We start from the raw sequence: 57671 nt of genomic DNA on the forward strand, positions 1-57671 counted from the left end.
GCCACGAGCTTCATCAAGCCACCCTCGTGGCCATACGGATAGCGCACGAGCCCAGGGTATTCGGCCAACCAGCCTTCACGCACGATCGCATCGTAGGTGCGACCGACCGCGTGCAGATGGATGTCCAGCTCACGGATGCCCTGATGGCAATCCTTCAACCAATGAAACAACGCCGCATCGTTGTGATCGTGATGACGGGTATTGGCAGCCAGACCGATGCGCATGCAGCATTTCCTTGATAAGACGATTTATCCGAAGAACCAGTAACACACGGCGATCGATGCGATAACCCCCGCAAGATCGGCCAGTAGTGCACATCCAACTGTATGTCGTACTCGCTGTATGCCCACCGCGCCGAAATACACCGCGACCACATAAAACGTAGTCTCCGTACTTCCTTGCACCGTGGCCGCGACAAGCGCCGGAAAGCTGTCGACGCCCGAATGATGCATCGTTTCGATCAGCATCGCGCGTGAAGCGCTTCCGGAAAATGGCTTCACCAGCGCCGTGGGCAACGCATCGACAAATCTCGTATCCAGCCCAGCGTGCAGTGCCAGCCAGCGGATGCCGTCCAGTGCGAAATCAAGCGCACCTGAAGCGCGCAGCACACCCACCATGCACAACATCGCCACGAGGTACGGCAACAACTCTTTCGATACCTCGAACCCTTGTTTCGCGCCATCGATAAAACTTTCAAACAAGGGTACGCGCTTGTAAGCACCCGCACACAGGAAAACGATGATGATGCCGAACAGCGCCAGATTACCGAGCAAGGATGACAACGAAGCCAAAGCCACCGCACTAAGCGATGCGAGAAAGGCCAAAAACGCTGCCAATATCAGACCACCACCGCCCAACCAGGCCAACACGACCGGATCCCACAGTCGCAGGCGCTGCATGTACGCCACCGACAAAAGCCCCGTGAGATTGGAAGCAAAGTGCGCAATCAGAATCGGAAGAAAAACCAATGTGGGATCGTGTGCACCGGCTTGCGCGCGGTACATGAACACCATCACCGGCAATAGGGTGAGCGATGATGCATTGAGCACCAGAAAAAGAATTTGCGCATTGCTGGCCGTGTTGTCGGAAGGATTCAGCGTTTGCAGTTCGCGCATCGCACGCAAACCAATCGGCGTGGCCGCGTTATCCAGACCCAGCGCGTTCGCAGCGAAATTGAGCGTGATCAAGCCAATGGCAGGATGACCACGCGGCACTTCCGGCATCAGCCGCGCAAACAGCGGGCCGAGCAGGCGTGCAAGCCCATCGACGAGCCCAGCGCGCTCTGCGATCACGAGGAACCCCAGCCACAGCGTCAACGTGCCGAACAACATCAGCATGAGCTTGACGGAGAGGTCGGCCATCTCGAACAGCGCGCTTACTATCGCTGCAAAAACGGTTTCGTCGCCGCCGATCAGCCAGCGCGCCAACGCGGCGACTGCGGCAACAAGGAATAAGCCGAACCACAGGCGGCTCAGCATGCGCGTTGATTCGGATCGATGCGATAAGGCATACCACCATTCTGAGCGACAACGTCCATCGTCGCCAGACGCTATAAAGAAAACGGCGCGCCGATGGCTCGACGCGCCGTATTTTCCGCATGCATGGAAAGGAAGCTTAGAACTTCACCTTCACGCCTATGTTCCAGAAGCGGCCGACAATACCGGCGTAATCGTAGGTCGGGTTGTAGAGGTTCGCTGCATAGTTCAACGGATCGATCGGTGGCTTGCGGTCGGTAACGTTATCGACCGAAGCCGTCACTGTGATGTGATCGTTGATCTTGTAGCTGCCGACGAGATTGCCGTAGGTGAACGAGGCCATGGTGCAGTTGCTCGCCAGCGGGCCACCATCAGCACCCAGAGCGTCGAAGCACGCCGTGGTACCCGTGACGTCTTCAGCCGACTCGTACTCCTTGCTGGTGAAGTACACGGTGGCAGTCACACTAAGCGGACCGTACTCGATGGTGTTCGCCCAGTTGCCGCGTGTGCGAGGCGTACCGGCACCCGAGGACAGGTTGTACGGACCCTGCGTACCGACGTAGCTCTGGATCTCGCCAGCGACGTCTTCCTTCCACTGGAAGATCTGCGTGCCTTGCATTTCGCTGATGTATTTGATGCCATTGCTGAACTCGAAGTGCGCCTGCAAGTCCAGATCCAGACCCGTCGTCTTCAGCCAGTTGCCGTTGATGTAATCGGCGCCCACGAAAACCGGGCGCGCCGGAGCGGTCGGATGCAACGGATCAGGCGTATCGAACACCATCGTATAGCCCGGCAATACCGTGCCGGTGTTGTAGTAGTTCAACAACGCAACGCCCGGATCAGCCGGTACGATCACATTGCTCTTGCGGATGTTGTAGTAATCCAGCGAGGCATTCAGCCAGCTGGTCGGCTGCACCACCACACCGAAGGTGAAGCTCTGCGATTTCTCCGGCTTCAGGTTCGGGTTACCCGAGTTGCCTTCTTCCAGGGCATACGGCACGGTCACGTAGTTGTCGTAGCCGTGTGCTGCAAGGTACGCCGGCGGCGCGCCCTGAGCTTCCACCGAACCATTGACGAAGCCTGCGCTGTAGCTGCCTGCGCTTTCACCGAACTGCGGAGCGCGGAAGCCCTTCGAGTAGGTGCCACGCAGCGCCAGCCAATCGAACGGTTTCCACTTCAGGCCGGCCTTCGGCGAGAAGTCGTTGCCGATATTCGGGTAATGGTCGAAGCGGCCGGAAACGTCGGCTTCCAGGCTTTCCAGCAGCGGTGCGTCGAATTCGCCGTAGATACCGCTGACGTTGCGGTTACCGGTGATGAACGTCGAGCCCAGACCCTGATAGATACCACCCGGATTGAGCGGCTGTTCCGACTGGTTTTCATGACGGAACTGCACGCCACCGGCGAAGCCGGAGGTGCCGCCCGGCAGGTCGAACAGTTCGCGGTTGACGGTGAAGTCAAACACGTCCATGTCCGAGGTGTCGGTCACGCGGTAGGTCGGTGCCACCAGATTACGCACCGCCTGGCTGTTCGACGACGGATCGACGAAGTTGTACGAACCGTTGGCGATGGCGGTCAACAATCCTTCGTAACTGATCAAACCCGCGTTCGTGTAGTCGAGCGAGTTGTGATTGCCCACCACCGACGCTTCGTAGTTCCACTCGCCCCAGGTGCCCTGCAAATCGAGCACGCCGCGAATATTGTGATTGTCGGTCGAGGTAAAGGTCGGAATATCGCCGAATGCGTAGTTGATCAGCGCGTACTGGCCAGGGTACGGATTCGACGGATTGCCAGGCGGCAGTTCGATCGTGTCGGTGTTGTTCGGCACGCTGCTCTGAATCTGCGACGGCTGACCATTGGCGATCAATTTGCTTTCGTAGTAACTCAACGAGGCATAGGCCTTGGTCGTGTCGTTGAACTTGAACGTATAACGACCATAGAGGCCACCGCGGTTCGTGTACTGCTGGGCATAGCCGAATTTGTTGGCTTGGTCCTGCGCGCAATAGGTACCCGTGTTCGGCCCCGTTCCGGGAACCGTTTCAAGTTGGGTACCGTCCGTGCAAGGACCCAGCGGTTGGAAACCACCTGTCGCCAGACCACCCGGTGTGGTTCCAGCCGGCGCCACCGAGCCAACCGTGGAGCCGTTGGTGTTGTTCGGGTTGCCGTTACGCAGATCAGGGCCGCCGATGCCGGTGAAGTTCGAGCTGTTGAATGGATAGCTGCGATCGCTTAAGGGGATCGCCTGATCCTGCTCCCATTCGGCACTGAAGTAGGCGTTGTAGTGATCTGTATCCAGATCGCCGAGACCGGCCAGCAAGGTCGCCTTCTTGGTGAAGCCGCCGCCGTGCTGCGAATCGCCAACGTCGGCGCTGCCCTCAACGCCCTGGTAGCTCGACTTCAGAATGATGTTGACCACGCCTGCGATCGCGTCGGAGCCGTAGATCGAGGAGGCGCCGTCCTTCAGGACTTCGATGCGCTCAACAGCCGCCAACGGAAGGCTCTGCAAGTCGACGAACGAACGGATACCGTCGTCCACCAGCGGGTAGCTGGCTGCACGTTTGCCATCGATCAGCACCAGCGTGGAATTCACGGTCAGGCCGCGCAGCGCGACGCCCGCCGAACCCACGGCGAAGCCGGCGGTGAATGAGGGAGGAATCGTGCCGCTGTTGTCAGCGGAAACGGCACGTACGACGTCGGAGACAGTGGTGAAGCCCGAACGTGCGATGTCCTGGGCGGTAATCACGGTCACCGGCGAGGGCGTTTCCGTGTCAACGCGCGGCAGCGCAGAACCCGTCACCGTGATGGTCTGCAGCTGTTTGGCGTTGCCGGAAGCTGGAGCAGTTTGCTGAGTCGTCGACTGCTGATCCTGGGGACTGGTAGCCGGGGCAGTCTGGGCGAAGGTGGCTCCGTAGACGGGGGCCAACAACAACCCCGCCAACGAGAGCGCAAGCTTATTACGTTTCATTTGGAACCCCTCCAAGGTGTGACCGCTTTAAGGTGTAACCGCTTGTGAGTTGCCCATTCGATCCGCTGGATAGAGAAACCGGATCCCTCCCGATCCGTATTTGGCATCTAACACATTACCAAGCCATATACAAGCAATTAACATTACGCACGTTGTTGCGGCTAGCGCAAGAGCAGACGATTGCTTGTAATCTATTGTTCTATCAGTCCTTTTTTCCTTACGAAGATGTAAATCGCAAATTTTTATGAAAACGATTTCATAGCAAACGGCGACGCATTTGTTATGCCCTTACTGGGGGAATCGCGCCCGTTTGATGAGTGATTTTTGTAAAGCGATACCGCAAAAAGAACGCGGCGCGTCGATTGCTCGACGCGCCGCGCTTGTACAACAGATAGGTTCTATATCGTCTTTGACGGGTCGCCCGCCGCGATGCTCGCGACGGGCGAACATCGCCGAAGCTTAGAACTTGACCTTCACGCCCAGGTTCCACATACGGCCGACGATACCGGCGTAATCGTAGGTCGGGTTGTAGAGGTTGGCCGCGTAGTTCAGCGGGTCGATCGGCGGCTTGCGATCCGTCACGTTGTCGATGGAGCCCGTCAGCGTGATGTGATCGTTCAACTTGTACGTTGCCACCAGGTTGCCGTAGGTGAACGACGCCATGGTGCAGTTGTTGGCCAGCGGACCACCGTCGGCACCCAGGGTGTCGAAGCAAGCCGTGGTACCCGTGACGTCCTCAGCCGATTCATACTCCTTGCTGGTGAAGTACACGGTGCCCGTCAAGCTGAACGGACCGTACTCGATGGTGTTCGCCCAGTTGCCGCGCGTGCGAGGCGTACCGGCACCCGAAGACAGGTTGTACGGACCCTGCGTACCGACGTAGCTCTGCACCTGGCCCGCGACGTCTTCCTTCCACTGGAAGATCTGCGTGCCCTGCATTTCGCTGATGTACTTGATGCCGTTGCTGAACTCGAAGTGTGCCTGCAAGTCCAGATCCAGGCCCGTCGTCTTCAGCCAGTTGCCGTTGATGTAGTCGGCGCCCACGAAGACCGGACGCGCCGGAGCGGTCGGATGCGACGGATCGGGTGCGTCGAACTGCATCGTGTAGCCCGGCAACACCGTGCCGTTCTCGTAGTAGTTCAACAACGCCACGCCCGGGTCAGCCGGCACGATCACGTTGGTCTTCTTGATGTTGTAGTAGTCCAGCGAGGCATTCAGCCAGCTGGTCGGCTGCACCACCACACCGAAGGTGAAGCTGCTCGACTTCTCCGGCTTCAGGTTCGGGTTACCCGAGTTGCCTTCTTCCAGGGCGTACGGCACGGTCACGTAATTGTCGTAGCCGTGTGCAGCGAGGTACGACGCCGGTGCACCTTGCGCCTGCACCGAGCCGTTGACGAAGCCAGCGCTGTAGCTGCCTGCGCTTTCACCGAACTGCGGAGCGCGGAAGCCCTTCGAGTAGGTGCCACGCACGGCCAGCCAATCGGTGGGCTTCCACTTCAGGCCGACCTTCGGCGAGAAGTCGTTACCAACGGACGGGTAATGGTCGAAGCGGCCGGAAACGTCGGCTTCCAGGCTTTCGAGCAGCGGTGCGTCGAATTCGCCGTAGATACCGCTGACGTTGCGGTTACCGGTGATGAACGTCGAACCCAGACCCTGGTAGATACCGCCCGGATTGAGCGGCTGTTCCGACTGGTTTTCATGACGGAACTGCACGCCACCGGCGAAACCGGAGGTGCCGCCCGGCAGATCGAACAGTTCGCGGTTGACGGTGAAGTCAAACACGTCCATGTCCGAGGTGTCGGTCACGCGGTAGGTCGGCGACACCAGGTTGCGGACAGCCTGGCTGTTCGACGCCGGATTGACGAAGTTGTACGAACCGTTCGCGATCGCGGTCAGCAGACCCTGGTAGCTGAGGAAGCCAGCGTTCGTGTAGTCGAGCGAGTTGTGGTTGCCCACCACCGATGCTTCGTAGTTCCACTCACCCCAGGTGCCCTGCAAATCGAGCACGGCGCGGATGCTGTGGTTGTCGGTGCTCGTCTGCTGCGGAATGTCGCTGAACAGGTAGTTGATCAGCGCGTACTGACCCGGGAACGGGTTGGACGGATTACCGGGCGGCAGTTCGATCGTGTCGGTGTTGTTCGGCACGCTGTTCTGGATCTGTGCCGGCGTACCGTTGGCGATCAGCTTGCTTTCGAAATAATCCAACGACGCATAAGCCTTGGTCGTGTCGCTGAACTTGAACGTGTAGCGGCCGTAGAAACCACCGCGGTTCGTGTACTGCTGAGCATAGCCGTACTGATTGACCGTGTTCTGCGCGCAGTAGGTGCCCGTGTTCGGACCCGTGCCCGGAACCGTCTGAAGCGAGGTACCGCCCGTGCACGGACCCAGCGGCTGGAAGCCGCCCGTGGCCGCACCACCTGCCGTCGCACCAGCCGGTGCCACCGTGCCAACAGAGGAACCGTTGGTGTTCAGCGGATTACCGACGCGAAGATCCGGGCCGCCGATACCGGTCAGGTTATCGCTGTTGAAGGGATAGCTACGGTCCTTGAGCGGGATCGCCTGATCCTGTTCCCATTCCGCGCTGAAGTAAGCGTTGTAGTGATCCGTATCCAGATCACCAATACCGGCCAGCAAGGTCGCCTTCTTGGTGAAGCCGCCGCCGTGCTGCGTATCGCCGATATCGGCGCTGCCTTCCACACCTTGGAAGCTGGACTTCAGAATGATGTTGACCACGCCCGCGATCGCGTCGGAGCCGTAGATCGAGGAGGCACCGTCCTTCAGGACTTCGATGCGCTCAACAGCCGCCAGCGGAAGGCTCTGCAAGTCGACGAACGAACGGATACCGTCGTCCACCAGCGGGTAGCTTGCTACGCGCTTGCCATCGACCAGCACCAGCGTGGAGTTGACGGTCAGGCCGCGCAGCGCGACGCCCGACGAACCCACGGCGAAGCCGGCGGTGAATGAGGGAGGAATCGTACCGCTGTTATCCGCGGAGATGGAGCGCACCACGTCGGAAACAGTGGTGAAACCCGAACGTGCAATGTCCTGGGCAGTGATCACGGTCACCGGGGAGGGTGTTTCCGTGTCAACGCGCGGCAGTGCAGAACCCGTCACGGTGATGGTCTGCAATTGCTTGGCGTTGCCCTGGGTCGGAGCAGCCTGCTGAGTCTGGTCCTGCGAGGTTGCGGGGGCGGTTTGTGCAAAAGTCGCGCCAGCAATAGGAGCCAGCAGCAAACCCGCCAATGAAAGCGCAAGCTTGTTACGTGTCATTTCTAAATACCCTCCAAGGTACAACTGATTGTGATCGCCCAACTAGATATTCGGTACTTGAGTGGGGAGTTGGACGTGTGAGGCCACCTCCGAAGTCTTCCACACCCCGAAGGTTTGATACAAGTCCTTAACAAGGCGCAATTTATTACGAAGCGTTCCCGTAAGGTTCTTCTTGATTATTTACGATATATGTAATTGTTTTTTTTGGATTTTATAGAGAGAAGCCGACAACACTAGTGTTACCGGCGCATTACCGATTCGCAAATTCTAGCGGTTAATGTGAGGTGCGCTTAACGACTGACGAGACTGTTTGCGGTCTCTTTCGCCAGAGTCAGGGCGATGCTCGCCGCAGCTTCGCGACCGTCGTAAACCGCACGTACCACAAGGTCTGCACCACGCACGTTGTCACCGCCGGCAAAGATGCGCGGGTGACTTGTTTGATGAGGAAGCTTGCCGTTCGCCGACGTCACAATCTTTCCCGCAGCCGACAGTTCAACACCGTGTGCGGCTAGCCAATCGGGCGGACTTGGCAGAAAACCAAACGACTGAATGATTACATCTGCAACGATTTCGGTTTCAGTGCCAGGAACGTTCTGGGGTTTTAGACGTCCATTTCCATCGTCGACCAAATGCGTTTCCACCACGCGCACACCACGCACGTGTCCATGCCCGTTATCGAGGATGGCGACAGGTTGACGATGGAATAAGAAGGTCACGCCTTCTTCGCGGCTGTAACTGACTTCGCGCGCCGAACCCGGCATGCTTGCTTCATCACGGCGATAAATACATGTGACCGATTTGGCGCCAAGACGAATCGCCGTGCGATTGCAATCCATACCCGTATCGCCGCCGCCCAATACGACAACATGCTTGTCGCGGAAATCAAACGTCGATGCAGGTTCGTCGCGAAGCAGACGCTCGGTATTCGCGATGAGGAACGGCAGTGCATCGTGCACGCCGCGCAACTCCCTCCCCGGAAGCTGCGCATCGACATAGGTGTAAGCGCCGGTGCCGATGAAAATCGCGTCATACTCGTCGAGCAACGCACCGAACTCCACGTCGCGCCCAACTTCTTTATTCAGAAGGAAGCGCACACCCATGCCTTCGAGCACATCGCGCCGCGTGCGCACGACACCCTTGTCGAGCTTGAAGGGCGGAATGCCGAACGTCAGCAGGCCGCCGATTTCTCGCTGCCGGTCATAAACATCGACCGCAATGCCAACGCGCCGTAAACGATCAGCGCACGCAAGGCCTGCGGGACCCGCACCGATAACCGCCACGCGATGTCCCGTTTCTTTCACGTTGGACAAATCCGGCCGCCAGCCCTGACGCAATGCTTCATCGGTCACCCAACGCTCGATGCTTCCGATCGTCACCGATCCGAAATCCGTCTGCTCAAGCGTGCAGGCACCTTCGCATAGACGATCCTGCGGACACACGCGACCGCAGATCTCCGGCAGCGGATTGGTTTCATGCATCAACGTGGCCGCTTCCATGATGCGGCCCTGCTGCACGAGTTTCAGCCAATTGGGAATGTAGTTGTGAACCGGACAGGCATGTTCGCAATACGGATTGCCGCAATCGATGCAGCGTTCCGCCTGCGTCGATGCCTGTGGCGAGGCGAAGTCACCACCGATTTCGCCATAACCCAGTACGCGCACTGCCACTGGGACAGTGCGAGGCGGCTGTCGCGGTACATCGAGAAACTGGAAAAGCTTGGCGCTCATGCCGCCCTCCGCAGTTCTTCGGCCAATACTGCAAGGCTTGCTGCTTTGGGTTTCACCAACCAGAACTTGTATTGCAGACCGCGGAAGTCGCGAAGGATCTGCCGGCCCCATTCGCTGCCTGTGAGTTCGACGTGACGCGTCACCAGTCTGCGCAGATGCTGCATGTAATTTTCCATTCCCTCCGGTGAGATGCGCAGAATGTCGACCAGCTCGTGGTTGTAGCAGTCGACGAAATCGCGTTCGAGATCGAGCACGTAGGCGAAGCCGCCGGTCATGCCGGCACCAAAATTGAGACCGACCTTGCCGAGCACTGCGACCACACCGCCGGTCATGTATTCACAGCAGTGATCGCCTGCGCCTTCGACGACGGCCAGCGCACCGGAATTGCGAACGGCGAAACGCTCGCCTGCGCGACCCGCTGCATAGAGTTCGCCGTCTGTCGCACCGTACAGACAGGTGTTGCCGATGATCGCAGCATCCTGGCTCGCATACGGCGCGTCCGCAGGCGGACGCACCACGATACGGCCACCCGCCATGCCCTTGCCGACGCCGTCGTTCGCTTCGCCGATCAATTCAATGTGCACGCCACCGGCATTCCATGCGCCCAGGCTTTGGCCCGCAGCACCTTCGAGTTTGAGTTCGATCGGTTGTGCATCCATGCCGTGATCGCCATGGCGGCGTGCAACGTGACCGGACAACCGAGCGCCAATAGCGCGGTCTGTGTTGCGGATCGAATAGGCAAAGCTGCCGCCACTTTTTTCGGCTACCGCTTCGGCCGTATCCGCGGAAATGCGCGAAGCCAATGCTGCTTCGTCGCGCATGGGATTGCGCGGCAACGTGCAGGCAAAGTCGCTGCTGGCACTCAGACCCACGCCATCGATCAATGGCGAGAGATCGAGTTTGTGCTGCACAGGTGTTCCGCCTTCGAGCTGCTCCAACAATTCGGTACGCCCGACCAATTCGCCCAATGTGCGCACGCCAAGCCGCGCCAGATGCGCACGAACGTCCTCGGCCACAAACCGGAAGTAGTTCATCACCATCTCGGGCAGGCCGATGAAATGATCCTTGCGCAAAACCGGATGCTGGGTAGCGACGCCAGTCGCGCAGTTGTTCAAATGGCAGATGCGCAGATATTTGCAGCCCAGCGCCACCATCGGGCCAGTGCCGAAGCCGAAACTTTCCGCACCTAGCAATGCCGCCTTGATGACATCGAGACCGGTTTTCAAACCACCGTCGGTCTGCAGGCGCACACGACCACGCAGATCGTTACGGCGCAGCGTCTGCTGCGTTTCGGCCAAGCCCAACTCCCATGGTGTGCCGGCATATTTGATAGATGTGAGCGGACTTGCACCCGTACCGCCGTCATGGCCGCTCACCGTAATGAGATCCGCACCCGCCTTCACCACCCCCGCAGCCACGGTACCGACGCCCGCATGCGACACAAGCTTCACCGACACCAGCGCTTCGGGATTCACTTCCTTCAAATCGTGGATCAGTTCGGCAAGATCTTCGATGGAATAGATGTCGTGATGCGGCGGCGGCGAAATCAGGCCGATGCCCGGCTTCGCATAACGCAGGCGCGCGATGGTCGCATCCACTTTGTGACCGGGCAATTGTCCACCCTCGCCCGGCTTCGCACCCTGTGCAATCTTGATCTGCAGCACTTCCGCGTTGACGAGATACGCCGGTGTCACACCGAAACGACCGGATGCCACTTGCTTGATCTTGGAAGCACGCTCGGTGCCATACCGCGCGGGATCTTCGCCGCCTTCGCCGGAATTGCTGCGCGCACCGAGACGGTTCATCGCGATGGCTAGCGCTTCATGCGCTTCAGGCGACAGCGCACCCAGCGACATGCCCGCCGAATCGAATCGCTTGAGAATGGAATCAGCCGATTCCACCTCTTGCAGCGGAATCGGTTCGGCCGCGAGCTTCAATCCAAGCAGATCGCGCAATGCCGATGAAGGACGACGATCGACGAAATCGGCATAAATGCGATAGTCGGCCGCGACGCCTGTGCGCACCGCTTTCTGCAGGCTCCCGATCACATCCGGGTTGTACATGTGGTACTCGCCGCCGTGCACATACTTATAGAGTCCGCCTGCGCGCAACGGCAGTGCCTGGTTCCATGCTTCCGCGGCAAGCAGACGCTGTTCGTGTTCCAGCTCGGTAAAACCTGCGCCACCGATGCGCGAGGGCGTGCCTGGGAAGCACAGCTCGACGACTTCCGGCGCCAGCCCGACAATTTCGAACAGCTGCGCGCCGCGATAGCCGGCAACCGTGGAGATACCCATCTTCGACAGAATCTTCAGCAGACCCTTGCGGATGCCGCGGCGATAACTGCGCCCGATCTCCTGCCTGTCGCCATCGATATGCCCTTCGTGGCCGAGCTCGAACAGACTTTGATAGGCCAGCCACGGATAGATCGCCGTCGCACCGAAGCCGATCAGACACGCGAATTGATGCGGATCGCGAGGCGTCGCGGTTTCCACTACGATGTTGCACTGACAGCGCAAACCTTCGTCGATCAGATGCGCGTGCACAGCGCCCGTGGCGAGCAACGAATGAATCGGCAGATGGTCGCGTTGCGGATAACGGTCGCTGAGAAATACCAGCGCGCGCCCATCGCGCACCGTTTGCGCGACTTCGCGACAAAGACGACGCAATGCCGCTTCAAGCCCTTCTTCCGGTGCATACATCAGATCGAAACGCGGCGTATCGAGGTATTGCGGCATCGCCAGCAACTGACGCAACTTGCGCTGCGAGAGAATCGGCGAGTTGATCAGGATCTGCTTCGCGTTTTCCGGCTTGAGCTCGAAGACATTTCCTTCCGGCCCGATCTGCGTGACCAGCGACATCACCAGCTTCTCGCGCAGGGGATCGATCGGCGGGTTGGTTACCTGCGCGAAGCCCTGACGAAAACGATCGAACAACGGACGCACCTGGCGCGACATCGCCGCCATCGGCGTGTCGTCGCCCATGGAACCGGTGGCTTCTGCCTCCAGCTCCGCGAGCACCTTCAGCACGGTCTCGCGTTCTTCGCGCGAAAGGCCGTACAACTTTTGATAACAGCGTAGTTCTTCCGCCGGCAACGGCTCCGCCGCCAGCGAAGGATCGATCAGATCCGATTCGAGATAACTGACGCCCGCACGCAGCCAGTCGCGATAAGGCGCGCGCTTGCGGTTGATATCGTCGATGTCCGCATCGCGCAGCAGGCGATGCATCGCGAAATCCACCGCGATCATTTCGCCCGGCGCCAAACGACCCTTGGCGATGACGCGCGCACTGGGCACATCCCACAAGCCCGCTTCCGAAGCGACGATCAGATGGTTGTCATCCGACAACGTCCAACGCGCAGGACGCAGTCCGTTGCGATCGAGCGTGCATGCCGCGTAACGCCCGTCGCACATCACCAATCCAGCCGGGCCATCCCATGGCTCGCTGTGCAACGCGTAATACTCATAGAACGCAGCGAGATCTTCATCGATGCCTTCACGCGCGGCGAACGCCGGCGGCACCAGTGCACGCATGGCAGCGAGCAGGTCCAGACCTCCCGCCAGCAGCAATTCGAGTGCATTGTCGAGACTTTCGGAATCCGAGCCGGTTTGTCGCACCAATGGGCCAATGTCGCCTAACTCAACCAAGGGCGAACGCCAGATTTCCGAACGGGTCTGCATCCAGCGTCGGTTGGCGCGAATGGTGTTGATCTCGCCGTTGTGTGCCAGTACCCGGAAAGGCTGCGCCAGCCGCCACTGCGGCATGGTGTTGGTCGAAAAGCGCTGATGGAAAACCACCGCATCCGCAATCAGTGCGCGATGCCGCAAATCCTCGAACACATCACGCAGGCGTCCCGGCGCAGCCATCGCCTTGTAGCCGATCACCTGTGCGGAAAGCGAAACGACATAGAACTGCGCATCGTCCGACAACAGATTCTCGGCACGACGGCGTGCATGGAACAACGCACGCTCGAACGCCGCATCATCCATCTCTGCCGCAGCGTTGACGAAAATCTGTCGAATCCGCGGCTGTGCCGAGGCTGCCAAAGGACCACACGCTTCCGCATTCACCGCCACGTCGCGCCAACCGGCGACGCGCATGCCTTCTTCCGTGATATGGCGCTCCAGCACCTTCGCGGCCTCGTCGTCCGCATGGTCGAGAAAGACCAACCCAGCCGCAAATCGCTCGCCCAGGGCGATCCCGGCTTCGACCGCCAGGGCGCGCAGCCACGATTGGGGGTGATGAATCAGCACGCCGCAGCCATCGCCGCTGACGCCATCGGCATTCACGCCACCGCGATGGGAAAGTTTGGCCAGTGCCTCGAACGCGGTATCGACGACCCATTTGCTCGCGCGGCCATCGATCTGGGCGACCAGACCGAAGCCACAGCTGTCGTGCTCAAAACCAGGGTCGTATAAACGCGGCTCGACCGACATGACCAAAACCCTCTTCCGATTTTTCGACTCGCTAGGGCGCAAAACGCTTACCGCCGTAAGGCAGTAAGCAGATGCGATAAAGGCGTGCAGCCCGACTTTACGCACATCTTGTGCGTCGCGTCAAAGCCTTCTAGACGTCCAAATGAAAAACAAACGCGACCGCATAACAGCGTGCGCTAACAGACCAATTTCTACTCGATGCCTGTGAGGGCGCGCCACGGCGCCATTCGGGGCGTCTCGCCGGATGAGTCCAGCTCGGACATAATCCGCGCATGCCGACACTTTCACGCGCCCTCCGCCCGCTCCTTTCCGCCTCGATCGCCTGCGCGATCGCACTCGCAGGCCTGCCCGCTGTGCCCGTTCACGCGGCGCAGGACAGCAAGACCGAAGCCGAGCAAGCCCAGACACGGCAACAACTGGCCGATCTGCGCGCCAAGATGCAGGCATTGGCCAAGGAGGAGGCCGATACCGCTTCCAAGCGAGATAGTGCGAATGCCACGCTGGCGAAGCAGTCCGATGCTGTCGCGGCGGCCGCAAAGGCCATTCGCGACACCGACGCGCAGATCGCCGCCAAGCAACAACAGCTGGATCAGTTACAAACGCAACGAACGGCGCTCGAACAAAACCTGGATGGCCAGCGCGCAGCGATTGCCGATCTATTGCGCGCGACCTACGCCGTCGGTTCGGGATCGGACCTTCGCCTTTTGCTGGGCGACGAGGACATCGCGCGCATCTCGCGCTCGCTCGCCTACTCCAAATATTTCCAGCAAGACCGGTTGCAGAAAGTACAGCAGCTGATGACCGAGCTGGCCAAGCTGCAGGATCTGGAAACGCAGATCACCACCGAGCAGCAAGCCTTGCAGGCCACCCGCGCCCAACGTCAGCAGCAGGCCGCCGCCCTGGAAGACCAGCGCAAGGCGCAACAGAAACTCGCCGGCCAGATCGACGCGCAATATAAGAATGAAGCCCAACGCCTGTCGGCCCTGAAGCAGAACGAGCAGTCGCTGGACGAGCTGTTGGGCAAATTGCAGAAAGCCATCGACGAAGCCGAACGCGAAGCCGCGCGCCGCTCGCGCCCGAACCCGACGTTGCCGTCGGGAGCACCCGGCAAGGCCCTGGCCAATATCCGCGGCAACCTGCCCTGGCCGGCGCCCGGTTCGGTGCACAACTTTGGCAATGGCGTGTTGATCGCCTCGCCGCGCGGCAGCGAAGTGCATGCCGTGGCGGCAGGACGGGTGGTCTATGCCCACTTCATGCGCGGATACGGCCAGCTGATCATCCTCAACCACGGCAACGGCTGGTTGAGCATGTACGGCAACAACGAAACCCTGCTGCACGGGGTCGGCGACGACATTGCCGAAGGCGAAGCACTCGGCACCGCCTCCCTTGCCACCAGCGACAGCACCGGCGTGTATTTCGAGCTGCGCCAGAACGGCAAGCCGGTCGATCCACGCACCTGGCTGAGTCAGCGGCGCTGACGGTATCTGCGTTTGAACGGGGTATCAGGCCCCGTTTCGACACGTTCAGGCAACACCGTTCGGCGTATTCTTGGACGCGAATTCCTGCGACGCGAAGCGGTCTCAACCACGTCGTCACATCTTTTTCCTGTGGAGTTGTCCCATGCGTTTCCCCCGCCATTGCCTGTTCGCCCTGCTGTTGGCGGCGCCTTTGCTGCACGCGCAGAAGGCTCCTCCCCAGATAGCGCCAGACACTGACGTCCCGACGGCGCCGGCCAAGGCCAGCAGCAGTAGCGCTGCATCCTCCGACCAGATCGACATGGACGACGTTCGCAACTTCGCGCACGTCTACCAGATCATTCGCCAGGCTTACGTCGAGAAGGTCGACAACAAGACCCTGATGAACGATGCGATCAAGGGCATGCTCGCGGGCCTCGATCCGCACAGCGCCTACCTCGACAAGGACGGCCTGCAGGAACTCAACGAAGACACCACCGGTCAGTACGGCGGACTTGGTATCGAGGTGATGGAAGACAACGGCGCGCTGCGCATCGTCTCGCCGATTGACGACACCCCCGCATCGCGCGCGGGTATCAAGCCGGGCGACATCATCACCTCGATCAACGGCAAAGCCGTCACCAGCGACAACATCGACGGCATGTTCGATGCGCTGCGCGGCGACCCGGGCACAAAGATCACGCTGGGCATCCTGCACGAAAAAGCCGATCAGCCTGTAACGCTGACGATGACGCGCGAACGTATTTCTATGACCAGCGTGAAAGTGCGCGAATTGGAACCCGGTTATGCATACATCCGCATCAGCCAGTTTCAGGACGACACGGCCGGCGATCTGGAAAAGAAGCTGGGTGAATTGCTGAAGAAGAATGGCCCACAGAAAGGTGCTGTGCTTGACCTTCGTTCCAATCCGGGTGGCCTGCTGACTGCGGCGGTTGGCGTGAGCGATGACTTCCTCGATTCCGGCACCATCGTCACCACACGTGGTCGCCTGCCCGATTCGAACCTCACCTTCGCTGCACACCCAGGCGATTTGCTCAACGGCGCGCCGATGGTGTTGCTGACGGACAACGGCACGGCCTCCGCCGCTGAAATCGTTGCTGGTGCATTGAAGGACAATCATCGCGCACTGATCGTCGGGCGTCGCACCTTCGGTAAAGGCGTGGTGCAAACTGTCTTGCCGCTCGATGCTGATCACGCGGTGAAACTGACGACCGCACGCTATTACACGCCTAACGGCACGTCGATTCAGGCAGAAGGTATCAAGCCGGATATCGCATTGGGCGATCTGACGGTGGCGAAGGTAGACGATACGTCGGAGCCGACGATCAGCTCCGAAGCAGATCTGCCGCATCACCTGGCGAATGAAACGACCCAGAGCAGCGACATCAACAACGATGGCAGTGTCGAGAATGAAAAGCTCGCGACGAGCGACTATGCGCTATCGCAGGCGTTGAACATTCTTAAAGGCTTGGCGCTTCGTCACGACTCCGGCGCCGCATCCGCGCAGTAGGACTCTTTGCTTTCAAGCCCCTCTCCCTACGGGAGAGGGGTTGGGGTGAGGGTGCGACCCTTGCGACACGATTCAATGTTTCGCGCTGACCCGAACCCTCATCCGCCTGCCGGCACCTTCTCCCAAAGGGAGAAGGAATCAGCTATGTAGCCCGCGGCAATCAGAAATCTTTCGACAGCGTCAGATACACGCCGCGACGCGGCCCAAACTGCGGCGCACCCACACCCACGCCCGTACCGCTGCGCAGTTCATACACGCGGTCCAGCGCATTGATCAACGCCAACGACGTGTGCAACTTACCAAAGCTGTCGAAGTCGAAATCGTGCGACACATCCAGATTGAGCTGGAAGTAATCCGGCAATGACACGCCATTCGGCGTCAGACCATCTTCGCGCAAGCCGCTGCCGAACAAAAAGTCAGTACCGACTTTCGTGCTGTCGTTGATCGCGTAATTGATACCACCCGACGACGTGTACTTCTGGTCGTGATCGAGGTGAATCCAGTTGTCCATGATGTAAGCCAGTTCATCCGGACCGAAGTTGTACTGGCTCGTGATCACGTCCTTGCCCATCGCGCGATTGAACGAGAAGTTGAAGTACGCGGTGATGGGGCCGTTGTTGTAGTTAACGCTGAATTCGTTACCGCGCACCTTGCCGTATTTGTAATTGAAGGTGGAATAAATCAACGCCGTACCGAACTGGCCTTCGTCCTGCAGACGACTCACCTGGCGGTAGTAATTATCCAGCCCGATCGTCCACGACGAACCGATATTCTGCGAAACGCCAAGATCGTAGTAATTGGAACGTTCCGTCAGCGGCGTGTTGTTGCCGTAATTCTTCACCGCGTTTGTGGTATTGGCGAAGACCGCAAGATCTTCGCTGGAAATCAGTTCCGTCTGCGGCGGCGTGAAGTAACGCGAATAGCCGGCATGCACAGTAGTGCTTTCGGTGGCCTGCCAGACCACACCGACGCGCGGGCTCAACTGGCTCTCTTCGCGGAATGCTTCGTAGCGATCGCCACGCAGACCGTAGTTCAGCGTCCAGTTGTCGCTGATGTTCCACTCGTCCTGCAGATACGCGGCATCCGTCTTGGCCAGAATGCGATCGCTGGTGAAGATGCCGAACGGCACGGTGCTGGTCTGGTTGCCAGCTGCATCGGCCGGGAAAACCAGCGACGCGGTGTTGGTATAGGCGCGATCGAATTCGCTGTACAAACCGTAACGAAGCGTGTGATCGCTCGCCCACGGCATCGAGAAGTCGGCCTGCAGGGTCGATGCGCGGTCGCCCTGATTGATCTGTCCCGCAACGCCGTTGAACATCAGATCGCCAATGTCGTCGGGGTAGTACTGCAGCGCGCTGTAACGCTGACCTACGGATATCTGATAAGCGGTTTCGCCGAACTTGCCTTGCAAGGCGATGTTTGCGAAACGCGTCTGTTCGTCCTGCCGCTCGTCCAAATCCGCGGAATTGAAATTGGTGATATCCAGATAGCCGAACTGCGGCGTCTTGCCCGGGTTGTTCGGAATCTGGAAGCGATTGTTGGTGATGCCGGCCATCACGCTCAGGCGCGTGTCGTTGTTAATCAGATAAGACACGTCGCCAAACGCTTTGACCTGATTGGTGCGATCGTGGATCGGCGTGCGGCTAGCCGTCGGGTTCTCGATACCGACATTGTTTTCCACATAGTTGCCGGTGAAGAAATAACTCCACTTGCCGCTGCTGCCCCAGAACGAGGCGAACGGATTGAGCGTACCGAACGACCCGCCGGTAATGCCTACGTTGCCGCCGTTACCGAGATCCGAACCGGTTTTGGTCGTGATATCCACCACGGCCGCGGTGCGCTCGCCGTATTGCGCGGGCAATGCGCCGTCCAGCAGCGTCACGCTTTGAATCGTGCGCGGATCGAGCGTCTGACCGAAGCCAGAAATCGATTCCGGAATCATGATGCCGTTGATGCGGTACTGCAGATTGGCGTGATCGCCGCGCACATGCAGCTGACCGTACGAATCCTGCACCACACCCGGCGCCTGCAGAATGACCTGATTCATCGGTGTGGAGTCGCCCAGCGGCAACGCCTCGATATCTTTGGCCGTAATCACGTACTGACTGCTGCCCGTATCCGGCGACAACGAATTGCGCGCTTGATCCAATGCTGCGTTGACGTTCACCGCACCCAGCTGCTTCACCTTGCCGGGATGCTTGTTGCGATTGCCGCTGGCATCGGTCGAGTCGTCGGTCGTGGTGTCGTCCGCCGTGCTGTCCGCGGGTTGCGCGGCTGCACTGGATGACGCGTTAGCCGGCGATGCGCTGGGAGTCGGTGTGGTTGTCGTACTGCCGTAGCTGGTGACGGCGTACAGCGCGAGGCCTAGACCTATGGCAAGCGGGGTCAATTTCATGCGGGGTTCCGGTCAAACGTGGATCGGGGCGGTGAGTTCGATATGTTATAACATTTCCGTAACCGCCGCGCGCCCGTACCAGAAGTCATGCCTGCCACAGGTCATTGCGCATCCAAGAGGTTTGCGAGTTCATCTGGAGGTCGCCGGACGGGGTCTATGATCCCCAAGCGATCCTCAAAGGAGCACGGCATGACCGAGCCCAGTCAGATCAATTCTGGTGCGACCAACCTGCCCGCCGTCGTCAGCCAGGACGACGCGAGCAATCGCGTCACGCGCGCCATCCTCGATTTCGTCAGCCAGATTCCGGGTAGCAAGGTGCATAGCGCTACCGATCCGGAAACGAAGGCCCGTCAACTCGCGCATAGCGCGGCCAAGCGCGCGGCGCTTACCGCCGGCACGCTCGCGCTGCCACCCGGGCCGCTCGGCTGGCTCACCATTCTTCCGGAGCTGGTCGCCATCTGGAAAATCCAGGCGCAGTTGGTCAGCGATATCGCAGCTGCGTACGGCAAGCATGCCGAGCTGGGGCGCGAGCAGATGCTGTGGTGTCTGTTCCGGCATACCTCGGCACAGGCTTTCCGCGATCTGGTGGTGCGGCTGGGCGATCGTCTGATTTTCCGGCGCGTGTCGTATAGCGTGATTGAACGTGTGGCCAAGCAGATTGGCGTGAAAGTGACTCAGCGCGCGCTGGGCGAAGGCCTCTCGCGCTGGATGCCAGTCATTGGCGCGATTGGCGTTGGCGGCTACGCGTATTACGACACACGTAAAGTCGCCACCACCACGATTGCCATGCTGAAGAGCCAGATCGAAACCGCCGAAGAGAGCATGCCCATCGTTTCGGCCTCGCAGGAAGTTCAAACTATCCGTCTGAACGGCTGACGCAGACGCAGGTTTGCGTCAAGCTGCGCGCCATCGTCGCTTTCGTGCCGGAGCCATTGCATGAGTTCGTTCAACGAGCGCCCGGTGGCGCTGATTACGGGCGGTGCCAAACGCGTCGGCGCGGTGATTGCACGCACCCTGCACGCGGCCGGCTACGACCTCGCGCTGCACTGCCGTCGTTCGATGGCCGAAGCGGAAGCGCTTGCAGCCGAACTCTCTGAACAACGTGCAGACAGTGTGCTGGTGTTGCAAGCCGAACTCGCCGATACGCGGCGCTTGCAGCAACTCGTCGATGCCACGCTGGCTCGCTACGGACGATTGGATGCACTGATCAACAATGCGTCGGCGTTTTACGAAACGCCGATCGACACCGCCAGCATCGAGCAATGGAATGATCTGTTCGCATCGAATGCACAGGCGCCGTTCTTTCTTACCCAAGCGGCGTTACCAGCACTACGCGCTGCGCATGGCGCGATCGTGAATCTCGTGGATATCTACGCGGAACGCTCGATCGCCAATTATCCGATCTATGTGATGGCCAAAGGTGCGCTCGCGGCGATGACGCGCACGCTTGCGCTGGATCTCGCACCGGATGTTCGCGTCAACGGTGTAGCACCGGGTGCGGTGATGTGGCCGAGCGACGGCAAGTCCTACGACGATCAGCAAGCGATGATGGCGCGCACACCGCTTGGGCGCGCTGGCACACCAGAAGATGTTGCTGCCACGGTGCTATGGCTGTTGCGCGATGCGCCGTTTGTCACCGGCCAGATCATCCGCGTCGATGGCGGTCGCAGCATCTCGATTTGATCGAGCTGTTTTATCGAGCCGTTTTAAAGCGGCTCGACCGCGAGCGGTTCGCTTTCTGCGGGAAACGCGGCCCACAACTCGGCCATCGTGTGCCCACTCACTGGATGCCGCAATTGCGGCGCAATGTCGGTGATCGGTTTAAGCACAAAAGCATGCTTGAGCTCTTTGCGCGGGATATCCAGGTGTCCTGGCCCCTGCGTCACCAGATCGTCGTAAAGCACGATATCCACGTCGAGCGTGCGGTCGGCGTAGCGCGGTACATCGCGGCGGCGGCCGTTGCGGTCTTCCAGTGCATGCAACCAATCGTTGAGTGCTTCCGGCGACAGATCCGTATCCAAACCCACGGCGAGATTGATGAAGTCGGCCCCGTCGAATCCCACCGCCGCGCTTCGATACGCAGGCGAGATATCCAGCTCACCGAAGCGCTCACGCAATGCATCAAGCGCTGCGCGTAGATAGCGGATCGGCTCCTCGTTGGAGCCAAGACTTAAATAAACGCGCGCCATCAGCCGGGCCGTTTACCGCGCTCGATACAGACACCCACTGCTTTCGCGCCACGCACGGCACCGGGCTTGGAGAGTTTCAATCGCACCCACGCCACCCCGAATTCCTCACGGATAATGCCGACGCAGCGTTCGGCCAGCGTTTCCACCAAGCCGAAGCTGGATTCACTGACGTAGGTGATCAGACGTTTGGACACTTCTTTGTAATTGAGCGTGTCCTTGATGTCATCCGACGCGGCCGGCACCGTGTTGTCGAACGCCATTTCGATGTCGAGCGACAAGGTCTGACGCACGCGACGTTCCCAGTCGTAAATGCCGATGACGGTGTCGATGCGCAGATCTTCGATAAAAACGATATCCATACGTGCAAGGTTCCGCGAAGCGTGTGATGCGATCAAGCGGCAGGAGGAAGGGTCTGCAAATCCCAGCGTGGAAACACCTGCACGGTTTCGTCCTGGTGTTGTCCGTGCGCAAGCCGAATGGCGCCGGCCAGCGCGATCATCGCGCCGTTGTCGGTGCAGAACTGCAAGCGCGGGAAGTAGGTTCGGAAGCCGTCTTTGACGCCCGCGGCAGCCAGTTCTTCGCGCAGTCTGCGATTAGCGCCTACGCCGCCGGCAATCACCAGACGCTTCGTGTTGGTCTGCGCCAGCGCGCGCCGGCATTTGATCAGCAGCGTGTCGACGATGGCTTCTTCAAACGCGCGCGCAATATCGGCACGCGTCTGCTCGCTCTTGTCCGAGTGCTGCCAGGCGAGCAGCACCTGCGTCTTCAGGCCGGAAAAACTGAAATCCAGACCGGGACGATCCGTCATCGGGCGCGAGAAACGAAACACACCCGGCCGCCCGCTTCCGGCCAAGGCGGCCAGCGCCGGGCCACCCGGATACGGCAGGCCCATCAATTTCGCTGTCTTGTCGAACGCTTCGCCGGCGGCATCGTCCAGCGTGTCGCCGAGAATCCGGTAATGACCGACGCCCTGCACTTCCACCAGCATCGAATGACCGCCCGAGACGAGCAGCGCGACGAACGGCGGTTCGGGCGGGTCATCTTCCAGCAACGGCGCGAGCAGATGCCCTTCCATATGATGGACGCCAATCGCCGGAACGCCGAGCGCCCAGGCCATTGCCCGCCCGGTGGCGGCTCCGACTAGAAGCGCCCCAACCAGGCCTGGGCCAGCTGTGTAAGCGACTCCGCCGAGATCGGCCGGCGTCATCCCCGCTTGCGACAAGGCTTCGCGCACCAGCGGCAGCAATTTTCGGACGTGATCGCGGCTGGCCAGTTCCGGCACCACGCCGCCATAATCGGCATGCAGCTTGATCTGGGTGTAGAGCGCATGCGCCAATAATCCGCTGCCCGGCGCCTGCGGCTCCCAGCGCAGCAGCGCCACGCCGGTTTCATCGCATGACGTTTCAATGCCCAGAACGGGGCGAGGGGCTGTGACAGGGCTCATGGCTGCTAAATGGGGCGCCGCAAAGGGATTTCGACTCGGTCGGACATGGTATCGGCAAACGCCGAAAGCCGCATTCAGGCCTGAGGACAGCGCCGATCCTCATGCGGCAGCTCATTTTGCCGCCATACCACTTTGAAATCCGCACCCGCCTGAGGGTATACTTTGCGGCTCGCCCGGTCCTGCGGGCGCGTTTACTATTCCGGAGTTTCCATGCCCAGCGTAAAAGTTCGCGAGAACGAACCATTCGAACTCGCCCTGCGTCGCTTCAAGCGCACCTGTGAGAAGGCCGGCGTCCTCGCCGAGACCCGCAAGCGCGAGTTCTACGAAAAGCCGACCCAGGAGCGCAAGCGCAAGCGCGCTGCCGCCGTGAAGCGTCACCTGCGCCGTCTGTCGCGCGACGTTTCGCGCAAGACCCGCCTGTACTGAGCGCTGTCCGCCTCGGCGGACCCGGTTCGAGCGCGATGGCGCCGAACCCTCGCATTGCTCTCGGTTGGCGCGTCCATTCGCAGCCACCGATTGCCTAGGCACTTGCACTGGCCGACGTTGCCCCGCAACGTCGGCTTTGTGCTTTCCGAAGATTGGCTTTTCGAAGGAGTGATGGGATGCTCCGCTCCATTCTGCGTAGGTGGCATGATGTCCAGAAGGCTCGCAGGATGTGTTGCGCGGCGCAGGCAAGACTGGCTGTCTTGGCAAGCTGCGCGGCGCAGCATGCGAGCCTTCTGGACATCACCCTTCGGGCCGGTTCTGTCCGTCCGCATTCCTTCGGCCCATCGCCTCAACAGACAGCCAGTCTGCCTTCGCCGATGCTCCTGCGGCCTGCGAACGGACAGAACCGGTGACACCCACGCAGAATGGAGCGGAGCATCCCCAGCATGAGTCTCAAGCAACAGCTCACCGAAGACATGAAGACTGCGATGCGCGGTGGCGACAAGGAACGCCTCGGCGTCATCCGCCTGATCCTCGCCGCGATCAAGCAGCGCGAAGTGGACGAGCGTATCGAGCTGGACGATGTCCAGACTCTCTCCGTACTGGAGAAAATGCTCAAGCAGCGTAAGGATTCCATCACCCAGTACGTCGCAGCCAGCCGCGAAGATCTGGCCAACGTCGAGCGGGCGGAAATGGTTGTGATCGAAGCCTACCTGCCGACCAAGCTCACCGACGCGGAACTCGAAGCACTGATCGTTGCCGCCATCGCCGAGACCGGCGCCACCAGCCAGCGCGATATGGGCAAGGTGGTTGCCGCCGTAAAGACCAAGGCCGCCGGTCGTGCCGACATGGGCCAGGTCTCCGCACGCATCAAGGCGCGCCTGGGCGGTTGATGCTGGACCCGCAAAGACTGCGCCCGATACCATCGTGGCACAGTCTTCACATGTAGTCCGTTTAGATCGATCGCCGTCTGCCGCCATTCGGTGGCGACCATTGGGAGAACCGACGCATGCTCAAGTGGGCCATTATTTTCGCCATCGTCTCGCTGATCTCAGGTTGGCTGGGCTTTGGCACCTTGTCCGGTGTCGCCGGCACCATCGCCAAGATCCTGTTCGCCATCTTCGTGATCATTTTCCTGATCGCCGTGCTGGCGGTGATCGGCTTGATTCATATCCTGTAGCGACATCGCTCGCACAAACCGCGAAAACCTCAACGCGATGCCGTCATGGCATCGCGTTTTCGCAACAGTTCGGTGGCGCCGTCGATGACGGGGTCGCGATTATTGCGAACATCTTCCACCGTCGGCTTGATGATCATCGCGGGTGAAATGCCCTTGCCGACGAACACCCGGCCATCCGGGTAAGTGTCGTTCTTGCTGCATATCCAACCTTTGCCACCGCCTGGAAGATCGATCGTCAGAGGCTGGCCCGTACTGCCGCCCGTTGCTTCTCCCAGCAATGTGCCGCGCTTCATGCTGTCGAAACTGACCACGAAATCTTCGGCTGCCGAAAATGTGTAGGGACCGATAAGCACGGCAACAGGCCCCTCATAGTGTTGCTTGCGCTCGACGCTATAGGGCTGCGCCGGTCCCACCGGTTTCCACAAAACGTACGGACCTTGCCACGCGCGAAAAACAGGCACGTAGTCCATGGAGACGGCAGCGGAAAGCGGAATCGGCTTCTTGTCCAGATAGCTCAAGATAGCCGCGCCGTTCTGAGTGGAACCGCCACCATTGCGACGCACGTCAATGATCAAACCTTTGGCGTGGAGGATCTCGGGCAAATGCTGCTCGAAGGCTTTGACGCCCGCGTCGTCTCCGAATTCGTTGACCGCCAGATACGCAATATCGCCGTCGAGCATCCGCCAGACAACCGGAGAAAGTGCATCGGCGTGCGGATCGCCCTCTCGCGACAACGTGACGGAATGCGAATGTCCTGCCGCATCGACGATGCCCAACGTCACAGGCTGACGATGATCGCCCGCCAGCAGGCGCCTGCCGTACATGGTTGCAATACGGTCCTGCGGCGATGAGCTATCGACGTAGGGATTGACCTTCGTCAACGCGTACGTGCGCACATCCTGCCCGTCGATGCTCACAATCTCATCTCCGACATGCAGACCACTGGCGCGTGTAGCAGGACTGCGAAGCGCCGTGACGATCACCTTTTCTTCGACAAGCGACGTGCTGATGGCCGGGGTTGCCCAAAATTCGTTGACGATTGCACGTGGAGGAACCACGTGCGTATGACCGTCATGCAGCAGCGACGCAAATTGCATCATGACGTCGTAGTAGTCGTGCGTTGTCTTGGCGGCGATAACGCGCGGCAAATAATCCAGATAAGCCTGGTTCCAGTCCAGGTCCGGAACATTGTCGAAATGCGCGAAGTTGTAGCGGGCCTCGGACCAGAATAACGATAATCCCGCGATGCGATGCGCCTCATCCAGATTTTCGGTTTGTCCGTTGAGCGCCGACGCATTCCAACGGCTTTCCATGTGCTTGTAGCGATCCATCAACGCCTTGAATCGCGGCTCATCGTGCAAACTCTTCAAGCCCGCGGACTGTTCCAATATCTTTTCGTGAAAAAGATAAAGGCCGCTCGATTGCATCGTTTCCAATGCATTGAGCGCAGCGTTCTTGTCGCCTTTGAGTGCGTAGGCTTCGGCCAGAAAAATCAAGCTTTCCGAGCGACGGCTGTCGGCCTGCGCCCAAAGATCCTCGGTCGCGGCTTGGGACGAGAGGAACTGGTCCGCCTGAGCGATCGCCTCTTGAAGTAACGTTTCGGCCTTCGCCAGATCGCCATGGCCGCCATGGGCGGAATGGACGAGCTCATAGCCCTGATTGCGCAGGTCCGAAATATGGTCGTAGCGTTTCTGTAAATCCGAATCCTGTCCGTGAATAGGCATAGCCACCATCCCGATAACAAAAAAAGCGCACACTCCCAGTACGAATCGCATCCAACCCTCCTGTTGTTGGCAAAAGCCCGACGACGGCCCGATCAACCGCTAGAATAGCTCCCCATGCGCGGCCGCATCCCGGACAGCTTCATCGACGAACTGCTTGCCCGCGTCGACATCGTCGACGTGATCGAGCGGCGCGTGCCGTTGAAAAAAGCCGGTCGCGAGTGGACCGCCTGCTGTCCATTCCATAACGAACGCAGTCCTTCGTTCTATGTGAGCCCGGCCAAGCAGTTTTTCCATTGCTTCGGCTGCGGTGCGCATGGCAGTGCGATCAAGTTCCTGATGGATTATGAGCGGCTGGAATTTCCGGACGCGATTGACGAACTGGCACAGGCCGTCGGGCTGAAAGTGCCCTACGAAAATTCGCGCGACAACGCGCCGCGCGAGGATAAGACCGACCTTTACGCGGTACTCGATGCAGCTGCACGCTGGTACGAAGGCGAGCTGCCCAAAAGCGCGGACGCCAAAGCGTACTGCGCCAAACGCGGGCTGGATGCGGAGACCATCGCGCGTTTTCGCATCGGCTGGGCGCCCGCCGGCTACGACGGCGTGATTCGTTCGCTCGGCACCAATGAGCGGCGCATGCAACTGCTTACCGAAGCGGGCATGGTCGCGAGCAGTGAACGCGGCAGCAAGTACGACCGCTTCCGCGAACGCCTGATGTTTCCAATCATGGATCGTCGCGGCCGCGTGATCGCTTTCGGCGGCCGCGTGCTGCAATCGGAACAAGGCCCCAAGTATCTCAATTCACCGGAAACGCCGCTGTTCCACAAAGGGCGCGAGTTGTTCGCGCTGTGGCAGGTAAAGCAAGCCAATAGCAATCTCGCGCGCATCGTGGTGGTCGAAGGCTATATGGATGTCATCGCGTTGCATCAAGCGGGCCTGCCGATTGCGGTGGCGACGCTTGGCACGGCGACGACACCCGACCACACCGAAGTGCTGTTCCGCGCCGCGCCGGATGTCGTATTTTGTTTCGACGGCGATCGCGCCGGTCGTGCCGCGGCATGGAAGGCGCTGGAATCCGCATTGCCGCGTTTGCGCGACGGTCGTCAGGCGTACTTCCTTTTCCTTCCCGATGGCGAAGATCCAGACAGTCTGGTGCGCAAGGAAGGCAAGGAAGGCTTTGAAAAACGTCTGCGCGAAGCGACGCCGCTATCCGAATACTTTTTCGGCGAGCTCTCGCACGACGTGGACATGACCAGCCTCGACGGCCGCGCGCGCCTTGCTGAGCGCGTACGCCCACTGATCGCGCGCTTGCCTGATGGCGCCTTCCGCGACCTGATGGCGCAAGAGCTGGAAAAGCGCAGCGGCGCTCGTGCCGTGCTGGAACAAGATTCGAATGCACGCCGCACCGTGCAACGGCCAGTCGCTGTGCAACGTTCACTCGTGCGTAGCGCCATCGCGCTATTGCTGGCTCAGCCCGGCATCGCCGACCAAGTGGACAAACCGTATGCCTTCCTTCGCCTCGATAAGCCCGGCGTGGAACTGCTTGCGGAATTGCTGGATACCGCGCGTGCGCGACCAGGCATCAACCCGGCGATGCTGGTGGAACATTTCAGCGGACGCCCCGAATACGCCTCTCTTCAGAAACTCATGGCGGCGACCGTGGTCGGCGAGCCTGAAATCCAGCGCACGGAATTTTTCGATGCCTTGGTAAAAATGGAGCAACAGGCCATTACCCAGCGCCGCGATGCACTGGTTGCCAAGAACCGCGAAAGCGCATTGACCGACGCCGAAAAAGCCGAGCTGCGCGAACTGCTGGCCGCACGTGCGCCTGCACCCACGGCGCCGACATGACATACCGACCGCGTTGTTCATGGCAGAATGCAATCCCGCGCGACGACACGTCGACAATAAGGAACGTCGATGGACTTGCTTGAGCGTCTCGTCACCATCTTCGCCCACAACGGATACATCGCGGTCTTAATCGCACTTTTGCTTTGCGGCGCAGGTATACCCATTCCCGAGGACATTACGCTGGTCGCCGGCGGTGTGATTGCGGGCCTGGGCTACGCCAACGTGCATGTGATGGCCGTCGTTACGATCGCGGGTGTGCTGATTGGTGATGTGGCCATGTTCGGGCTAGGTCATCACTTCGGCGAACACATGCTGCGATGGCGCCCGATCGCGCTACTCATGCCACCACGCCGTTACGCAAAAATGCAGGATAAGTTCGAGCGCTACGGCAATCGACTGATGTTCTTCGCGCGCTTTCTGCCGGGCATGCGCACGGCCGTCTACATCACCGCAGGTGCGACGCGTCGCGTCACGTTCATGCGCTTTTTCATGCTCGATGGTCTGGCGGCGCTGATCAGCGTGCCGTTCTGGGTGTATCTGGGTTACTTCGGCGCGAACCGGCGCGAGTGGCTGGGCACGTGGATCCGCCGCGGACAAAGCAGCTTATGGGTTCTTGCTGGCCTGGTCGTACTGGGTGTGTTGGCGCTATGGTGGTACCGGCGCGCACGTAAATCGCAGTCTTAGGGGTCCACCCACGGATCTAGTGCGCGGTGTTCGACAGCTGCATGTGCAAATCGTCGCTCAGACTTTGCACGCTTTGTTGATTGACCTGGATAAATCCACTTGCCGGTGTGTCCAGATCGGCAATCAGGCTGATCGCAATCGCGACCATCAACACAGGCACAAACGTCGCCATCCATGCACGGCGCCGCTGCCCATAACCCACGACCAACGATGTCGTGATCGACAAAAATGCCAGCAGCACCCAGATATCTGCAGGAACACGATTGATCGTGGCCGCAACGCGCTTGCCATCCAGATCGATCATCTCGTTCAACGACGACTCGTAAAGCCCAACGATCGGCGTTGGCGTCTGCTTCGCTTCAGTGCTGACCTCGCTCCAGAGCTCATCCTGGATTTGCCTGGACCGCTTCGCAGCACTGTCGCGATCCGGCTCTTGTGCCTTGCTGCCGAAGATCAGCAGCCGCGCATCGGCATAGTCTCGCAGCAACGCTGGCGCACTGCTGCGTACAGGTTCCGCCTGTGTGGCCGTACGCAGGTAAACCGTTCCGATCGCATTGGCTTCATCGACGACCAATTGCTTGCGCTCATCGAAGCGGCTCAGCGCCATGCTCATGGCAAAGCCGATGAGCAGGCTCAGCAAAAAGGCGATCTGATTGCGCGTGTCGTGGACCTGCTTCTGCCAGTCTTTATCATCGCGATCCTTCGCCAGCACGCGAAGACGAAAACCGATTTCGTGCGCGAGCAGCAACACGATAGTCGCGACGACAAACAGGTGAATCGGATGGTCCAGTAAGTACATCGCCACCCCTTCTGCAGTTTGCCTGATTCTATCCCGGCTTATGCCATGGATGACAAGCCATCCAGATGGCTGGATGGCATGCCCTTTTACTTCGACGTATCGGCCACATCGTGACGATTCCACCATCCGCCGCCAAGCGCCTGGAACAAGGCGACCGTGTCGGAGTAGCGGTTCGCACGCGCCTGAATCAAGGCGAGTTCGGCCTGGCGATACGTCACCTGCGCATTGAGCAGCGCGACCATGCTGATGTCGCCCAGTGCGTATTGATGCTTCGCGATGTCCAGGCTGCGCGCCGCCGCGCGTTCGGCGCGTGCATCGGCCACCATTGCATCGGCATCGGCTTGCAGGGCGTGCAAGGAATCGGCGACGTTCTGCAAGGCGGACATCACCGTACTGCGGTATTGCTCGGCCGCCTGGCGATAATTCGCTTCGGCAGCGCGTTGGCGATGCAGCAACGTACCACCGCTGAAAAGCGGCGCCGTGATGTCGGCGCCGAGGTTCCAGAAGCCGGTACCGGAACCGAACAGGTTATGCATCTGATCGGCCGCGCTACCCCAGTTGGCGGTGATGTTGATGTTCGGCAGACGCGCCGCAAACGCGACACCGACCTGTGCACACGCCGCATGCAGATTCGCATCGGCCATGCGCACATCCGGGCGCTGCTCTACCAGTCGTGCCGGCAGCGTCAATGGCAGATCTTGCGGCAATTGCAGTTCATCGAAATTGAACTGCGCCGGCACATCCTGATCCGGTGAGCGGCCCGTCAGCACAGCGAGCAGATCACGTTGCTGCGCGAACTGCTTTTGCAATGGCGGCAGCGCAGCACGCGTTTGTTCCAGCGTGGCTTCCTGCGAGGCGATATCGGCGTCCGACATGTCGCCGAGTGCCATCTGTTTGCGATTGGTCTCCAGAATCTTCGACTGGCTATCGATCATGTCCTGCGTCGCAGTGATCTGCGCACGCAGCGATGCATCGCCAATCGCCGCGTTGACGACATTCGATGTCAGCGTGAGATACGTCGCTTCCAATTGAAAACGCTGCGCGTCGGCCTGTGCGACAAGCGATTCCACCTGACGCCGATTGGCACCCCACAAATCCGGCGTGTAGGAAATGCTCAATTGCGCAGTCGTGAGGTTGTAGAGCGTGCTGTTGGACGCAAGATTGCTGGACAGCACGTCACCGACTTTTTGCCGCGTCGGATCCACGCTGGTGCCAACTTGCGGATAGTACGCGCCACGCTGGGCTTTCACGCTTTCAACCGCCGACATCAACGCCTGCTGCGCAGCCGCCAGATCCGGATTGCGCTTGATCGAGTCGTCGATCAAACCATTCAACGGCTGGGAGTGGAACAGCGTCCACCACTGGCCGGGAATATCCATGCCCTGCACAAACTGCTGCGCGTCACCGCCCGGCCCCGGCACCGACGGTGTGGATTGCGCGATCGGTGTAGGTGCGTACGTTTGCGCTGTTGGCGCTGCCGGACGATGGTAATTGGGCCCCACTGCGCAAGCGCTCAACGTGAGACCGATACCGATGGCGAGCGCAGTACGCCCAGCACGCCACGATGCGATGTTCTTGATGGCGTTCATGGTCAGATCTCCGCCGCCGATGGTGCGTGACCGAAACGCTTGTAGATGAAGTTCTCCAGCCCGTAATACAGCGCAGGAAGGATGAAAAGCGTTAACAGCGTAGCGATGGGCAAGCCACCTACCACGACCGTGGCCAGACCGCGCTGCACGTCGGTACCGACACCTGTTGCCAGCGCTGCGGGCAACATGCCGATGCTGGCGACAGTGGCTGTCATGAGCACCGGGCGGAATCGCTCGGTGGCACCTACTACCACGGCTTCAAAGAGCGATAGGCCTTCTCGTCGAACGCGGTTGATGTTCGACACCATGATGATGCCGTTCTGTACTGCCACGCCAAATAGCGCAATGAAGCCCACCGCGGTCGCAATATTCAACGTTTCCCCGCGAAGATGCAGCGCGATCAGGCCACCCACTGTCGCGAGCGGCACGACGCCCAATACGAGCACGGCTTGATGGAATTTGCCGAACTCGGCGAACAACAGCACAGCCATGATGGCCATCACCATGCCCATTACGACGGTCAGCCGCGCCTGCGCGCGTTGCTCGTTCTGAAAGTTACCGGCCCATTCAAGTTGGTATTTCGATTTGTCGTAGTGAACCTTCGCATCGATTTGCGCTTGCGCATCGGCGAGGTATTCCGACAAAGCGCGGCCGCTGTTTTCGATGCTGATCGTCAGTTCGCGCTGACCGTGTTCGTGTGCAATGGTGCTTTCGCCCATCGCCAATTTGACATGCGCCACCTCTTTCAGAGGAACCTGCGCACCCGTGGTGGATGTCAACGGCGTCTCGCCAACGGCTTGCACGCTATTGGCGACTTCGTTGGCAACACGTGCGGTGACGTTATAGATGCGATCCTCGACGTAGACCTGTGTGATCGGCGCGCCGCCAATAGCCGTCTGGATAAGGTTGGTGATGTCGCCGACGTTGACACCGTAGCGTGCTGCCGCATCGCGATCGGCCGTGATCGTCAACTGGGGAATCGGCGGTTCCTGGAAGATCGCCGCATCTTCGGTGCCCCGCACACCCCTGATCACGTCGACCATCTGACCGGCGACTTGACGCATTTCCTTGAAATCCTGCCCGTAGATGCGAAGCACCAACGGAGCATGCGCGCCGCCGATCATATCGTTCTCGCCGTCGATGATCGGCTGGCTGATACCGACGGTAATGCCTGGAATCTGCTGCAGACGCGCGTTGAACTTGCGCAGGAATTGCGCCTTGGTTTCCCCATGCCACGCGCTGTAAGGCGTCAAACCCACACCGGCTTCAATGTGCGACGGCGTCCATGGATCCGAGCCCGTATCGTTGCGCCCCAGCTGCGTCACGATATACGACACCTCCGGGAACTCACGCACAACCTTGCGCAATTGCGCGGCCATATCGCTAGCTTTATCCAGCGAGAGTCCCGTTGGCATCTGAACCTGCAACCAAAGCGCACCCTCATCCAGATCGGGCAGGAATTCACGGCCAATCGTTGCGCCGAGAATCAGCACGCCACAGAACGCGACGATGGCAATGCCGTAAGCAACCGGCAGGTTGTGCAGCAGTCTACCAAGAGTATGCGCAAAGCCTTCCTGCAGTCGTTTGAGCGGTTTGTTTTCGAATATCTTGCGAGGCTTGCGCAGGGCTAGGAATGCCAGCGCCGGCGTCAATGTCACCGTACACAACAGCGCCGCCAGCAGCGCATAACTGACAGTGAACGCCATCGGCCGGAACAACTTTCCTTCCGCATGCTCGAAGGCGAACAGCGGGAAATACGCAGTGATAATGATCAAGGTCGCAAAGAAGATGGAGCGGCCGACGTGGCTCGTCACCAACATCACGTCCTTTTCGACCAGCACTTCCGTTGGTTTCATCTCGCGCTGCCGCAAGATCGCCTCGGTCACCACGATCGCACCGTCGACAATCACACCGAAATCGATCGCGCCCAGCGAAAAAAGATTCGCCGGCATGCGGGTGAATTGCATCAGGATGAACACCGTTACCAGCGACATCGGAATCGCGACGGCGGCAACAAGCGCGGATCGTGGACTGCCCAGAAAAAGGATCAGCACGATGCAAACCAAACCGATGCCTTCCATCACGGTGTGGAACACTTTTTCTTTCGTGGCGACCACCAGATTGTCGCGATCGATATACGGCACGATCTTCACGTCCTTCGATGCCAGCTGCTTGTTCAGCTCATCGACCTTGGTGTGAATCCCTTCCAGAACGCGTGATGCGTTTTCGTACTTCAGCAGATCACAGATGCCCTCGATCGTGTCGGGGTTGTTGTCCTTGCCGAGAATGCCCTCGCGCACCTGATGGCCGTAGCGCAACTTGCCAAGTTCGCGCACTAATACCGGCACGCCATTATTTTGCGTGACGACAATGTCGCCAAGATCCTGCAACGAGTGCACCATGCCGATACCGCGCACGATGTAGGACTGCTCGCCGCGCGTAATGCGACCACCGCCCGCATTGGATGTGTTGTTGGATATCGCCGCGGTGACCTGACTGACGCTTACGCCGTAATGCAGCAGTTGTTGCGGGTCCAGCTCCAGCTGAAATTCCTTGGTAAAGCCGCCAAAATTATCGACGTTGATCACACCCGGAACCTGCTGCAATGCCGGAATGACGATCCAGTTCTGGATTTCGGACAGCTGCATCAGATTTTGAGTCTTGGACTCCAGCGTGTAGCGATAGATTTCACCGGCCGGACCCGACACCGGATCAAGCCCTGGTGTCACGCCTGGCGGCAAGGTCACCTGGCTGATGTGCTCCAGCACGCGCTGGCGTTCCCAGTAATCGTCGGCGCCGTCCTTGAAAACCAGCGTGATGAGCGAGAGGCCGAACGTGCTGCTGGAGCGCATGCTGACCAGGCCCTGCGTATCGGCAAGGCCGCGTTCGAGCGGCGTGGTGATCTGCTGCTCGATTTCTTCGGCAGCCAGACCCGGCACCTGCGTGGTGACCTGCGCCGTCACGTCGCTCAATTCCGGATACGCCTCGATGGCCAACTGCGTCCACGAGTAATAACCGAAGATGAGAACGAGCACCGTCACCACGATAAACAAAATGCGCTTCTCGAAGCAGAAGCGAAAGAGTGCATTAATCATTGAGGAGCACTCCGCCCCGAACGATCACGCGATCACCTTGCTTTAGGCCCTTCAGCACACGCGTACCATCCGATTCGTCGTAGCTGATATCTACCGTGCGACGCTCGAACGTCCACGGCGAGACTTCGACGAACACAGTGACGCTGTCGTTGTTCATCAACAGCGCCGATTGCGGAATGAAGACTTGCTGCGGTTGCGGAATGTCGATGCTCGCGGTGGCGAACATGTTGGGTTTGAGCAATCCATCGGCGTTGGCAAACGTTACGCGAACCAGATCGCGCCGCGTATCCGATTGCAGTACTGGATTGACGAAGCTGACGCTGCCATGGAATACCTTGTCCGGATAAGCCACCAGCGTGGCATCGACCTTTTGCCCTTTGGCGATCAGGCCCGAATCGCTTTCCGGCACATTCGCAGTGATCCAGACCAATTCGGTGTTCGAGATCGTCATCATCGATGCCGTGGGATCGTTGACATACGTGCCCGGCGCGATCGTCAACGCCGTGATGTAACCCGTGATGGGTGCCGTCACTTGCATCGGTCGCGCTGTTTGCGCATCGGGTTCACCGCCCACAGCAACCAATCGCGTGCGTGCACGGTCGTATTCGGCCTGCGCCTGGTTGTAACCGCTTTGTGCTGCTTCGAGATCCTTGACTGCATTGCCGCCTGCAGCCTTCACGCCTAGCGCGCGATCGAGCGCCTTCTTCGCGAGATTCAATGCATCGCGTGCTTTGACGACATCGGAGTTCGCTTGCGCAAGATCGCCCGAGTCGATCACCGCGATCAGTTGTCCGCGCGTGACATGGTCGCCAAGCCCGACTTTCAGCTCGACCACTTTGCCCGTGAGCGCAGGAAGCACATTGGCTGTGCGTGCGGGATCGGCTTCTACATTAGCGGGGAACGTCATCGTATGCGGCGCCTGATGCATTTCCACCGGCTGCACCACCAGCTCTTTGCGCAATGGCGAAGTGTCGGGAACTTTGTATTGATTGTTTTCGACGGTGAAGGCTGGCGGTGCTGCGCTTTCATCTGGACCATGTGAGCAGGCGGCCATGCTCAGAGCCATAGCGATCACGAGCGCGAGTCGCGTGGCTGATTTGTTCAATGGGTGAAGCATAGGTCTTCCCTTCGGCTGGGCGCTCGAACGCGTTTCCTGCGACCACAAGGCCACAGAGCTGTTGCAAAACGGTGAAGGGGGAGCGGGCCGTTGTATTTCAACGACCCGGCGCGTCCCGGAACCGCGGTTTTTGGCCGCCTATAGCTTCCGCTTCCGGGTAGGGCTCCTTCTGGAGCACACGCGTGGGCGGGTCAGTAAGGCGGGGTAATTGTCGGAGATTCTGCTTGCGTGTGACTGTCCAAGTTCAGGCTTTTCCTTCTGCGGTATTGGGTGCAATGGGTTCGCGCACTAACCGGGCCTGCAAAAGACCGGCTCTTTCCAGCGGCAGATAGGCAATGGCCGCAAGATGCGAATGAATGCGCCGGAGGTCGCGCAGGATGCGCAGGTAGACATCGCCACCCCCGCCGTCGCGTTGCTCACGCAGGGCGCGAATGTGCCTGTCGGAGGCATCGTTTTCCAAGCGCCATAACAGTTCTTTACGTTCAACCAGTTGCTGTGCGGCGCGTAGATCGCCACGCATGAAAACGGTAATGCCAAGGCGAAGGCTTTCCATCACTTGCTCGTGCATCGCCGCAAGATCCTGGATGTCGTCGGCGGAAAAATCCTGTCCGCTTTTGGCCTTCTTTGCGGCGAATTCCATCATGTTGTTCGCCGTGATGTCGCCGATATGCTCAATGTTCATGACGAACGCATGGATCTCCTGACTGCGCTCGCCGTCTTCCTCGTTCAACGCTTCACCGCCAAGGTCGGCGAGGTACTGACGGATGGCGATACCGAGGCGATCCAGCGATGGGTCCATGCGGCTGATCACTGCGGCGCGCGCTGCATCGTCCTTGCCGAAAATTTCGACCAGGTTCGCGAGCATGCTTTGGACCGTGTCAGCCATGCGCATGGATTCGCGCGTGGCATTCACCAGCGCGACACCGGCGCTTTCCAGCACGGATTCGTCGAGGTAAAGCGGCTGGCCCGGATCGGCGGGACGCGGCGGATCCGGTAGCAAACGCTCCAGCAGTCGCGCAAAACGCTCTGCGGGCAGAATGAAGATCAGCGCCAATCCGAGATTGAAGGCCGTGTGGAAATTCACTGCGATACGCGCGGCCGAAGAACCCAACGGCTCCAGCCAATGCGCAATGGGATGCAGTAACGGCAGACAGATGAGGCAACCCAGCGCGCGCGCCAGCGTGTTACCGAGCGGCAGGCGGCGCGCCATGGGCGTTTGCGCTTCCAGCAGTGCGGGCATCGTGCCACCCAGGTTCGCACCCAATACGAGTGCCAGTGCACCGGGCGCATCGATCACGCCTGCCGTGGCGAACGACATGATCAGCAGCACGACCGCCACACTGGAATGACAGATCCACGTAAGCAACGCGGCGGCCAACAGCGCCAATACCGGCTCATCCGAGAGTGCCTGCAATGCGTCGCGCAAGAGCTTTGCGTTTTCGATCGGCGCCATCGTCAGCACGAGCAGATGCAGCGCCAAGAGCATCAAGCCCAGACCGATGCCGACGCGGCCGAGATTCTTCAGGCGCACATCGTCGCTGCGACGATGCATCGCGAAACCAAGCAAAATCAGGATCGGCGCGACGATGGCAATGTTGAACGACATCACCTGCACGATCAGCGTCGTGCCGACGTTTGCGCCCAGCATCACGACTAAGCCCGGCGCCAGACCCAGGAAACCGCTCGCGGCGAACGACGTTGCCATCATGCCCGTGGCGGTGCTGCTCTGAAGTAGCGCGGTGATGCACAGGCCAAACGCAAATGCCGTCGGACGCCGCCCGAGAAAATGGCCGAGCCCACGGCGAAGTGTGCTGCCGTATCCGCGCAGCACGCCGCTGGTGACCATGTGCGTACCCCACAACAACAGGGCGACATAGCCGAAGATGTCAAAGAAAGCGAATGTGCCTTTCATCTCGGCAACTCCTAAAAATCCACAACCATCGCTGCACTCCCGCTTCTTCCGACAGGTCGTAACAGCCCCTTTTTCCTTCCCGGCTCAGCGAGAAGGACGGATAAAAGACAAATACTGGAAGTGGCGATGCCCAGCACAACGCCAACCGTGTGCCATCGCCAGATCACGCCTCTATCCTGCTCCTCTCCCGGTCGGGAGAGGAGTCTTGCTTATCTGCCTGCGTCGTTGCGCTGCTAGCCCAGCGAGAAGATCAGAGCCAACGTCCGTAGCGTTTGATGTAGATCAACTTTACGACCTGGGTCAGTGCGCAGTACGCAAGGACGGTTGCCGCAAGCCACGCGTAATAGATATCGGGCACCTGGACCATGCCGATCTTGGTGCCAATCGCTGTGTACGGGATGATCATGCCGATCACGATGATGGCTGTGGTCAACCCGAGCACCGGCGCCGCTGCAACACTTTGCAGGAACGGAATCTTGCGCGTGCGGATCATGTGCACGACCAGCGTTTGCGTAAGCAGGCTCTCGATGAACCAGCCAGACTGGAACAACGATTGATGCACATCGCTGTTGGCGCCGAACACCCACCACAGCAACGCAAACGTGGTCATGTCGAAGATCGAACTGGTCGGCCCGATCCAGACCATGAAGCGCCCAATGTCACTGGCATCCCACTTGCGCGGCTTGCGCAGGTATTCCGGATCCATGCGATCGAAGGGAATCGACAGCTGCGAAATGTCGTATAACAGATTCAGCACCAGCACCTGCAGCGGAAGCATCGGCAGGAACGGCAGGAAGAAGCTCGCCATCACCATGCTGAGCACGTTGCCGAAGTTCGAGCTGGCCGTCATCTTGATGTACTTGATGATATTGCCGAACGTGATGCGTCCTTCGATCACGCCCTCTTCGAGCACCATCAGATTTTTTTCGAGCAGAATGATATCGGCCGATTCCTTGGCGATATCGGTCGCGGTATCCACCGAGATGCCCACGTCCGCTTCGCGTAGCGCGGGCGCATCGTTGATGCCGTCGCCGAGGAAGCCGACGGTATGACCTTGGCGTTGCAGCGATTTCACCACGCGCGCTTTTTGCAGCGGCGACATCTTGGCGAAGACCGTCGTGCGCTTGACCAGCTCATCCAGCGCAGCATCGTCCAGCGGTTCGATGTCGCGACCTTGTGCGGAGTGCTCCACATCGAGACCGACTTCGCGACAGATTTTGCGCGTCACGGCCTCGTTGTCGCCGGTGATGACCTTCACTTCGACACCGTGGTGATGAAGTGCGGAAATCGCCGTCGCCGCCGTATCTTTCGGCGGATCGAGGAACGCCAGGCAACCGACCGCAGTCAACTCCGCCTCATCCGCCACGCCGTACGGACCTGAGCGCGGCGTTTCTTCCTTGATGGCCACCACCAGCACGCGCAAACCATCTTCGTTGAGATGGCGCGTCATCGCCTTGATCTCGCGACGACGCTCATCCGTCATCGGCACAACCTCGTCGCCACGCCGCTCCTTGGTGGCGATGGCGAGCATCTCCTCCACGGCGCCCTTGCAGACGATCAAGTGATGACCGTTGCCGTTGGCGAGAACTACCGACATGCGGCGACGCTGGAAGTCGAACGGAATTTCGTCGACGACGCGATAGCGCGACACGATCGGCTCCAGATCGCGATGCGCCAGCACGGCCTTGTCCATCAGGTTCTTCAAACCCGTCTGGAAGTGGCTGTTGAGATAGCCGTATTCCAGCGCGTCTTCGGAATCTTCGCCGTCCAGATCGAGATGGCGTTCCAGCACGATCTTGTCGAGCGTGAGCGTGCCCGTCTTGTCGGTGCACAACACATCCATCGCGCCGAAGTTCTGGATCGCGTTCAGACGCTTTACCACGACCTTGCGATTGGACATCGCAATCGCGCCCTTGGCGAGATTTGCGGTGACGATCAGCGGCAGCATTTCCGGCGTCAGGCCGACCGCGACGGACAGCGCAAACATCAGCGCATCCAGGAATCCGTGCTTGTAAAACTGGATCAGGAAAACAATCGGCACCATCACCAGCATGAAGCGGATCAGCAGCCAGCTCACGCTGCTTACGCCACGATCGAAACTGGTCTGCACGCGTTCGCCGACAATGGAACGTGCGAGCGAACCCAGGTAGGTGCGGCCACCCGTCGCCGCGACGACTGCTGTCGCCGTGCCGCTGACCACGTTCGTACCCATGTAGCACACGGTGGGCAGGTCCAGCGGGTTGCCTTGCTGTGCGCCATGCGCGCCGCTTTCGACCACATGTGCCTGCGCCGGTCCCGCTTTCTCCACCGGCAGCGATTCGCCAGTGAGAATGGCCTGGCTTATGAACAGATCTTTCGCCGTCAGCAAACGCAGGTCCGCGGGCACCATGTCACCCGCCGCCAGATGCACGATGTCACCGACCACCAGTTCGCCCACCGGCACTTCGATGCGCTCGCTGTGCTCATCGGAGGCACGGCGCGTCACTGTGGCGGTGTTGCGCACCATCGCCTTCAGCTTTTCTGCCGCGCGCGAGGACCGATATTCCTGGCTGAAGCTCAGGAACACGCTGATAGCGACCATGACCGCGATGATGATCGGGCCAGACAAATCGTCCGGCGTAACGAAAACCTGCACCACCGCCAGAATCAGCAACACGATGATGAACGGGTTCTTGAAGGCGCGCAGCAGCTGGAACGTCCAGTGCGGCGGCTTTTCGTGGGATACCTCGTTCACACCGTCGCGATCGAGCCGGTCGGTGATCTGCTCTTCGTTGAGGCCCGCCAGGCTGGTGTCCAGCTGGGCGAGCAGTGCATCGTTTTCGCGGAATGCTTCCTGCGCGGCAGCCACAGTCGGATGCGCAGGCGCAGCCTTGCCCGTGGCCTTGGCCGTAGCAGCCTGGTTGGATCGGTTCATCATGTCTCGCTTCCGTGGAATCAAGTTGCTTGCGATGCGGGAGGCGAGCGATGGGAGCTGCTGCCTCCTACGGCAATCCGCGTCCAGGGTGACGCTCCCCAGACCGGCTAACCGGTGCTGGTGGAGGCCAACCCTTAGGGAGCCGGGAATGGCGCATCAGTGGCTTGATACCAGATGAAGATGACGAGACGTGCGCGGCGACTCCGCCGAGGAATGCTCGTGCCAGCGAGACAGGGGGCGACCCTGGGCGGCTTCGATCTGCCAATGCATATCGATCGGAGCCCGGTCGGCCGCATTATTCAGCGGCTGAGGAACGGTAACGGTACGGGGTGCGCGCACGACATCGCGGCGGCCGGTCAGGGGAAACCGCGCAGCGGTGCGAAGACGAAAGAAATCGCGAAGGAGCTTCATTGGCCCATCTCCTCAAAAACGGTGCTCACGGCACCGTTAGGAGCGGGCCGGACTTCCCTAGTCGAGGAAAGCGCCGGCCAACCGCTGGCGGTTGCCGCGAACGATCAGCTTGTTATGCAATGCCGGCACCCGATGCTCGCGGATGTCGACGTTGCGACTAGGGTAAACGTCCATATGCCTTGGTTAGTTCGGACAGAGGCCCGGTCGGCCATAAGTGCGCCGGTGGGCGCGTGCATTGTCATGCTGCGGTGCAAGGCTGTCAACCCTCGGAAATAAACCTTCCTTAAGCAGCCTGATGCAGCGCAGCGCCTTGCTGTGCGAGGGGGCCCATAAGCCAGTGATCGGCCAGTAGAAAAGCAAAAAGTGCCATCAAGTAGATGATCGAATACTTGAAAACGCGCATGGCGAAGAATTCGTCCGGCGGGTTCATCAGGCGAATGGCGTAATACAGAAACCCTACGCCGAGAACGGCAGCGCCACCGAAATAGATCAAGCCACTGTAGCCGGTGATGGCGGGCAGCAGGCTCACGATCACCAACAGGATTGTGTAAAGCAGAATCTGCCAGCGCGTGTAGCGCACGCCGTGCGTCACCGGCAGCATCGGAATTTGTGCGCGGGCGTAGTCGTCGCGGCGAAAGATGGCCAGCGCCCAGAAGTGCGGCGGCGTCCATACAAAAATGATGAGGCACATTTGCAGCGCAAAGGGATGAAGTGCCCCTGTTACAGCTGTCCATCCAAGCACCGGGGGAATCGCACCCGCGAGGCCGCCGATAACGATGTTCTGCGGCGTAGCGCGTTTCAGATAGGCGGTGTAGACCAGTGCGTAGCCGATCAAGCCGCCAAACGTGAGTACAGCGGTCAGCATATTGACCAGCATGCCGAGTATCACCATCGACAAAATACCCAGCACAACGGCAAAAATCAGAACCTGATGCGCATTGAGTTTGCCGGTAGCCAGCGGACGACGCGCAGTGCGCGCCATCAGCTTGTCGATGCGTTCGTCGATCAGATGATTGAACGCCGCCGCGGAGCCCGATGCCATCCAGATGCCGAGGGTGCCGAAAACAAGCGCGCGCCACGGCGGAATGCCCGGCACCGCGAGAAACATGCCGATGACGGCGCAGAACACCAGTAGCGCCACAACGCGTGGCTTGGTGAGCTGCAGGTATTCACGAGCCAGACTCATACCACGGCTTCCATTTCATCGGAACGCCACGGTTGCAGGCGCGCGAAATTCGCTAGCAATGTGAAAAGCAGAAGTGCCGCGCCGCCGTTATGCATCGTGGCGACCGGCAATGGCAAACCGAAGTGGACGTTGCTGATGCCAAGCAACACTTGAAGCACAAGCACGACTGCGACACCGATACCGCCGAAGCGGAATCCACTTTTTGCGAGCCGGTACGACAACCACCCCAGATAACAGAACACGACGAGCGCACCAATACGATGCGTGATCTGAATCGCGCTGCGCGCCGCCATATCCAGAATACCGCCCTCGTAGTTCACACCAACCTCGCGCCAAAGCACGAAGCCTTGTTTGAAATCCGTCGGCGGCACCCATTGACCGAGACATGTTGGGAAATCGGTGCCGCACGCTAGCGCGGCATAATTGGCCGATGTCCAGCCACCCAGAGCAATCTGGCATGCAAGCAACACGATGCCGATGACGACGGCGCGACGCAGCGTGGCGTAGCGATCATCTTTTGTGCCAAGACCATTGCAACGAAGTGCCGAATACGCGAGCAATCCGAACGTCGTCATGCCGCCAATCAGGTGTCCCATCACAACAATGGGTTTGAGCAGTAGTGTCACCGTCCACATGCCAAGCATCGCCTGGAAAATGATGACAGCGAGTGCGAGCACGCTCATCTTCAACGAAGCACGTTCGCGCAACCAGCATGCACCGGCTGTCGGTAACAGGATGGCGAGTAACGCCAATCCCGACGACACATCGCGCTCGCCGTGCAGATAAAGTGTCACGCCTATGGCGGCGAATATCGCGCTGATGACGATGCCCAACTGCGTGAGCCGATCGCGTTGTGCTGCCGCCAGCGCCAGTACAAGCACCAGTACACCGAGTGTTCCGGCCAGCATGCGATGCACTTGTTCGCGCCATGCCTTCGCCGCTTCATAGGGGCGATCCGGGAACGCGGCATCGGCTGTCGCCACCGCTTGCGCATGATGCGGCCACGTAGCCTGCCCGTAGCATGTCGGCCAATCCGGACAAGACAGGCCCGCATTGGAAAGACGAACAAATGCACCGAACATCACCAGACCGAAGGCGAACACGGCCGCCAGAATGGCCAGATAAGGCACGATTTTGCGGGTACGCAGCAACATCAACGGATAACCTTCTGCAGATCCTTGCGCAGGCCGCTCGGATCGAAGCCCGCAGGATACAGCGTTAAGGCCGTACCGTCGGATTCCACAAGTAATGCGCTCACGCTATCGGGCGTGGAGGGCTGGAATTTGGCGAGGGCATTGTTCACGTCCGTCCCAATTTGCCAATAGTTCTCCATGCCGTTGGTCGCAGCGTCCACCGGCGGCTGGCCGACGTAAAGCAGCCGCAATCGCGATGCATTGTTGTTGAGCGTGATGCGTGCTGCGGCCATCTTGGTCAAGGTATCCACGCAATTTGCCGCGCAGTTTGGCCCCGCCAGTGCGATGAGCGTCAGGCGCGGAGAGCTATCGCGCCATGCCCACAGCTGTCCACTGGCAAGCCGCATCTGCACATGTTCCTGCTCGAAATTCCGCTGTGGAAAAATCGGTTCGCCAAAACCTTTGCCGGTCGGCTGCCAACCACTGAGGTTCAGCAAACCCGCGGCAATGATCGGCGCAGCAAATACCAGAATGATCAGCAGGAATTTCAGACGGCTGGTGCGTAACGCTTTTGGATTGGGTTGATTCATGACTTGCTCTTGGTCGGACGCTTCTTCCGATGCAGCACCAGGAAAATCACCACTGCCGCCAGGGCAAAGGTGAACCATTGAAAAGCATACGCGCGATGCCGTGCCGGAGGCATCGATGAAAGATCGAGTGTGTGCACGCGCACGTAGATCGACGCCGGATCGGCGTCCAGCGCCAGCACGCGTGGATAGAGCTGCGCATGAAGATCTGTGGCGACCTGATCGAGTTCCAGATAGATCGACGTTTTCGGCCACTGCGCTTGCTGAGCCAGCGCATTGCCGCCCATTTCGAATCCGGTCCCGGGCGGCGGTTCGTAGAGACCTTGCAGGGTTTGCTCGCCGGATGGCAGCGGCGGCAGCTGAGGCGCTTTATCCGTGCCGTTGCCCGGCAAAAAACCGAGATCGACCATCAGCAGCCGAGGTTGTCCATCCAGCTGAAACGGTGCGAAAACTTCGACGCCACCGAGATTGTCGTGCTTGGGGTTGTCGAGCAGATACAGGCGATCGGCCCTATACGTGCCCTGCACGCGCACGCGCGGATAAGCGTCTTGTGGAGGCTGTGCTGCAACCGCGTCGAAGGCTTGCACGGGTGCGCTTGCCGCTGCGGCATACCGTCGCAGAAGTTCGTCTTTGTAATCAGCGCGATGCAGCTGCCAGATGCCAAGACGCACGAAAACAAGGGCTCCGGCGATGGTGAGCAACACCGACCACCACGATGGCTTGCGCATCCAGCTCACGCGGTGCCTCCGCGCTGGATAGCTATACTGACGATGTCGGATCTACTCAGGTCAATCACGTGGAAACCATTTACAAAGTCGCGCTGGTGATCATGTTCCTGGTGGTGATATTCAACCTGGGCCAGGCGCTGTATTTCATGATGACCGACAAGGATCAGAGCAAACGCACCGCTTGGGCGTTGACGCGGCGCATTGGCTTTTCCTTGGTGCTCATCGCCATGGTGATCGTTGGTATCAAGCTTGGCTGGATTCACCCGCATGGGGTGGGTCAATAAGCCGCCTCGCTCGTCATTCCGGCGCAGGCCGGAATCCAGTGTCCGCTGACTTCACTCATTCCTGAAATTACCGGCGTTGTCGTCACTGGATTCCGGCCTGCGCCGGAATGACGAGCCAAGAAAAGCCATTGTAACGAGACGCTTGCTTCGACGCCCGGCCCGCGACATTTAGCGCCCGCGTTTGCTGCGTGTAGGAAGGCAAGACACAAAAAAGCCCGCCAATGGCGGGCTTTTTTGCTGAGCACCGAGCGCTCAGAGAATGTAGACGAACATGAAGAGCCCCAGCCAAACCACGTCCACAAAGTGCCAGTACCAGGCAACCGCTTCGAACCCGAAGTGGTGCTCTTTGCTGAAGTGGCCAGCCAATACACGCAGCCAGATGATCGCCAGCATGATCGTACCCAGCGTCACGTGCAGACCGTGGAAGCCGGTAAGCATGAAGAACGTGCAGCCATACACGCCACTACCGAGCGTGAGGTTCAGTTCCTTATAGGCCTCCATGTACTCGTGCGCCTGGCAGTACAGGAACGAGGCGCCCAGCAGCACAGTGGCCCCCAGGAACAGCAACACCTTCTTGCGATGACCGGCGATAAGCGCATGGTGCGCAATGGTCACCGTGACGCTTGAGCTAAGCAGAATCAGCGTATTGAGCAGCGGGAGACCCCACGGCCCCACCGTTTCGAACGCACCGCCGACATGCGCCGGGCCGTTACCGCCGCCCGAGCCCCACGATGCAGCGTAGTCGCTCCAGATGTATTGATGCGTCAGCACGCCATGGCCGTAACCACCCAGCCACGGCACCGAGAACATGCGGATGTAAAACAGTGCACCGAAGAACGCGCCGAAGAACATCACCTCGGAGAAGATGAACCACATCATGCCCATGCGGAACGAGCGATCCACCTGCGTGTTGTAGCTGCCGGCCATCGACTCGTGAATCACCGAGCGGAACCAGCCGAAGAACATCAGCAGGATGCCAATGAAACCGATCATCAACACCGTCTTGCCGAAGCCGGTATCGCCCGGTTCCGCATTGAGCCAATGTGCGGCGCCGAACACGGTGAGGAACATGACCACCGCAGCCACAATCGGCCACTGGCTCTTGCTCGGTACGTAGTAAATGTCTTGCTGCTGACCCATGGTGTGTTTCCCGTAGACGTTCCAGGTTACCTACGTGCCTTACTGCATGAGTGAATCGATTTGGTGCTGATGAATCTGCGGATGATGCTGTAGCCAGAGCATCTGTCCGATGGAGAAGACGAACACGGCGAAGGCAATGATGCCGATGATTGCCGCGGTGCGTCGCGCGCGACGCAACCGTTGTTCCTGTCCCGTTTCCAGCGAGCGATGATCGAGCTTCATGCGATCAATCCTCAACGTGGCCATGCGCGAGTTCGTCGTCGTGAATCACCGGCGCGATCGTGAAGCTGTGATGCGGAGGCGGCGAGGACAACGTCCACTCCAGACCCTTGGCACCTTCCCACACGCGATCGGTCGCTTTCTTCTTCGAGAACCACACGCAATGGATGATGACGCCTAGGAAGATCAGCTGCGACGCACCGAACAGGAAACCGCCGATGGAGCTGATCATGTTGAAGTTGGCGAACGCGACGTTGTAATCCGGAATACGGCGCGGCATGCCGGCCAGACCCAGGAAGTGCTGCGGGAAGAACAACACGTTCACCCAGATCACCGAATTCCAGAAGTGCACCTTGCCCCAGAACTCGCTGTACATATGACCGGTCCACTTCGGAATCCAGTAATACGTCGCGGCCATGATTGCGAAGATGGCACCGGTCACCAACACGTAGTGGAAGTGTGCCACCACGAAGTACGTGTCGTGATACTGGAAGTCCGCCGGTACCAGCGCGAGCATCAGGCCGGAGAAACCGCCGATGGTGAACAGGATGACGAACGCCACCGCAAACAGCATCGGCGTTTCGAAGGTCATCGAGCCGCCCCACATCGTGGCGACCCAGTTGAACACCTTCACGCCCGTCGGCACCGCGATCAGCATCGTCGCGTACATAAAGAAGATTTCGGCGCCCAGCGGCAGACCCACCGCGAACATGTGGTGCGCCCACACGATGAAGGAGAGGAACGCGATCGACGCAATCGCGAACACCATCGCCTTGTAACCGAAGATCGGCTTGCGCGAGAAGGTCGGAATGATTTCCGAAATGATCCCGAACGCCGGCAGGATCATGATGTACACCTCGGGGTGACCGAAGAACCAGAACACGTGCTGGAACAGCACGGGGTCACCGCCACCGGCGGCGTCGAAGAAGTGCGTGTTGAAGTACTTGTCGGTGAGTAGCATCGTCACCGCACCCGCGAGCACCGGCATCACCGCGATCAGCAGGAAGGCGGTAATCAGCCAGCTCCACACGAACACCGGCATCTTCAGCAGATCCATGCCCGGCGCGCGCATGTTGAGGATGGTCGCGATGATGTTGATCGCACCCATGATGGAGCTGATACCCATCAAGTGGACGGCGAACACCACATAAGCAAGCGATGCACTCTGTAGCGACAGCGGCGGATACATCGTCCAGCCGCCGGCAGGGCCACCGCCCGGCAGGAACAGCGTGGAGAGCAGCAGCGCGAAGGCGAACGGCAGAATCCAGAACGACAGGTTGTTCATGCGCGGCAACGCCATGTCCGGCGCGCCGACCATCATCGGGATCATCCAGTTGCCGAGACCCACGAACGCAGGCATCACCGCACCGAAGATCATGACCAGCGCATGCATCGTAGTCATTTCGTTGAAGAAGTACGGCTGCACCAGCTGCATGCCCGGCTTGAACAACTCCGCGCGAATCACCATCGCGAAGCTGCCGCCGATGAAGAACATCAGCAGCGAGAACACCAGGTACAGCGTACCGATGTCCTTATGGTTGGTGGACATCACCCAACGCTGGAAAAAACTCTGGTGCTCATGATGATCGTGATGCTCATCGTGGTGGTCGTGGGCGGCTTCGTGGGCCATAACCTTGAACCTCTACCTAAATGAATGCGTTGTCGTGAACTGCACGTAGCAGCCGGTGAATCAACCTTGTGCGCCGTGCGCTGGAGCGACCTGCGCCGTTGCCTGCGCAGGCGCGGCAGCGGTAGACGCTGGCGCCGGTGCTGCGGGCGTAGCGGGCTTCTGCTGATCGGCCAGCCACTTGGCGAAGTCTTCCTTCGAGACAGCCTTCACCACGATCGGCATGAAGCCATGATCCTGACCGCACAACTCCGCGCACTGGCCGCGATACACGCCAGGCACCTTGATGTTGGTCCACGTCGCGTTCACCACGCCCGGGATCGCATCCATCTTCCAGCCCAGTGCAGGAATGAACCACGAGTGGATCACGTCGTCGGCCGTGATGACGAAGCGGATCTTGGTGTCGACCGGCACCACCAGCGGCTTGTCGACATTCAAGAGATAGACGTTCTCATCGCCCACCTTGACCGCATACGGATCGAGGCCGGAATTGAGCTGGCGGGTGGCGTTGCTCTGATCGTCGAGCTTGGACAGGAAACCAACGTTGCTGATCGCCTTGCCCTGGTAGTCGACGTAGTCGTAACGCCACTTCCACTGATAACCGGTGACTTTCACCGTCATCTGCGCGCCGGTCGTATCGGAGAACTGGCGCAAGCCATCGGTCGCCAGCCACGCCAGCGTGATGAGGATGATGATCGGGATGACGGTCCAGATGATTTCGACCGTGGTGTTGTGCGCCCACTTCTCCGCCACCGCGCCGCGCGATTTGCGGAAGCGGAACATGGCGATGAACATCGCGCCGAAGACCAGGATGCCGATGACAACGCAGACGCCCAGCGCCACGTTGTTGAGCATGTACGGCACGTTGGAATACGTGGTCACGCCCGGTGTGAGATTCAGCTGCCCGGGCTCTGGGTTGGCCAGGACGGTGCTTCCGAACAACCCCATGCCGATCAAACTCAGGGCCCCCACTCCCAACGCCCTGACTATGCCTTTACTACCTTTAGGCTTGATGCCGCCAGATATCATGTTTGCACCTTTGTTGAACCTACCTGCGCGCCTGGGACTGGAAATCCGTCAGCAGCACCTTGAGTTTCCGGAATAGCTCGTTGCGCTCCTCATCCCCGAGGAAAGCCCCGACTTCCAGCCTGCGTCCGTGCGACGACAACAACAATCGGTTACGCCCCTCCCCTGATTCCAGCAGCACGCGCACCCAATAGGGTTGGAAGCGCGTGCAGCGGCGACCTGGCAGGGTTTGCACCTCCAGCGACTCAGTGTCGAGGGTGATGCGTTCGCTGCGGTCGCCGGCTCGCCAGGCCACGCTAAGTGCGATAGCCACAGCGGAAGCCTCGATCAGGGCGAACAGCGGCGCGAACACATCGCCCTGCCACGCTCCCAGACCTGCCGTTATCAACGCCAGCGCAGCCAACACCATGATGAGGCGACGCAGGCCGCGTCGGCTGAGTACGCGGTTGGGCCGAAGCCACAACACGTACGGCAGGCCGCCGAGGGCTGGTCGAAGCACGATCATGGTAGTCCGGCGTGCCTGGAACGTTCCGATCATAGGCCGCGACGCACATCCCGGCAAGGATGGGTGCAGCGCTGAGCACTCGTTGCGCAAGCATTGAAAAAGCCCTTTCTGCGCGAAGATTTGCGAATACGCGCGCACGTGCTGACGCTGTCACGGATTTGCGATGTGAGAAGTGTGTTGTGTGACGGGTTGCTACAAATTGTCGCGGCCGCCGATTTGGAAGTGCCACACCGTTCCGCGGCTCTTGCTCGTCATTCCGGCGCAGGCTGGAATCCAGTGGCGAAAGCATATGGGCGAAGACGTATCACCGACCGTGAGGACACTGGATTCCGGCCTGCGCCGGAATGACGACGGCTAAAGAGCCTCCGTTCTGGCAAATTCACCCTTCCTGGCAGTACGGATGCACCCCAGCGCCCCCGGCCTTACAATTCGCAATTCCCCCAAAAGCCCTACAGCGCGCCACGCCATCGTGACCCAGCCCATTCTTACCCCCGAATTGCCCACCGGCGCCGACGCCGCCCGCGCGCGCATTACCGCCGCCTGGCTTCGCGACGAAACGGAAGCAGTCAACGACCTGCTCGCCCAGGCGACCTTGCCGCCGGCCGACCGCGAGAAAGTGATCGACGTTGCCGCCGATCTCGTCACCCGCGTTCGCGCGCGCGCGAAAGATCAAAGCGCCGTCGAATCCTTCATGCGCCAGTACGACCTGTCGAGCGAAGAAGGCGTGCTGCTGATGTGCGTGGCCGAAGCCCTGCTGCGCATTCCGGACAAGGCCACGGCGGACAAACTCATCCGCGACAAACTCGGCGATGCAAACTGGAAGAAGCATCTGGGCCAAAGCGAGTCGCTGTTCGTCAACGCATCCACCTGGGGTTTGATGCTCACCGGCAAGCTGGTGAATCTCACCGAAGACACGCGCCACGATTTTTCCGGCGCGCTGCGCCGTCTTGTCGGCCGCGCGGGTGAACCGGCGATTCGCCTGGCCGTGCGTCAGGCGATGCGCATCATGGGCCATCAGTTCGTGATGGGGCAGACCATCGGCGATGCACTCGACCGCTGCGCCAAGCCCGAATACGCGGTGTATCGCTATTCGTACGACATGCTCGGCGAATCGGCGCTCACCAGCGAAACCGCCGAACGCTATCAGCAGGATTACCGCAAGGCCATCGCGGCCATCGGTTCGCGCGGGCCGTTCGCCAATCACACCGATGCGCCGTCAATCTCGGTAAAACTTTCCGCGCTGCATCCGCGCTATGAAGTGGCCAATCGCGAACGCGCACGCCGCGATCTTACCGCCAAGCTGCTGGAACTTTCCCAGCTGGCGATGAAGCAAGGCATCGCGCTCTCGGTCGACGCCGAAGAAGCAGACCGTCTTGAGCTCTCGCTCGACATCATCGGCGATGTGTTCGCGCATCCGTCGCTGCAAGGCTGGAATGGTCTCGGCATCGTGGTGCAGGCGTATTCCAAGCGCACACCGTTCGTCATCGATTGGCTGATCGAAACCGCACGCGCCAGCGGCCGCCGCTGGTACGTGCGCCTGGTGAAAGGCGCGTATTGGGATGCCGAAATCAAGCGCGCCCAGGAAACCGGCCTTTCCGGTTATCCTCTCTACACGCGCAAGCCCAATACCGACGTGTCGTATCTGGCCTGCGCGCACAAACTGTTCGACGCGGGCAGCGACCTGATCTATCCGCAGTTCGCGACGCACAACGCGCACTCGATTGCAGCCGTGCATCACATCGCACGTGGACGTCCGTTCGAATTCCAGCGCTTGCACGGCATGGGTACGGATCTGTATGCCGAAGTGATCGGCAAACAGAATTTGAATGTGCCGTGCCGCGTGTATGCGCCCGTCGGCACGCATGAAGACCTGCTGCCGTACCTCGTGCGACGACTGCTTGAGAACGGCGCCAACACCAGCTTCGTCAATCGCGTGGTCGACGAAACGCTGCCGGTGCGCGAGCTTGTCGCCGATCCGTGCGAAACGGTCCGCCGTTACGCAGCGGTCAATCATGGTAGCTATGCGCATCCGCGCATTCCGCAACCCGTCAATTTATTTGGTGAACTTCGGAAGAATTCCATGGGCGTCAACTTCTCCAACGACAACGAACTGAAGGCCCTCGCCGAGGCAGTCAACGCAAACGCCGGTCCGTGGACCGCCGGTCCGTTGGTGCCAAACGCGCAAGGTAATGGTCCGACCGTGCAGGTCACCAATCCAGCGGATCGCCGTCAAGTCATCGGCAGCTACGTCAGCGCCGATGCTGCGCTGGTCGACAAAGCGCTCGCCAACGCCGTTGCCGCACAACCGGCATGGGATCGTCTGCCTGCCGCCAGCCGCGCGGCGATTCTCGAGCACGCCGCCGAACAACTCGAAGCGCGCCGCGCCGAATTCATCGCGCTGTGCGTGCGTGAAGCGGGCAAGAGCCTGCCGGATGCGATCGCTGAAATCCGCGAAGCCGCCGATTTCCTGCGTTACTACGCAGCGATGGCGCGTCGCCTGTTTGGCCATCCGGAACAGTTGCCGGGCCCGACGGGTGAGAGCAATCAGCTGTTCCTCAACGGCCGTGGCGTGTTCGTCTGCATCAGCCCGTGGAACTTCCCACTTGCGATCTTCCTCGGTCAGATTTCCGCGGCGCTGGCTGCGGGCAACAGCGTGATTGCGAAACCGGCCGAGCAAACCAGCCTGATCGGCTACGCGGCCGTGAAGTTGCTGCAAGACGCCGGCGTTCCCGCCGATGTGCTGCAGTACTTGCCGGGTGATGGTGCCGTCGTTGGTGCCGCGCTTACGAAAGATCCGCGCGTAGCAGGCGTTGCGTTCACCGGCTCGACTGAAACCGCATGGGCTATCAATCGTGCGCTCGCGGCACGTAATGCGCCGATCGCTGCACTGATCGCCGAAACCGGCGGCCAGAACGCCATGATTGCCGACTCGTCCGCGTTGCCGGAGCAGATCGTAAAGGACGTGATCGCCTCTGCGTTCCAGTCCGCCGGCCAGCGCTGCTCGGCCGCACGCGTGCTGTTTGTGCAGGAAGACATCGCCGACAAAGTCGTCGGCATGCTTGCCGGCGCGATGGCGGAATTGAAAGTCGGCGATCCCGGCCAGCTTTCCACCGACGTGGGCCCGGTGATCGATAACGACGCGCTGAAGATCCTCAATGACCACGCCGCACGCATGGACAAGGAAGCGAAGAAAATCGCCGAAGCCAAGCTCGATCCGGCGGCCACCGCAAACGGCACGTTCTTCGCGCCGCGTGCGTATGAAATTCCTTCACTCGATACGCTCAAGCGCGAAGTGTTCGGCCCGGTGTTGCATGTGATTCGCTGGAAAGGCAGCGATCTGCCGAAGGTTGTCGACGCGATCAACGCTACCGGCTACGGCCTGACGCTGGGTGTGCATAGCCGTATCGACGATACCGTTGAATACATCCGTAGTCATGCACGCGTTGGCAACTGCTACGTCAACCGCAACCAGATCGGTGCGGTGGTTGGTGTGCAGCCATTTGGTGGCGAAAGCCTTTCGGGTACGGGTCCGAAGGCGGGCGGTCCGCACTATCTGCTTCGCTTTGCGGGTGAGCGCACGCTGACGATCAATACTACGGCTGCAGGTGGTAACGCGTCGTTGCTGACCATCGGCGAGTAGATCCTCTCCGGACCGTTGAAAATTACCTCACCGTCATTCCCGCGTAGGCGGGAATCCAGTCTCAATATGTTGTGCGAAGCACACTCAATAGGTTTTGTGCGCTTCGCGCGGTGTACTTAACTGGATTCCGGCCTGCGCCGGAATGACGATGAGGCAGGACAGAGGGTGTGGCGAGAATGTCCATGCAACGCATAGCGATCCTGCTTTCATTGATATGCATGAGTGCGTCGGCACTCGCCGCCAGCCCCACTGCCGACGAACAACACTTCATCGCAACGCTGCAACTCGGCACATCGCCACACGTTCGTTATCTCGACGCCAACGGCAGACCACTCGACTACGCCACCTTCGCGCAGACACTGCACGAACGCCGCTCCTACAGCCTGACCCGCGATACGCAAACCGACACGGCCGTGCTGCGTTTGCGACCTGCCGGCGCCCATGCCGGCGAACCGGGACGCTTCGCATTCGGTCGCGGCGACGCGTTCCCACCCTTCGAATTACCCTCACTACACGGTGATGTACAACGGCTCGGCAACTTCCATGGCCGCTACACACTGATCAGCTTCTTCTTCGCCGATTGCGAACCCTGCAACGCGGAAGTACCCACGCTCAATGCCTACGCGAACGCGCACGGCGACATGAACTTCGTGGCGATCACTTTTGATGATGCCGAGACCGCGCGCGGGTTCGTGAGCAGCCGCGGCCTGAACTGGAACGTGCTGTACGGTGGCCAGTCGCTTACCGACACGCTCGGCGTGGGCATCTATCCCACGCTGATGCTGATCGACCCCTCCGGCCACATAGCAGGCGCTGCCGTGGGCATGACGATGAGCGACGATCCCGCCAAGCGTCTGGCCGATCTCGACAGCTGGATCGCGCAGTGGAAGCGCGCTTCATCCGCTGCCGCACCCTGAATTCAGGTAAACGATTTCGCTTTGATGAGGCGAAGACGGGCGCTTGTGCGCCGCGCCAACCATGTGAGCCGCACCCGTGTTAGAACACACCTCTGTGCCGCAGAGGGGCGGCCCGGGAGAAAGGCCCACATGTCGCAGGCAGTGTTCGAAGCACCGCGTCCACGGCGTATGCCGTCGTTCGCGGCGGAGCCCGATCCGCGCGCGCTGACGGCCGATATTCCGCCTAACGTATTGGTCCACCTTAGCGAGCTGGCAGCGCGACGCGGAATTTCCTGCGATGCATGGTTCGCGGGGCTGGGCATCACGCCCCAGCAAGTCAACGATCCCAGCGTTCGCGTGTCCTATCGCCAGGCGCGCACGGTCGTCGCTCGCGCTTTGAAATCGATCTGCGATCCCGGACTGGGCCTGATCGTCGGCCGCAACCAGACCGTTGGCAGCTTTGGCTTGCTCGGCCTGGCGATGATGACCTCGCGCAATTTTGGCGAGGCCATGAAAGTGGGCATCGACAATCACAAAGTCAGCGGCAGCCTGCTCGATGTGGATCTGGACATCCTCGACGAACAAACCGTCGCTGTGCAGGCGTGGCCGCGCTTCGGCGAATCGGATTTGATGCCGTTTCTGTGCGAGGAACTTTTTTCCAGTTGCCTCTCGTTTGCGCGCGAACTGGTCGGGCCGAAGCTGATACCTGTGCGCCTGGAACTCACCTATCCGGCGCCGTCCTATGCCAGCGAATACAACGCGGTATTCCAATGCGAGGTTCGCTTCGGCGCACAGCACAATCGCATTCTGGTCGACACCAGTTGGCTTGAACATCCGCTACCGGGCTACAACGCGTTGACATCGAAACAGGCGCTCGCCCTGTGTCATCAGCAACTGCGCGGCGCCGATCGGTCGGATGAAATTGTCGGGTCGGTGGAGCGCCTGCTACGCAGCCGACTGCGCGAGCACCCTCGATTGACCGAAGTCGCCCGCACGCTTCATCTCAGTGAGCGTTCGCTACGCCGGAAACTCGCCGACAGCGGACGTATCTTCCGTGAGATTCATGATCGCGTGCGAGCCGAACGTGCACTGGAATTGCTGCACGCTGGTCAACTCAGCGTGGCTGAGATAGGTATCGAACTGGGTTTCAGCGATCCGCGCGAATTTCGTCGCGCGTTCAAGCGCTGGACGGGCATGCCACCACAGCTCGCACGCCGCAGTCTGCCCAATACATCTGCCGAGAATTGGGACGACACCACGCGCTGAGGCTTCACCAGGCAAAGACGGCACTTACGTGCAATGATGGTTGTTGCGCAACGTGTCGGGCACAACCAGCCACGCCACCCGCCCGATGCGGAACGGCTATATCGCGTGCTGAGGTTTTTTGATCATGAGCTCCCCCGCTTCAGACGTCCAATCGATCAGCCGCATTCGGGCGATTCCGATGATTCTGCAGGTGGTCACACGTATCACCGGCATGCGTTTTGCCGCGGTGGCGCGGGTAACCGAGACAACCTGGACGTGTTGCGCGGCCTACGACCTCATCGACTTCGGCCTAAAACCGGGCGATGAACTGAAGCTTGAAACGACCATATGCAATGAGATTCGCGAGCATCATCAACCCGTAGTGTTCGGGCACGCCAGCGATCACCCCACGTTTTCCTCTCATCCAACGCCAAAGATGTACGGGTTCGAGAGTTACATCTCCATCCCCATCATGCTGTCGAACGGCGAGTTTTTTGGAACGCTGTGTGCACTGGATCCGCACGCAGCCGATCTGGATGCTCCCGAAATCGTGGAAAGTATGGAGTTGTTTGCACAATTGATCGCGTTGAACCTGGATACGGAAGAACGCCTTATCAGCAGCCGCACGGCACTTATTGCTGCGCACGAACGCGCGAAGCTGCGAGAGCATTTCATTGCGGTGCTGGGTCATGACCTTCGCAATCCTCTGGCTTCCATATCGATCGCCGCTGAGGTGCTCGAGTCGGATTTAAACGATCCGCGGGACCTGCGAAAGGTCGGTCTTATTCGTGGCAGCTGCAAACGCATGCTTGGATTGATTTCGGACGTCCTGGATTTCGCGCGAGGCGCGTTAGGCGGCGGCATCGATCTTTCGATGGACGAGGCCGACGATCTCGCCGACGAATTGCGGCAGGTTGCCTACGAAGTCGACACGGCGCATCCAGGCCATGCAGTAAACATGTCAATGGAACTGACGGAACTGGTGGTATGCGATCGCCGCCGCATCGGCCAGCTATTCAGTAACTTGCTGATCAACGCGATAACCCACGGCAACCCCGATACGCCGGTCGATGTTTCGATCCGCAGCGACAAGCATCATTTCGAATTGAGCGTCGCCAATAGCGGACCGGCGATCCCGAAGGACATCGCCAAGAAGTTATTCGAGCCCTTCAGTCGCGGCGAGCGCGAATCGTCAAGCAAGAAAAGTCTTGGCCTGGGCCTGTACATCGCAGCAGAAATTGCCAAGGCACACGATGGCAAGATCACGGTGTCGTCCAACCAAAGCGAAGGCACTCGCTTTGTTTTCACGATGCCCAACAAAGCTTCGAAGAAGCGTTGATCGGCCTGGCAAGTACGCAGGCATGTCGCGTCGTTGTTCGACATGCCTCCTGCCGCAAACGACTCAGCGTTTGCTCGTGCTCGATGCCGGCGTAGGTCCCGTTGCCGACATATCTTTGACCGCAGGTTTCTTCTCGCCGGTGCCAGGCCGTGTCCACACCGCCACATAGTCCACCATCATGGGGTGTCCCGGTTCGGTGTCCGCCGTAGGCGTTGGGCGCCCCGACATCGCAAATGAGAAACCGCCGCCGATGGCAAGATCGAGTATCAGAAAGTAACCGCGCTGATCGGTCAGCTCGCGCCAGGTACTGGCGGGAAGTTGATTTTCACCCACCTGGTTGACCAGCTGACCGTCGACGAACCAGCGCAGGCGCTCGGGCGTGATGCTGCGATCCCACTCAAAGGTGTACGTGTGAAACGACACCGTGCATGCCTCATGCGGACACGGCAGGTGACTGCCGATGCCGAACGGTTCGCCGCAGGGGCCGCCCGGATTCGTGCCGCAGTGAAGAATGCCCCAGACATTGTCCAGTCCGTTGACGTTCTCCATGATGTCGAACTCGCCCGCGAGCGGCCACGCGCCATTGGTCCGGTAATTGCTGCCCAGCGCCCAGAACGCAGGCCAATAACCAAGCGCCTTTTGCCCGATCACGTCCGGCATTTGTACGCGTGCTTCCAGTCGCAATGCGCCGCCATCGGGCGCCATGAAATTGTCCCTGATCGTTTCGACGCGTCCGGACGTCCACTGACCGTTTGCATCGCGCAACGGAATAATCAACAGATGACCCTGCCCATCCAGATGCAGATTGCTTGCATCGGCCGTGAAGCTTTCGATTTCGCTGGTGCCCCAATTGACCGGACCGTTCGGATACGAATGGCCCAGGTCGATACGCCAGTTATCGCTCGACGGCGCCGAGCCGGCCGGACCGGAAAAATCGTCGCCCCATACCAGGTTCCACCCCTGCGGTGTCGGAATGCTGCCGGCGAATACGGTGGTCGATAGCCCCATCAGTGCTGCGACCAGTGCGATCACACGCGCGTCGATGACACGACGGTGGCGGCGCTCTAAGCGCTCAGTGGCCGGATGTTTGACGGAAAACGCCTTGATGACATCGAAAAATGACAGCGCGCGGCTGGTAACGACATCGGGGATTCTTATTTTCTTCTTCTGCATGAGCACTCGGACCTGTACAGGCGTCACTAACCGCCGACTGCCATTAATACAGGAAAACGGCGGCAAATGGGCTTATTCACTGCTTCGGCCCGCCGTCGCAAATCTGTAGGAAAGTCTCAAATTCGAAGATGGACCGGGGCTCGATCGCATTTGACACGTCTAAATCGCGCCGCGTCACATTCGTGAAGACAGGCCCCTATGGATCAGCGATCGACGCCCTAACAAGGTTCATGGACGCACTGACACCGCGATAACGGCGAGAGGTGTTGAATGCGCACACCAATGGGAGGGTTTGCTCATGAAGATGCGACTCAGCAATGTGGCAGCAAGTGGTGTGGCGATCGTCTTCTGTCTTGCCTGC

At 59.8% G+C, this 57671-nt stretch carries 43 protein-coding genes (2 of these 43 running past the window's edge); 15 read left to right on the forward strand and 28 right to left on the reverse strand.

All coding sequences use genetic code 11. The features are described 5' to 3' along the window. From EKH79_RS17865 to gltB, 6 genes are all read right to left on the reverse strand, one after another. Positions 1-224: the beginning of a methylglyoxal synthase gene (locus EKH79_RS17865; protein ID WP_126675209.1), read on the reverse strand. The gene continues 658 nt to the left of window position 1, outside the view; 224 of the gene's 882 nt are visible here — the first part of the coding sequence; its start codon is at positions 222-224; the stop codon falls past the left edge of the window. A 24-nt stretch (positions 225-248) separates the two neighbouring features. Continuing rightward, a complete protein-coding gene (locus tag EKH79_RS17870) occupies positions 249-1478 on the reverse strand; it encodes a nucleoside recognition domain-containing protein (RefSeq protein ID WP_126675210.1) in 1230 nt (409 codons plus the stop codon). A gap of 136 nt (positions 1479-1614) precedes the next feature. Then, entirely contained in the window at positions 1615-4437 is a 2823-nt protein-coding gene (locus EKH79_RS17875) for a TonB-dependent receptor (protein ID WP_126675211.1), read from the reverse strand. Positions 4438-4896: 459 nt separating this feature from the next. After that, positions 4897-7707: a TonB-dependent receptor gene (locus EKH79_RS17880; RefSeq protein WP_126675212.1), complete on the reverse strand. Its 2811-nt coding sequence runs from the start codon at positions 7705-7707 to the stop codon at positions 4897-4899. A 290-nt stretch (positions 7708-7997) separates the two neighbouring features. Then, on the reverse strand, positions 7998-9434 hold the full coding sequence (locus EKH79_RS17885) for an FAD-dependent oxidoreductase (RefSeq protein WP_126675213.1): 1437 nt from the start codon (positions 9432-9434) through the stop codon (positions 7998-8000). Then, positions 9431-13867: a glutamate synthase large subunit gene (gene gltB / locus EKH79_RS17890; protein WP_126675214.1), complete on the reverse strand. Its 4437-nt coding sequence runs from the start codon at positions 13865-13867 to the stop codon at positions 9431-9433. Before gltB ends, EKH79_RS17885 begins: the two co-directional genes overlap by 4 nt. Positions 13868-14139: 272 nt before the next feature. Between gltB and EKH79_RS17895 the strand changes: the two genes are divergently transcribed. Then, on the forward strand, positions 14140-15345 hold the full coding sequence (locus EKH79_RS17895) for a murein hydrolase activator EnvC family protein (RefSeq protein ID WP_126675215.1): 1206 nt from the start codon (positions 14140-14142) through the stop codon (positions 15343-15345). A 142-nt stretch (positions 15346-15487) separates the two neighbouring features. Then, entirely contained in the window at positions 15488-16852 is a 1365-nt protein-coding gene (locus EKH79_RS17900; RefSeq protein WP_126675216.1) for a S41 family peptidase, read from the forward strand. Positions 16853-17012: 160 nt separating this feature from the next. Here EKH79_RS17900 and EKH79_RS17905 read toward each other — a convergent pair whose 3' ends face one another. Beyond that, the gene (locus tag EKH79_RS17905; protein WP_126675217.1) at positions 17013-19247 is read right to left on the reverse strand and encodes a TonB-dependent receptor; all 2235 of its coding nucleotides are present in this window, start codon (positions 19245-19247) and stop codon (positions 17013-17015) included. Between the two features lie 189 nt (positions 19248-19436). Between EKH79_RS17905 and EKH79_RS17910 the strand changes: the two genes are divergently transcribed. Both EKH79_RS17910 and EKH79_RS17915 read left to right on the forward strand, forming a co-directional pair. Continuing rightward, positions 19437-20123 (forward strand): hypothetical protein, encoded by a 687-nt coding sequence (locus EKH79_RS17910; protein WP_126675218.1) that lies wholly within the window; start codon positions 19437-19439, stop codon positions 20121-20123. Between the two features lie 60 nt (positions 20124-20183). Further along, positions 20184-20930 (forward strand): pteridine reductase, encoded by a 747-nt coding sequence (locus EKH79_RS17915; RefSeq protein ID WP_126675219.1) that lies wholly within the window; start codon positions 20184-20186, stop codon positions 20928-20930. A gap of 23 nt (positions 20931-20953) precedes the next feature. Here EKH79_RS17915 and folK read toward each other — a convergent pair whose 3' ends face one another. From folK to tsaD, 3 genes are read right to left on the reverse strand one after another with little or no spacing between them, the layout of a single operon-like run. After that, positions 20954-21436, reverse strand: a complete 483-nt coding sequence (gene folK / locus EKH79_RS17920) for a 2-amino-4-hydroxy-6-hydroxymethyldihydropteridine diphosphokinase (protein WP_126675220.1) — start codon at positions 21434-21436, stop codon at positions 20954-20956. Continuing rightward, entirely contained in the window at positions 21436-21795 is a 360-nt protein-coding gene (gene folB, locus EKH79_RS17925; protein WP_126675221.1) for a dihydroneopterin aldolase, read from the reverse strand. Before folB ends, folK begins: the two co-directional genes overlap by 1 nt. 32 nt (positions 21796-21827) lie before the next feature. After that, positions 21828-22880, reverse strand: coding sequence for a tRNA (adenosine(37)-N6)-threonylcarbamoyltransferase complex transferase subunit TsaD (gene tsaD, locus EKH79_RS17930; RefSeq protein WP_126675222.1), 1053 nt, complete (start codon positions 22878-22880; stop codon positions 21828-21830). A gap of 210 nt (positions 22881-23090) precedes the next feature. Here tsaD and rpsU point away from each other — a divergent pair, with 210 nt between their 5' ends. From rpsU to EKH79_RS17945, 3 genes are all read left to right on the forward strand, one after another. After that, positions 23091-23306 carry a 30S ribosomal protein S21 gene (rpsU, locus tag EKH79_RS17935; RefSeq protein ID WP_115477777.1) on the forward strand — a complete coding sequence of 72 codons (216 nt, stop codon included), beginning with the start codon at positions 23091-23093 and terminating at the stop codon, positions 23304-23306. A gap of 446 nt (positions 23307-23752) precedes the next feature. Continuing rightward, positions 23753-24199 carry a GatB/YqeY domain-containing protein gene (locus tag EKH79_RS17940; protein ID WP_126675223.1) on the forward strand — a complete coding sequence of 149 codons (447 nt, stop codon included), beginning with the start codon at positions 23753-23755 and terminating at the stop codon, positions 24197-24199. A 116-nt stretch (positions 24200-24315) separates the two neighbouring features. Beyond that, entirely contained in the window at positions 24316-24486 is a 171-nt protein-coding gene (locus tag EKH79_RS17945) for a DUF1328 domain-containing protein (protein ID WP_126675224.1), read from the forward strand. Between the two features lie 29 nt (positions 24487-24515). Here the strand turns inward: EKH79_RS17945 and EKH79_RS17950 are convergent, their stop codons facing one another. Then, positions 24516-26210 (reverse strand): S41 family peptidase, encoded by a 1695-nt coding sequence (locus EKH79_RS17950; RefSeq protein WP_233590385.1) that lies wholly within the window; start codon positions 26208-26210, stop codon positions 24516-24518. Between the two features lie 114 nt (positions 26211-26324). Between EKH79_RS17950 and dnaG the strand changes: the two genes are divergently transcribed. Both dnaG and EKH79_RS17960 read left to right on the forward strand, forming a co-directional pair. Continuing rightward, on the forward strand, positions 26325-28061 hold the full coding sequence (dnaG, locus tag EKH79_RS17955; RefSeq protein ID WP_126675225.1) for a DNA primase: 1737 nt from the start codon (positions 26325-26327) through the stop codon (positions 28059-28061). 69 nt (positions 28062-28130) lie between these two features. Next, on the forward strand, positions 28131-28745 hold the full coding sequence (locus tag EKH79_RS17960) for a DedA family protein (RefSeq protein WP_126675226.1): 615 nt from the start codon (positions 28131-28133) through the stop codon (positions 28743-28745). 16 nt (positions 28746-28761) lie between these two features. Here the strand turns inward: EKH79_RS17960 and EKH79_RS17965 are convergent, their stop codons facing one another. The 11 genes from EKH79_RS17965 to EKH79_RS18015 all read right to left on the reverse strand — a co-directional run bounded on the left by EKH79_RS17965 (position 28762) and on the right by EKH79_RS18015 (position 44225). Continuing rightward, positions 28762-29544, reverse strand: coding sequence for a bestrophin-like domain (locus EKH79_RS17965; protein WP_158621284.1), 783 nt, complete (start codon positions 29542-29544; stop codon positions 28762-28764). 86 nt (positions 29545-29630) lie between these two features. Then, complete coding sequence (locus EKH79_RS17970; protein ID WP_126675228.1) at positions 29631-31133, reverse strand: efflux transporter outer membrane subunit; 1503 nt, start codon at positions 31131-31133, stop codon at positions 29631-29633. Positions 31134-31135: 2 nt separating this feature from the next. Beyond that, on the reverse strand, positions 31136-34228 hold the full coding sequence (locus tag EKH79_RS17975; protein ID WP_126675229.1) for an efflux RND transporter permease subunit: 3093 nt from the start codon (positions 34226-34228) through the stop codon (positions 31136-31138). Continuing rightward, positions 34221-35345, reverse strand: a complete 1125-nt coding sequence (locus tag EKH79_RS17980; RefSeq protein WP_126675230.1) for an efflux RND transporter periplasmic adaptor subunit — start codon at positions 35343-35345, stop codon at positions 34221-34223. The genes EKH79_RS17975 and EKH79_RS17980 overlap by 8 nt, the downstream gene beginning before the upstream one ends. A 244-nt stretch (positions 35346-35589) precedes the next feature. Then, positions 35590-37257, reverse strand: a complete 1668-nt coding sequence (locus EKH79_RS17985) for a Na/Pi cotransporter family protein (protein WP_126675231.1) — start codon at positions 37255-37257, stop codon at positions 35590-35592. A 250-nt stretch (positions 37258-37507) separates the two neighbouring features. Further along, complete coding sequence (gene mgtA / locus EKH79_RS17990; RefSeq protein ID WP_126675232.1) at positions 37508-40174, reverse strand: magnesium-translocating P-type ATPase; 2667 nt, start codon at positions 40172-40174, stop codon at positions 37508-37510. Positions 40175-40327: 153 nt separating this feature from the next. Next, complete coding sequence (locus EKH79_RS17995) at positions 40328-40582, reverse strand: hypothetical protein (RefSeq protein WP_126675233.1); 255 nt, start codon at positions 40580-40582, stop codon at positions 40328-40330. Between the two features lie 283 nt (positions 40583-40865). Continuing rightward, on the reverse strand, positions 40866-41768 hold the full coding sequence (cyoE, locus tag EKH79_RS18000; protein WP_126675234.1) for a heme o synthase: 903 nt from the start codon (positions 41766-41768) through the stop codon (positions 40866-40868). Continuing rightward, a complete protein-coding gene (locus EKH79_RS18005; protein ID WP_126675235.1) occupies positions 41765-42922 on the reverse strand; it encodes a COX15/CtaA family protein in 1158 nt (385 codons plus the stop codon). Before EKH79_RS18005 ends, cyoE begins: the two co-directional genes overlap by 4 nt. Next, positions 42922-43491: a hypothetical protein gene (locus tag EKH79_RS18010; protein WP_126675236.1), complete on the reverse strand. Its 570-nt coding sequence runs from the start codon at positions 43489-43491 to the stop codon at positions 42922-42924. The genes EKH79_RS18005 and EKH79_RS18010 overlap by 1 nt, the downstream gene beginning before the upstream one ends. Next, on the reverse strand, positions 43488-44225 hold the full coding sequence (locus tag EKH79_RS18015) for an SURF1 family protein (protein WP_126675237.1): 738 nt from the start codon (positions 44223-44225) through the stop codon (positions 43488-43490). The genes EKH79_RS18010 and EKH79_RS18015 overlap by 4 nt, the downstream gene beginning before the upstream one ends. A gap of 59 nt (positions 44226-44284) precedes the next feature. Between EKH79_RS18015 and EKH79_RS18020 the strand changes: the two genes are divergently transcribed. Next, complete coding sequence (locus tag EKH79_RS18020) at positions 44285-44500, forward strand: twin transmembrane helix small protein (protein WP_126675361.1); 216 nt, start codon at positions 44285-44287, stop codon at positions 44498-44500. Between the two features lie 252 nt (positions 44501-44752). On the opposite strand, the gene EKH79_RS18025 is transcribed toward EKH79_RS18020, so the two are convergent. From EKH79_RS18025 to EKH79_RS18045, 5 genes are read right to left on the reverse strand one after another with little or no spacing between them, the layout of a single operon-like run. After that, a complete protein-coding gene (locus EKH79_RS18025; protein ID WP_126675238.1) occupies positions 44753-45640 on the reverse strand; it encodes a cytochrome c oxidase subunit 3 in 888 nt (295 codons plus the stop codon). Positions 45641-45679: 39 nt separating this feature from the next. Next, entirely contained in the window at positions 45680-45862 is a 183-nt protein-coding gene (locus EKH79_RS18030; protein WP_126675239.1) for a hypothetical protein, read from the reverse strand. A gap of 4 nt (positions 45863-45866) precedes the next feature. After that, positions 45867-47489 carry a cytochrome c oxidase subunit I gene (ctaD, locus tag EKH79_RS18035; protein ID WP_126675240.1) on the reverse strand — a complete coding sequence of 541 codons (1623 nt, stop codon included), beginning with the start codon at positions 47487-47489 and terminating at the stop codon, positions 45867-45869. A 60-nt stretch (positions 47490-47549) separates the two neighbouring features. Beyond that, on the reverse strand, positions 47550-48515 hold the full coding sequence (coxB, locus tag EKH79_RS18040) for a cytochrome c oxidase subunit II (protein WP_126675241.1): 966 nt from the start codon (positions 48513-48515) through the stop codon (positions 47550-47552). 19 nt (positions 48516-48534) lie between these two features. Beyond that, the gene (locus EKH79_RS18045; RefSeq protein ID WP_199754380.1) at positions 48535-49017 is read right to left on the reverse strand and encodes a DUF2244 domain-containing protein; all 483 of its coding nucleotides are present in this window, start codon (positions 49015-49017) and stop codon (positions 48535-48537) included. Positions 49018-49486: 469 nt separating this feature from the next. On the opposite strand from EKH79_RS18045, the gene putA reads away from it, so the two are divergent. The 4 genes from putA to EKH79_RS18065 all read left to right on the forward strand — a co-directional run bounded on the left by putA (position 49487) and on the right by EKH79_RS18065 (position 56137). Continuing rightward, complete coding sequence (putA, locus tag EKH79_RS18050; RefSeq protein ID WP_126675242.1) at positions 49487-52657, forward strand: bifunctional proline dehydrogenase/L-glutamate gamma-semialdehyde dehydrogenase PutA; 3171 nt, start codon at positions 49487-49489, stop codon at positions 52655-52657. A 182-nt stretch (positions 52658-52839) separates the two neighbouring features. Beyond that, complete coding sequence (locus EKH79_RS18055; protein WP_233590386.1) at positions 52840-53574, forward strand: TlpA family protein disulfide reductase; 735 nt, start codon at positions 52840-52842, stop codon at positions 53572-53574. A 129-nt stretch (positions 53575-53703) separates the two neighbouring features. After that, entirely contained in the window at positions 53704-54819 is a 1116-nt protein-coding gene (locus EKH79_RS18060) for an AraC family transcriptional regulator (protein ID WP_126675244.1), read from the forward strand. Positions 54820-54943: 124 nt separating this feature from the next. Beyond that, positions 54944-56137, forward strand: coding sequence for a GAF domain-containing sensor histidine kinase (locus EKH79_RS18065; protein ID WP_126675245.1), 1194 nt, complete (start codon positions 54944-54946; stop codon positions 56135-56137). Positions 56138-56200: 63 nt separating this feature from the next. Here EKH79_RS18065 and EKH79_RS18070 read toward each other — a convergent pair whose 3' ends face one another. Further along, positions 56201-57310: a glycoside hydrolase family 16 protein gene (locus tag EKH79_RS18070; protein WP_233590387.1), complete on the reverse strand. Its 1110-nt coding sequence runs from the start codon at positions 57308-57310 to the stop codon at positions 56201-56203. Between the two features lie 298 nt (positions 57311-57608). On the opposite strand from EKH79_RS18070, the gene EKH79_RS18075 reads away from it, so the two are divergent. Further along, a protein-coding gene (locus tag EKH79_RS18075) for a DUF2501 domain-containing protein (RefSeq protein WP_126675246.1) crosses the window boundary here: on the forward strand, positions 57609-57671 show its start. It continues 381 nt past the right edge of the window; 63 of the gene's 444 nt are visible here — the first part of the coding sequence; its start codon is at positions 57609-57611; its stop codon lies beyond the right edge, outside the window.

This window comes from Dyella dinghuensis (genome assembly GCF_003977615.1).
Classification (GTDB): Bacteria; Pseudomonadota; Gammaproteobacteria; order Xanthomonadales; family Rhodanobacteraceae; genus Dyella_B; species Dyella_B dinghuensis.

Excerpts from the sequence above, each read along its gene's own strand:
- EKH79_RS17870 (WP_126675210.1), bottom strand. The coding sequence starts at position 1,478 with ATGCTGAGCCGCCTGTGGTTCGGCTTATTCCTTGTTGCCGCAGTCGCC.
- EKH79_RS17875 (WP_126675211.1), bottom strand. The coding sequence starts at position 4,437 with ATGAAACGTAATAAGCTTGCGCTCTCGTTGGCGGGGTTGTTGTTGGCC.
- EKH79_RS17880 (WP_126675212.1), bottom strand. The coding sequence starts at position 7,707 with ATGACACGTAACAAGCTTGCGCTTTCATTGGCGGGTTTGCTGCTGGCT.
- EKH79_RS17885 (WP_126675213.1), bottom strand. The coding sequence starts at position 9,434 with ATGAGCGCCAAGCTTTTCCAGTTTCTCGATGTACCGCGACAGCCGCCT.
- gltB (WP_126675214.1), bottom strand. The coding sequence starts at position 13,867 with ATGTCGGTCGAGCCGCGTTTATACGACCCTGGTTTTGAGCACGACAGC.
- EKH79_RS17895 (WP_126675215.1), top strand. The coding sequence starts at position 14,140 with ATGCCGACACTTTCACGCGCCCTCCGCCCGCTCCTTTCCGCCTCGATC.
- EKH79_RS17900 (WP_126675216.1), top strand. The coding sequence starts at position 15,488 with ATGCGTTTCCCCCGCCATTGCCTGTTCGCCCTGCTGTTGGCGGCGCCT.
- EKH79_RS17905 (WP_126675217.1), bottom strand. The coding sequence starts at position 19,247 with ATGAAATTGACCCCGCTTGCCATAGGTCTAGGCCTCGCGCTGTACGCC.
- EKH79_RS17910 (WP_126675218.1), top strand. The coding sequence starts at position 19,437 with ATGACCGAGCCCAGTCAGATCAATTCTGGTGCGACCAACCTGCCCGCC.
- EKH79_RS17915 (WP_126675219.1), top strand. The coding sequence starts at position 20,184 with ATGAGTTCGTTCAACGAGCGCCCGGTGGCGCTGATTACGGGCGGTGCC.
- folK (WP_126675220.1), bottom strand. The coding sequence starts at position 21,436 with ATGGCGCGCGTTTATTTAAGTCTTGGCTCCAACGAGGAGCCGATCCGC.
- folB (WP_126675221.1), bottom strand. The coding sequence starts at position 21,795 with ATGGATATCGTTTTTATCGAAGATCTGCGCATCGACACCGTCATCGGC.
- tsaD (WP_126675222.1), bottom strand. The coding sequence starts at position 22,880 with ATGAGCCCTGTCACAGCCCCTCGCCCCGTTCTGGGCATTGAAACGTCA.
- rpsU (WP_115477777.1), top strand. The coding sequence starts at position 23,091 with ATGCCCAGCGTAAAAGTTCGCGAGAACGAACCATTCGAACTCGCCCTG.
- EKH79_RS17940 (WP_126675223.1), top strand. The coding sequence starts at position 23,753 with ATGAGTCTCAAGCAACAGCTCACCGAAGACATGAAGACTGCGATGCGC.
- EKH79_RS17945 (WP_126675224.1), top strand. The coding sequence starts at position 24,316 with ATGCTCAAGTGGGCCATTATTTTCGCCATCGTCTCGCTGATCTCAGGT.
- EKH79_RS17950 (WP_233590385.1), bottom strand. The coding sequence starts at position 26,210 with ATGCCTATTCACGGACAGGATTCGGATTTACAGAAACGCTACGACCAT.
- dnaG (WP_126675225.1), top strand. The coding sequence starts at position 26,325 with ATGCGCGGCCGCATCCCGGACAGCTTCATCGACGAACTGCTTGCCCGC.
- EKH79_RS17960 (WP_126675226.1), top strand. The coding sequence starts at position 28,131 with ATGGACTTGCTTGAGCGTCTCGTCACCATCTTCGCCCACAACGGATAC.
- EKH79_RS17965 (WP_158621284.1), bottom strand. The coding sequence starts at position 29,544 with ATGTACTTACTGGACCATCCGATTCACCTGTTTGTCGTCGCGACTATC.
- EKH79_RS17970 (WP_126675228.1), bottom strand. The coding sequence starts at position 31,133 with ATGAACGCCATCAAGAACATCGCATCGTGGCGTGCTGGGCGTACTGCG.
- EKH79_RS17975 (WP_126675229.1), bottom strand. The coding sequence starts at position 34,228 with ATGATTAATGCACTCTTTCGCTTCTGCTTCGAGAAGCGCATTTTGTTT.
- EKH79_RS17980 (WP_126675230.1), bottom strand. The coding sequence starts at position 35,345 with ATGCTTCACCCATTGAACAAATCAGCCACGCGACTCGCGCTCGTGATC.
- EKH79_RS17985 (WP_126675231.1), bottom strand. The coding sequence starts at position 37,257 with ATGAAAGGCACATTCGCTTTCTTTGACATCTTCGGCTATGTCGCCCTG.
- mgtA (WP_126675232.1), bottom strand. The coding sequence starts at position 40,174 with ATGATGAACCGATCCAACCAGGCTGCTACGGCCAAGGCCACGGGCAAG.
- EKH79_RS17995 (WP_126675233.1), bottom strand. The coding sequence starts at position 40,582 with ATGAAGCTCCTTCGCGATTTCTTTCGTCTTCGCACCGCTGCGCGGTTT.
- cyoE (WP_126675234.1), bottom strand. The coding sequence starts at position 41,768 with ATGAGTCTGGCTCGTGAATACCTGCAGCTCACCAAGCCACGCGTTGTG.
- EKH79_RS18005 (WP_126675235.1), bottom strand. The coding sequence starts at position 42,922 with ATGTTGCTGCGTACCCGCAAAATCGTGCCTTATCTGGCCATTCTGGCG.
- EKH79_RS18010 (WP_126675236.1), bottom strand. The coding sequence starts at position 43,491 with ATGAATCAACCCAATCCAAAAGCGTTACGCACCAGCCGTCTGAAATTC.
- EKH79_RS18025 (WP_126675238.1), bottom strand. The coding sequence starts at position 45,640 with ATGGGTCAGCAGCAAGACATTTACTACGTACCGAGCAAGAGCCAGTGG.
- EKH79_RS18030 (WP_126675239.1), bottom strand. The coding sequence starts at position 45,862 with ATGAAGCTCGATCATCGCTCGCTGGAAACGGGACAGGAACAACGGTTG.
- ctaD (WP_126675240.1), bottom strand. The coding sequence starts at position 47,489 with ATGGCCCACGAAGCCGCCCACGACCACCACGATGAGCATCACGATCAT.
- coxB (WP_126675241.1), bottom strand. The coding sequence starts at position 48,515 with ATGATATCTGGCGGCATCAAGCCTAAAGGTAGTAAAGGCATAGTCAGG.
- EKH79_RS18045 (WP_199754380.1), bottom strand. The coding sequence starts at position 49,017 with ATGATCGTGCTTCGACCAGCCCTCGGCGGCCTGCCGTACGTGTTGTGG.
- EKH79_RS18055 (WP_233590386.1), top strand. The coding sequence starts at position 52,840 with ATGCAACGCATAGCGATCCTGCTTTCATTGATATGCATGAGTGCGTCG.
- EKH79_RS18060 (WP_126675244.1), top strand. The coding sequence starts at position 53,704 with ATGTCGCAGGCAGTGTTCGAAGCACCGCGTCCACGGCGTATGCCGTCG.
- EKH79_RS18065 (WP_126675245.1), top strand. The coding sequence starts at position 54,944 with ATGAGCTCCCCCGCTTCAGACGTCCAATCGATCAGCCGCATTCGGGCG.
- EKH79_RS18070 (WP_233590387.1), bottom strand. The coding sequence starts at position 57,310 with ATGCAGAAGAAGAAAATAAGAATCCCCGATGTCGTTACCAGCCGCGCG.